Source organism: Streptomyces sp. NPDC091682 (genome assembly GCF_044756625.1).
In the GTDB taxonomy this organism is placed as follows: domain Bacteria; phylum Actinomycetota; class Actinomycetes; order Streptomycetales; family Streptomycetaceae; genus Streptomyces.
Genome location: NZ_JBIVTH010000003.1, coordinates 1 through 54,704, shown reverse-complemented (window position 1 = coordinate 54,704; position 54,704 = coordinate 1). Strand labels below are relative to the sequence as shown.

Sequence of the window (54,704 nt, the reverse complement as noted above, 5' to 3'; positions counted from 1 at the left end):
TGTTGACGGCAGGAAGCAGGTGTCACCCGTGTAGGTGACGGTGACCGTGCCGGTCTCCAGCGTGGTCGTGGTGACGCATGCCGTGCCGCCGGCGTCCAGTCCCGCGACCTGAGTGCTGCCGTCGGGCAGCAGGAAGGTGACGGTTCCGGTGGGTGTGCCGCTACCGGGTGCGACTGCGGTGACGGTGGCGCAGACCGTCACGGTCTCGCCGCACACCGACGGGTTGGGTTCCACGGTGACCGATACCGTGCTGGCCGCCTGGTTGACGGTCACGTCCAGTGAGCCTGTTGACGGCAGGAAGCAGGTGTCACCCGTGTAGGTGACGGTGACCGTGCCGGTCTCCAGCGTGGTCGTGGTGACGCATGCCGTGCCGCCGGCGTCGAGGGTCACGGTTTCGTTGAGTCCGCCGGGGCCGGTGAAGGTGACGGTTCCGGTGGGTGTGCCGCTGCCGGGTGGGACTGCGGTGACGGTGGCGCAGACCGTCACGGTTTCGCCGCACACCGACGGGTTGGGTTCCACGGTCACCGACACCGTGCTCGAGGCCGGGTCGACCGTTACGTCGAAGGCACCGGTCGATGCGGAGAAGCATTCGTCGCCGTTGTAGACGGCCGTGACCGTGCCGGTTTCCAGGACGGTCGTGGTCAGGCAGGCCGTTCCGCCGGCGTCCAGAGGTACGGTCGTGTTCAGCCCGGCCCCGGTGAAGGTGACGGTTCCGGTCGGGGTGCCGCTACCGGGTGCCACTGCGGTGACGGTGGCGCACACCGTCACGGTCTCGCCGCACACCGACGGGTTGGGTTCCACGGTGACCGATACCGTGCTGGCGGCCTGGTTGACGGTCACCGGCGTGGTGCCGGTCGATGCGGAGAAGCATTCGTCGCCGTTGTAGACGGCGGTGACCGTGCCGGTCTCCAGCGCGGTCGTGGTGACGCAGGCCGTTCCGCCGGCGTCGAGGGTCACGGTCTCGTTGAGTCCGCCGGGGCCGGTGAAGGTGACGGTTCCGGTGGGGGTGCCGCTGCCGGGTGCCACTGCGGTGACCGTGGCGCAGACCGTCACGGTTTCGCCGCACACCGACGGGTCGGGCTCCACGGTCACCGACACCGTGCTCGAGGCCGGGTCGACCGTTACGTCGAAGGCACCGGTCGATGCGGAGAAGCATCCGTCGCCGCTGTAGACGGCGGTGACCGTGCCGCTGGTGAGGCTGTTGGTGGTGACGCAGGCCGTGCCGCCGGCGTCGAGCGCCAGTGTCACGTTGAGTCCGCCGGGGCCGGTGAAGGTGACGGTTCCGGTGGGGGTGCCGCTGCCGGGTGCCACTGCGGTGACGGTGGCGCAGACCGTCACGGTCTCGCCGCACACCGACGGGTTGGGCTCCACCGTCACCGATACCGCGCTGGCGGCCTGGTTGACGGTCACCGGCGTGGTGCCGGTCGATGCAGAGAAGCATCCGTCACCACCGTAGACGGCGGTGACCGTGCCGGTTTCCAGGACGGTCGTGGTCAGGCAGGCCGTTCCGCCGGCGTCCAGGGTTACGGTCTCGTTGAGTCCGCCGGGGCCGGTGAAGGTGACGGTTCCGGTCGGGGTGCCGCTGCCGGGTGCGACTGCGGCAACCGTGGCGCACACCGTCACGGTTTCGCCGCACACCGACGGGTCGGGCTCCACCATCACCGACACTATGCTCGACGCCTGATTGACCGTCACCTCAAAGGTGCCGGTCCCGCTCGCGTAGCACTCGTCACCACCGTAGACGGCGGTGACCGTGCCGGTCTCCAGCACGGTCGTGGTGACGCAGGCCGTTCCGCCGGCGTCCAGGGTCACCGTTTCGTTGAGCCCGCCGGGGCCGGTGAAGGTCACCGAGCCCGACGGATTGCCTACGCCCGAGGAGACCGGTGCCACGGTGACACAGAGCGTCACCGTCTCACCGCACACCGACGGGTCGGGGTTTACCGAGACCGTGACCGAGACGGGCGCAGGGTTGACGACGTGGAGCGTCAGCGGGGAGTTCGACCCGTTGAAGTCCGCGTCGCCCGTGTAGAAGGCGGCTGCCTGGTGGAAGCCGACGTCCAGGCCGCTGAAGGTGACCTGCGCCTGCCCGCTCACGTCCACGGGGGTGGTCAGCACCGGACCGTCGTCGCTGACGATGAAGGACACCAGTCCGGTGGGAGTTCCCGCGCCCGGCGGAACGGGGGTCACCTGGGCGGTGGCGGTCACCGCCTCGCCGCAGACCGAGGGTTCGGGATCGAAGACCAGCGTGGTGGTGGTGTTCGCGAGGGTGACCTCCTGGGTGTCCGCGCCCGTGGACGGGTCGTACTCTGCGTCGCCGGAGTAGTTGGCCTCCACCCCGTGGAGACCGACCTCCAGATCGCTGGTCACGTACTGCGCCTGGCCGCTCATGTCGAGCGGCACCGTCATGACGGGCACGCTGTCCACGACGAACTCGACGCTACCGGTCGGGGTGGGGTCGCCGGCGTTTTCCGGCTGGACGGTGGCGGTGAAGGTGACCGCCTGACCGAAGACGGACGGATCCGGTGCCGAGGTCACTGTGGTGGTCGAACTGGCCATGCTGTGGCTCCCTTTCGGATGACCCGCGGAAGCAGATGATTCTCTTCGCCCGTACGGCGCTCGGCGGGGCACGGAACGCACGAGAAAACACTGGTTGGACGTTCCGTTAAGAGCCCTTGTCCATGCGGAGTCGGGGCGCATCACCTGCTGATATCAGCAGTAGGCCTTCCGGCTGAGGGCTTGGGCTAGATGGGCGAACAGAACACCACTCGTTCGGCTCAGCGCACTCAGGCGCGCGAGAGGCGATAAACACTGATCGTGCGGCGCCTTGATGCATTTCCGCAAGAGGAAAGGTTTCCCTTTCCGTCGCTTTTCCAGGTGTGCAACTGGGCGGTGCCGGGGGCGTACTCGCGCACCAGGACGGTCTGGCCGACTCGCGGGCGGAAGAGAAAGGATTCCGCGCTGAGCGAATCATGCTATTCCTCCGTGGTATTCGCAATACCAGGGGTGCCGCGGCACGCCGCAGCCCCTCGGTGCACCGGCTGTCCGGTACCCCGAGGGGCTGCTGGTGGTGCGGCGCGGCGTACGGCCCGATGTGGGGTCCTTGGCGTTCCAGAGGACGTGCGCCCGAGGGAGCCAACCGCTTCGTCGGTGCAGACGGCGGGCCTACCGGCGGACCGCCGTGATGGAACCCTGCCCGCCCGCCCTCCTGTTGGCGGCGTCGGCCTCCTGTCGCGTGGGGTACTGGCGCGTGACCCCGTTGGGGAGGGTCAGTCGGTAGACGAACGTGGACCGGCCGGCGCGTCCGCAGTTGCATGCCATGGTCTTCCTCCTTCTGTTCGGCCGCTCCGGCGGCCGGTCAAGGGAGGGCCGGGGGAGTTCCGGCGTAGGGCCGAGCCCCGGCTCGTTCCCTTCATCCTTTATCCCCGGGCGCCGCACGCCGACACTCGCCGCCGTATAGTCGTATTTTTAAGTGGCGGCGATGATGCGGATCATTCCAACGTGCCGTTCAGTCGAGCCAGTTGGCGGCAAGGCCGGTGAGGTAGGAAAGGGTGAGTGCCGTGGTGCCCGCCTGGAACCACGTTTCCTCACCGGCCCAGTGGGCGAGCAAGGTGATGGCGCCCGCGACCCAGATGCTGACGCACCATCCGCAGGTGACCAGATATGCCGGGTGGGAGTCTTCGCCGAAACGGTCGGCGATCCGGGAGCGGAACCCTGCGGCGAGGGCGTCCTTGGTGATGAATCGCGTGACGCGACAGACTGTGCCGAGCGACAGGAGGAAGATCAGCGCACTCATGGAATTCATCGTAGGGTTTCCGCACTCCTCCCCTCTCGCGTTTTCCCGAATCCGACGGGAGGGCCGGATCGGCGGGGAATGGCGGGAAGCACCTGAGCCGCGCGCAAGATTGCGAGTCGAATGAGGCGGTTGTTTCACCGTGTGGCTTGTGGTGTGTGTTCCCTCACAGGGGAGTGAAAGCCGATGCTCGAACGCCTGAGCTCGTGAAGGTGGCGCGAGCGGACGCGGGGCGACGGGGCTCGGACCGCTTCACCCGGTGGACATCCGGTGTCCAGACGCCGGTACGAGAATGGCTGTGGGGTTTGTCGGTCGGGCGTGCTTTGCTGGAGGCATGATCGATGAGTTCCTGGCCCATGGCCTGTCCGATGTGGAAGAGGCCGTCCGCAAGGCGGCGGCGATCGAGATCATGCCGAGATTCAGGCAGCTCGCCGAGCACGAGGTCGATGAGAAGAACGGCCCCCACGACCTGGTGACTGTGGCCGACCGCAAGGCCGAGGAGTACCTCACCGCCGCCCTGACGCGGCTGCTGCCCGGCTCCGCCGTGGTCGGTGAGGAGGCCGTGCACGTCGACCCCGGGGTGTACGCGGCCTTGCGCGCGGACGCCCCGGTGTGGATCGTCGACCCCGTCGACGGCACCCGGCAGTTCGTGATCGGCGACCCCGCCTTCTGCACCCTGGTCGCGCTGGCCCAGCGCGGGGAGATCCTCGCCTCCTGGACCTTCGCCCCGGCACTGGACGAGCTGGCGACCGCCGTGCGCGGGCAGGGCGCGTACGTCAACGGCGAGCGGATCCACAGCGGTTCGCCGGAACCGGGCGCCCCACTGCGGGTCGCCATCGCCCACCCCCTCTACACGAGCGACGAGAACAAGCGGACGCTGGCCCGGCTGGACGTGCCCGGGGTCGCGGCCCGCCCGTGCGGCTCGGCGGGCCTGGAATACCTGAAGGTGGCCCGCGGCGAGATGGACGGCCTGGCCTTCACCTGGCCCTCGGCCTGGGACCACGCGGCCGGGCTGCTGCTGGTCGCCGAGGCCGGCGGGGCGCAGAGCACGGTCGACGGGGTCCCCTTCCGGGTGGACCGGGACAATGCGCTGCCGTTCGCGGTCGGGCGGGACGAAGCCACCGCCGTACGCATCCGGGAGCTGCTCCGGGGCGCCTGACCGGGTCCGGTGCGGTCCCGGCGGGCCCGGTCGGGTCCGGGCGGTCCGGGCAGCGGAATATCCTGGAGGCGCAGGCGCCGCCGGAGACGAAGGAGTCGCAAGTGCCGTCGATTCTCGATGTGGTCGTGGTGGGGGCGGGGCCGAACGGGCTGACCGCCGCCGTCGAACTGGCCCGGCGCGGCTTCTCGGTGGCCGTCTTCGAAGCCGCCGGCACGGTCGGCGGCGGCGCCCGGACCGAGGAGCTCACCCTCCCCGGCTTCCGGCACGACCCCTGCGCGGCGGTGCACCCGCTCGGGGCCGGCTCGCCGGTCTTCGCCACCATGCCGCTGAAGCGGTACGGGCTGGAGTGGCTGCACGCCCCGCTGCCCATGGCGCACCCCTTCGACGACGGCACGGCCGCGGTCCTGTCCCATTCGGTCGCGGAGACGGCGGCGTCCTTCGGGCCGCGCGACGCGGGCGCCTACCGGCGTCTGGTCGGGCCCTTCCTCGGCAAATGGGACACCCTGGCCCGGGACTTCATGTCCCTGCCGAGCACCGCGCTGCCCCGGGACCCGCTCACGCTCGCCCGCTTCGGGCTCGCCGGACTGCCGCCCTCCACTTGGCTGCTGAGCCGCTTCCGCGACGAGCGGGCCCCCGCACTGTTCGCGGGCCTGGTGGCCCACGTCATCGCACCGCTCGGCGGGATCGCCACCAGTGCGGTGGGCCTGGTCTTCGCACTGGCCGCGCACGCGAACGGCTGGCCGATGCCGCGCGGCGGCTCGCAGTCCGTGTCCGACGCACTCGCCGGGTATCTGCGCGACCTCGGCGGGACCGTCCACACCGGCTTCGAGGTCAAGCGGCTCGATGACCTCCCGCCCGCCCGCACCTACGTCTTCGACACCTCGCCGACCGCGCTGGCCCGCATCGCCCGCCTGGGGCGCGCGTACGACGGCTACCGGTACGGCGCCTCCGTGTTCAAGATCGACTACGCGCTGGACGGCCCGGTCCCGTGGACGGCCGAGGCGCCGCGCCGCGCCGGCACCGTCCAGGTCGGCCCGCGCGCCCGCGACATCGACGCCGCCCTCCAGCTCGCCTCCGGCGGGCGGGCCCCGCGCTCCCCCTTCCTCATCACTGCGCAGCCCAGCCTGGTCGACCCCGGCCGGGCGCCCGAGGGCAAGCACGTGTTCTGGGCGTACGGACACGTCCCCGCGGGCTGGGACGGAGACCTCACCGAGGCCGTCGAATCCCAACTGGAGCGCTTCGCCCCGGGCTTCCGCGACCTGGTGCTCGCCCGCGCCACGGCCGGCCCGCCCCAACTCGCCGCCCGCAACCCCAACTACGTCGGCGGGGACATCGCCTGCGGGGCCGCCTCGGGCCTCCAGCTCCTCCTGCGTCCCAAGATCTCCCTCACCCCGTACACGACGGCGCACCCGGCCGTCTTCCTCTGTTCCTCGGCCACCCCGCCGGGCCCGGGCGTCCACGGCATGTCCGGCCACAACGCGGCCAAGGCGGTCTGGCGGCACCTACGAAAGGGATCCTGATGGTCCGCATCACCTTGGTCCGCGGCGACATCACCGCGGAGAAGGCCGACGCGATCGTCAACGCGGCGAACTCCTCGCTGCTCGGCGGCGGCGGGGTCGACGGCGCCATCCACCGGCGCGGTGGACCGGAGATCCTCGCGGCCTGCGAGGACCTGCGGCGTTCGCACTACTGCAAGGGGCTGGCGACCGGCCGGGCCGTCGCCACCACGGCCGGGCGGCTCGCCGCCGAGCACGTCATCCACACGGTGGGCCCGGTCTGGTCGCGGGAGGAGGACCGGTCGGCGCTGCTGGCCTCCTGCTACCGCGAGTCGCTGCGCATCGCCGACGAGCTGGGGGCCCGTACGGTCGCGTTCCCGGCCATCTCCACCGGCATCTACGGCTGGCCGATGGACGACGGGGCGCGGATCGCGGTGGAGACGGTGCGCCGCGCCCGTACCGAGGTGCAGGAAGCGCGGTTCGTGCTCTTCGACGCAGCCGCCTACGAGGCCTTCGAGGCGGCGGTGGCGGCCGCCTCCTGAGCCGCCCGCCGGGCCGCCCGCCGGGCCGTCGTCAGCGCGGTGAGCGCCCGGAGGCGCCCGGGGCGGGCCGCGGATAGGTACGGGACTGCTTGACGCTGCCGAACGCGAAGCTCGATTCGATCGAGGCGATCCCGGGGATGGCGTGGATCCGGTGGCGCACCAGGGATTCGTAGGCCTCCAGGTCCTCGATGACGATCCGGAGCAGGTAGTCGCTACTGCCCGCCATCAGGTAGCAGTCCTGGATGTGCTCGATGACCGCGACGTGCTCCTCGAACAGCCGCACCGCCTCCGCCGTATGGCGTTCCAGGCGGATCCGGACGAAGACGGTGACCGGGAGCCCGAAGGCGACCTGGTCGACCATGGCCGTGTAGCCGCGGATCAGGCCCGCCTCCTCCAGCCGCCTCACCCGGCGCAGGCAGGGCGAGGGGGACAGCCGGACGCGGTCGGCGAGGTCCTGGTTGGACAGGCGCCCGTCGGCCTGCAACTCCCTGATGATCTGTAGATCCACTGCGTCCACAGCACTCCTTGGCAGATTCTGCCCCAAACGTATGTCCGAGAGACAGAACTGGCAATCGGCTGCCCCGCCCCAAGCCCTAGCGTTGCCCCAGCACGGACCGGATCGGTCCGGGTCTCAGAGGCTGGAGCAATTCCTTGGTCGCGACGAACACCACCCGGGCGACCCTGCCTCCCGATGCGGCGGGCCCGCGGGCCGGACACCCCGGCCGGCGCGGGCTCTCCCCACAGACCGAGGGCGTGCTGGCCCTGCTGGTCACCGTGTCGATCTGGGCGGCCTTCGCGCTCAGCGCCCGGGCCCTCGGCGGTTCCTCCCTGCTGCCCGCCGACGCGGCGCTGCTCCGCTTCGGCGTCCCCCTCGTCGTCCTGTTCCCCGCCCTGTGGCGGCGCCGGCGCGCCATCGCCGCGGTGCGCCCGGGCCCCGCCGTGAAGATCGTCTGTGGTGCCGGGGTGCCGTTCTTCCTGGCCGCGATGCACGGCGGCGCACTGACGTCCGCCGCCTTCGTCGGATCCATCGTCCCCGGCATGGTCCCGTTGTTCGTCTCCGTGATCATGATCCGCCGTGGCCACGGCGCGCCCCGGGGCACGCAGGCCGCCGGGCTCGCCCTGATCGCGGCCGGTGTGGTCGCCCTCGTCTGGCGCTACGTCGTGCCCGTCGACACCGACGTACTGGCCGGCGCCGGCACGCTCCTGGTGGCCAGCGGCCTCTGGGCCCTCTACACCGTGGGGCTGCGCGAGGTCGACCTCGACCCGATCGGGTCGATCGGACTGCTGTGCCTGCCCTCCTTCGCGGTGATCGGGGTCCTGGCGCTGACCGGGGTGCTCCCCACCGGCATCGCGCACGCGGCGGGCAGCGACATCGCGCTGTTCCTCGTCGTGCAGGGGCTGGGGGTCGGCCTGTGCGCGGGCCTGCTCTACGCCTTCGCCATCCGCCGCCTCGGCGCCGAGCGCAGCGCCGTCTTCGGCAGCCTCAGCCCCGTCGCCGTCGTCCTGCTCGCCGTCCCGCTCCTCGGCGAGACGCCGACCCCCGCCGTCCTCGTCGGCGTCCCCCTCATCACCACCGGCGTCGTCCTCGCCAACCGCCGCCCTCGACCCAAGGTTCCCGCCGATGCTTGAGCTCCTCCCCACGCCGCCCACCGACCCGCTGTGGGACCTGACCTCCGAGTTCGGCAGCGACGAGCGGCCCGAACGCCTCAACCTCGTCCTCGGGGTCTACCGGGACCAGACGGGCACCACCCCCGTCATGGCCGCCGTCCGCGAGGCCGAGATCCGCCTGGCGGAGCGCTCCGACTCCAAGGAGTACCGCGGGCTCTCCGGCAACGCCGCCTTCAACCGCTCCCTGCTGGAGCTGGTCCTGGGCCCGGCCGGGCCGACCGACCGGGCCGCGGCCGTCCAGACCGTCGCGGGCTCGGGCGCGCTGCGGCTGCTGGCCGACCTGATCTGCCGGACCCGGCCCGGCACCACGGTGTGGATCAGCGATCCGGCCTACGTCAACCACCGGCCCATCCTGGAGGCCGCCGGGCTGCGCGTGCGCCCGTTCGGCTGGCGCGACGCCGAGGGCCGCTTCGACACGGCCGGTGTGCTGCGGGAACTGCAGGACGCACAGCGGGACGACGTGGTCCTGCTCCAGGGCTGCGCCCACAACCCCACGGGCGTCGACCCGCTGCTGGACGACTGGGAGGCGCTCGCCGACTCGGCCGCCCGCCGCGGCTGGGTGCCCTTCGTCGACCTCGCCTACCACGGGCTCGGCGACGGCCTGGAGGCCGACCTGCTGCCCACGCGGATGCTGGCGGCGCGGGTGCCGGAAATGCTGATCGCGGTCAGCTGCTCGAAGAACTTCGGCCTCTACAGCGACCGCGTCGGCTGCGCCATCGTGCTCGGCGCCTCGGGCCAGGCGGTCCGGCACGCCGAGACCGCCCTGCAGAACGCCGCCCGGACGCTCTACTCGATGCCGCCCGAGCACGGCGCTGCCGTCGTGACCACGATCCTCGAGGACGAGGGGCTGCGGGCCGCCTGGCGGGCGGAGCTGGAGGTCATGCGCGGCCGGATCATGGACAACCGGGCGGATCTGATCGCCCACCTGAGCGCGCTCGGCTGCGCGGACCAGGCGCGCTCGCTCGCCCGTCAGAAGGGCATGTTCTCGATGCTGCCGCTGTCCGCGCAGCAGATGCTGCGCCTGCGCAGGCAGTACGCCGTCTACGGCACGACCTCGGGGCGGATCAACATCGCGGGCATCCCGGCGCACCGGATCCCCTGCCTCGCCCGGGGCATCGCGGGCGTCCTCGGCGCCACCGACGCGCCCCGCACGCTCCCGACGCTCCCTCGCCAGCAGCAGTCCGGACCGGCCGCCGTCGTTCAGGCGTAGGGGGCCGGGGAGCCGTGGGGCAGCCCGGCCGCACGAGGACATGACAGTCCCCGGCAGTCCGTCGTTTCCATGAGCCATCCGCCGTCGCCGATGGCTCCCCTGGTCGACGAGTGCTGCCGGGGGCCTGGCCAGAGCCTGGACAAGGGTCACGCGGGCCTGAGGACGTCTCCAGAGGGAGGTGCGGCTCTTTCCGGTTATCCGGTGTATTGATGAGTTTCCTCCCAATTCGCACCCAGTCAAGGCTTTGCCAGGACGTAGTCTGTAAAGAAATCCGCGTCGCGCTCGGTACGAGCCCGACGGAAGGTGCTGCCATGACCACATGGCCGGTTTCAGGAGCGGCCCGAGGGCCCGGCGCCACGGTCTGGGCGCCCGAAACGGTTACCGCAGACCCGTACAACGCGCAGACCCCCTCGGCCGCGCTGGCCGAGCCGGTCACCCCCGTCGGAGCCTTCTTCGTACGCGACCACTTCGGCATCCCGCGGATCCCACCGGGCCGCTGGCGACTGCGGGTCGCCGGCGCCGCGGCCGCCCCCTTCGTCCTCGGCTACGAAGAGCTGCTCGCGATGGACCACCGGGAACTCGACGTGGTCGTGGAGTGCGCGGGCAACGGACGCAGCCTGATGACACCCAGCCCGCCCGGCCTGCAGTGGGGCCAACGGGCGGTGGGCTGCGCGCACTTCGCCGGAGTGCCCTTCCGGCTCCTCGCCGAACGGGCCCTGATCGGACCCTCGGCCGCGGAGGTCGTCTTCACCGGAGCCGACTCCGGCCCGGTGCGCGGCCGCCGGGCGGCCTTCGAGCGCAGTCTCCCGCTCGCCGTGGCCCTCCACCCGGACACCCTCCTCGTCACCTGCATGAACGGGGAGCCGCTCGCCCCCGAGCACGGGGCGCCGGTCCGCCTGCTGGTCCCCGGCCGCTACGCGGTCGCCGATGTGAAGTGGCTGGTCGGGGCCCGGGCCGTGACCCGCCCGTTCACCGGGGTCTTCCAGAGCGAGGAGTACCTCTACGAGGCCTCCCGCGGCACCCCCGAGGGCCCGGTGGCCGGCGTGCGGGTCAAGTCGCTCATCACCGAACCCGAACCGGACACGGCCGTGTGCCGGGATCACGAGACCCTCGTCCGCGGCCGCGCCTGGTCGGGCGGCGGGGTGCCGCTGCGGAGCGTCGAGGTCCGCGCCGAATACGAGGACGACGACCGCCACCGCGAGCGCGGCTGGCACGCGGCCCTCCTCGAAGCGCCCGCCGGCCCCTACGGCTGGAGCAGCTGGTCGTACCGGTGGACGCCGCAGCGGCCCGGACCGTACCGATTGGTCTCCCGCGCCACCGACGCCCGCGGCGACACACAGCCGCCGCGGCCCCTGTGGAACGCCCGCGGCTACGGCTGCAACCCCGTGGCCTGCGTCGAGGTGGTGGTCGTATGAGGAAGGAGGGCGCTGCGCGCAAGGGCGGTCCGGGGAGCCCGCGACCCGGTCGGGACCGGCCGACACAGAGCCCCGCGCCCACGCCTCGGATAGGGTGAATCGGTAGGAATCAGGCCCCCCGGGGTGAGGTCGGTGCGTTGGACACTTACCAGGCGACGAGCGAGGTGCCGAACCCGCCGCCCGCGGCTGTCGGGTACGCGGGCGTACTCAGCGAGCTGCTACCGATCGCCCTGTGGCGGGAGGACGCCGACGGGCGCATCGTGGAGTGGTCGCTGGCCGCCCAGGACCTCCTCGGACACCGCCCCGAGGACATCATCGGCCTCCCCGGCAGCGCCGTGCTCGTCCCCGAGGCCAACCACGAGCTCGCCGACCAGCTGACCCGCCGCGTCCAGTCCGGCGAGACCGTCGTCGGCACCCTGCCCGTGCGCCACCGCGACGGCCACCGCGTACCGATGGAGATGTGGATCGTCCCCGCCGCCGACCCGCAGGGCAGGACCGGGGCCATGCTCATTGCCGTGGAGACCTCCGAGGTGCTCCACATGCGGGACTCCCTCGCCGCCCTCCAGAGCCTGTTCACCCAGTCGCCCATCGGCCTCGCCACCCTCGGCACCGACCTGCGGTTCCTCCGCGTCAACGACGCCCTGGCCCGGATGAACGGCGTCTCCGCCGCCGAGCACCTCGGCAAGCGGCTCACCGAGGTCGTGCCCGGGGTCAACGCCGACGCGCTGGAAGCCACCATGCGACAGGTCCTGGACCGGGGCACCGCCGTGGTCGACGTCCGCCGCACCGGGCGGACCCCCGCCGACCCGGAGAACGACCGAACCTGGTCCTGCTCGTACGCCCCGCTGCTGGACGGCTCCGGCCGCGCCCTCGGCGTGATCGCCTCGCTCATCGACATCACCGAGGGCCAGCAGGCCCAGGCCGACGCCGAACGGGCCCGGCACCGGTTCGCCCTGCTCGCCGAAGCGGGCACCCGCATCGGCACCACCTTGGACCTCCACCAGACCGCCCGGGAGATCGTGGACGTGCTGGTGCCGCAGCTCGCGGACTCGGCCGACGTACAGCTGCTCGAAGCGGTCCTGCTCCCCGACGAGGGCCCCGTCCCCGCGGCCTCCACGCGCGGCGTCCTGCGCCGCCTGGCCGCCCACTTCCCCGACCCGACCGCCCCCACCGCGAAACTCGCCCCCGGCCAGACCTTCCAGATCCCCATGGGCACCACCTACGAGCAGGTCATCGCCGAGGGGCGGCCCATGAACCTCTACCTCGCCGACATCCCGGCGCTGATCACCTCCCCGCGCGCCGAGGCACTGCGCACCTACCTCGCCACCCTGGGCTCGGCCCGACTGGTCCCGCTCGTCGCCCGCGGCACCGTGCTCGGCGCCGTCGCCGTGACCCGCACGCGCGAGCGGGAACCCTTCGACGAGCAGGACTGCGTCCTCGTCGACGAGCTGGTCGCCCGCGCGGCCCTCAACATCGACAACGCCCGGATGTACACCCTCCAGCGCCAGGCGGCCCTGACCCTCCAGCGCAGCCTCACCAACAGCGCGCTGCCCGAGGTCCCGGGCCTCGAACTCACCGGGCGCTACCTGCCCGCCAGCGATCACGACGTCGGCGGGGACTGGTACGACGTCATCCCGCTGCCCGGCGACCGGACCGGGCTGGTCATCGGGGACGTCATGGGCCACGGCGTCCACGCCGCCGCCGTCATGGGGCAGCTGCGCACGGCGGTACGGACCCTCGCGCGCCACGACGTGCCCCCGGCGCGGCTGCTCCGCTCGCTCGACGCCGTCGTGGCCGACCTGGGCGAGGACGAGATGGCCACCTGCGTGTACGCCGTCCACGACGCGGCCTCCGGCACCTGCGTGATCGCCCGGGCCGGCCACCCGCCGCCCGCCGTGGTCACCCCGGGCGGAGCCATCACCTTCCTCGACGGCCCGCCCGGGACCCCGCTGGGCACGGGCGGGCAGGACTTCCGCACCGAGGAGGTACGGCTGCCGCCGGGGAGCCTGCTCGTGCTCTACACCGACGGCCTCATCGAGGCCCGGGACCGGGACCTCGACCAGGGCATGGCCCAGCTGGCGGGGGCCCTGCACCGGGTGGAGCAGCCCCTGGACGAGCTGTGCGACGGGATCCTGCGGCGGCTGCTGCCCAGCGCCCAGCAGGACGACGTCGCCGTGCTGCTGGCCCGCACCCGGGCGGTGTGACCCCCGGCCCCGGCCCCGGGTCCCGGCCCCTGGCCCCGGTCGAGCCGCGTCCGCACCCCGGACCGCAGGTCACCAGGCCAGGTCCTCCAGCGCGTCCAGGTCCAGCGGGTCCGGCACCAGGGGCTCCGGGCCCCCGGTCAGCGGCAGCTCGGCCCAGATGACCTTGCCGCGCTCGGTGTAACGGGTGCCCCACCGGGCGGCGTACTGGGCGACGAGGAACAGTCCGCGCCCACCCTCGTCCGTGGTCGTGGCGTACCGCAGGTGCGGTGAGGTGCTGCTGCCGTCGGAGACCTCGCAGACGAGGGCGCGGTCGCGCAGCAGCCGCACCCGTACGGGCGCGCTGCCGTGCCGGATGGCGTTGGTGATCAGCTCGCTGAGGATCAGCTCGGCGGGGAAGGAGAGCTCGTCCAGCCCCCAGGCGGCGAGCTGCGCCGCACCCGCGTTGCGCACGCGCGAGACGGCCGAGGCCTCGCCCGGCACCTCCCACTCGGCGATCCGGTCGGCCTCCAACCGCCGGGTGTCGGCGACCAGCAGGACGATGTCGTCGCTCGGTACCGGGAACAGCATCGTGGCGAGCACGTCCGAGCAGGCCTGGTCGGGGCTGCGGTCGGGCCGTGCCAGCGCCTCGCGCAGCAGCCGCAGTCCGGTGTCGAAGTCCCGGTCGCGGTCCTCCACCAGACCGTCGGTGAACAGCACCAGCCGGCTCCCCTCGGGGAGCGTGAACTCGGAGGCCTCGAACGGCATGCCGCCGACGCCCAGGGGCAGCCCGGCCGGCAGCTCGGGGAACTCGACCGCCCCACCGGGGCGGATCAGCGCCGGCCCGGGATGGCCGGCGCTGGCCATCAGACACCGCCCGGAGACCGGATCGTAGACCGTGTAGAGACAGGTGGCACCGGTGACCCCGGCCGGCTCGGCGGCCCGGTCCGGGGAGTCCTCGGGGCTCTCCTCCGCGCCCCCGCCCGCGAGCCCCCGCCCGGTTTCGTTCTGGTCGATCCGGTTGATCAGCTCGTCCAGGTGTCCGAGCAGCTCGTCGGGGGGCAGGTCCAGGGTGGAGAAGTTGTGCACCGCGGTCCGCAGCCGGCCCATGGTGGCCGCGGCGTGCACCCCGTGGCCGACGACATCGCCGACGACCAGCGCCACCCGGCCGCCCGGCAGCGGGATCACGTCGAACCAGTCCCCGCCGACCCCCGCCTTCGCGGGCAGGTAGCGGGAGGCGACGTGCACGGCGTTCTGGGCGGGCAGCACCCGGGGCAGGAGGCTGCGCTGGAGCGTCACGGCCATCGCGTGCTCGCGGGTGAAGCGGCGGGCGTTGTCGATGGAGACGGCGGCGCGCGCACCCAGCTCCGCCGCGAAGGACCGGTCCTCCTCGTCGAAGGCGTCCGGGGTGTCGGCGGCCCGCCAGAAGTTGGCCATGCCCAGGACCACGCCCCGGGCCTGGAGCGGTACGCAGATCAGCGAGTGCAGCCCGTAGTCGAGCGCCACCCGGGTGCCCTGGGAGTCCTGGGCCCGCCAGCCCATGGCCGCGTTCAGATCGGCCGCGAGCACCGCGTGCCCGGCGTCCAGGGCCGCCGCCATCGGGGCCGTCGGAAAGACGAACCGGATGATGTCGCCGACCGGCTGGAGCGGCGAGTCGGCCCGCACGCCGGTGATGGCGGCCCGGCGCATCTCCGTGTAGATGCCGGTGACCAAGGAGGGTTCGTCACCGTGCAGCACCGGCTCCAGCAGTTCCACCGTGACGAAGTCCGCGAACCGGGGGACGGCGACCTCCGACAGCTCCTCGGCGGTCCGCACCACGTCCAGGGTGGTGCCGATCCGCACGCCGGCGTCGTAGAGCAGCTGGAGCCGACCACGGGCGACCGCGGCCCGGCCGGAGAGCGCGGCGAGCTCGGTGGAGTCGCGCAGGGTCACGACGCTGCCGGTGGACATGCCCTTGTACTGCGCGGTGGGCCGTACGTTGACGGCGAGCAGCCGGTCGCCCGCCAGGTGCACGTGGTCCGTCACCACCTGGCCGGAGGCGAGCAGTTCGGCGGTGCGCGGGTCGAGGCCGAGCTCGGTGACGTGCCGGTTCTCGGGGGCGGGCGGCAGGTCGAGCAGCCGGCGGGCCTCGTCGTTGGCCAGGACGAGCCGCTGGTCGGCGTCGATGATGACCACGCCCTCGCGGACGGCGTGCAGGACGGCTTCGTGGTGCTCGTTGATCCGGCTCATCTCGGCGGCGCCCAGGCCGCGGGTCTGGCGCCGCAGCCGGCGGCTGACCAGGGCGGCGCCACCGGTGCCGAGCAGCAGGGCTCCCGCGGCCGCCCCGAGCAGGAGCGGGAGCTGGCCCTCGACGACCTGGGAGACGTTCTCGACGTCTATGCCGGTGCCGACCAGGCCGATGACGACGCCGTCGGCATTGCGGATCGGGACGACGGCCCGGACGGCATCGCTCGGCTCGCCCCGGAAGGTCTCCGTGAAGGCACGTCCGGCGAGGGCGCGGCTGAGGTCACCGGTGGCCCGCTTGCCGATCAGCTCGGGGCGCGAGTCGGTGTAGCGGATCCCGGCGGTGTTCATGACGGCGATGAAGTCGACGCCCGAGCCCCGGCGGGCGGCCTCGGCCAGCGGTTGGAGCAGGGCAGTCGGATCCGTCGAGAGCAGTGCCGCCGCGATACCGGGGGAGTGCGCGAAGGACTCGGCCGCCGTGAGCGCGCGGTGGCGGGCGTCGCGTTCGCTGTCGTACCGGGCCTGGAACACCAGGGCCGCGGCCGCAGCGGCGATCAGCAGGAGGACGATCATCGCCTGGAGGGCGAAGACCTGACCGGCGACGCTGTGTGCCCACCGGGACAGCCGCGCGAACAGGCGCGAGCCCCACCCGGTCGGCTGGCGACCAAAACGTCCGGTCATGAGCCCTTTCTAACACTGTCCGGAGGGTTTGGTGCGGCTGCTGGTGCACAGGAGGCCGCCCGGTACGCGCGCGGGCCGAGGCCGACGCACGCGGTGAAGTGCTGGCGGAAGGTGACCTCACTGGCGAAACCGGCCCGCCGGGCCACTTCCGGCACCGGATGGTCGGTGCGTTCCAGCAGCTTGCGGGCCGCGTCCAGCCGGTGGCCCAGCAGCCACCGGTGCGGGGTGGTGCCGGTGGCGGCGGTGAAGTGCCGGGCGAAGGACCGCGGGGACATCCCGGCCCAGCCGGCCATGGTCGCCACGGACAGGGGCTCGTGCAGCGAACGCAGGGCGCGCGCCCGTACGGCGGCCAGCGCCTCGGCCGTCCGGTCCGCGGCCGGGACGGGCCGGTCCAGGTACTGGGCGTGGTCCCCGGTGCGGAAGGGGCCGGTCACCATGGAGCGGGCGATGGCGGCGGCGGCCTCGGCGCCGTGCGCCTCCCGGACGAGGTGCAGGCACAGGTCGATCCCGGAGGCCACCCCGGCGGAGGTCCACAGCCCGCCGTCCTCGACGTAGAGCGGGGCGTCCTCGACCACGATCCCCGGATAGCGGGCGGCGAGCTGCGGGGCCAGCCACCAGTGGGTGACCGCCCGGCGGCCCTCCAGTAGACCGGCCTCCGCCAGGATGAACGCCCCGGCACACAAGGCGGCGACCGGCACGCCCCGGCCGTGCGCTTCGCGCAGGGCGGCGAGGACCGGCGCGGGCGTCGGATCGGCCGGCTCGGCCAGCGCCGGTACGACGACCAGGTCCGCGGTCGCCAGCCAGTCCAGTCCCCGGTCGGGGGCCAGGGTCAGGCCGCCGGGCAGCGGGATCGGACCGGGCTCCAGGGCGCACCGGCGCAGCTCGAAGCCCGGCACCCCGGCGCGGCTGCGGTTGGGGCCCCAGACCTCGGTGATGACGGCGAGGTCGAAGCTGCGGATACCGGGCTGGACGACGATCGCGACACGGCGCATCCGGCCAGTCTGCCAGGCGGCCAGAACTGCCAGGCTGGCAGGATCCCATCGGTACGGGGCCTCGAGGGCGCTGTCGGGCCGGCGGCCCGGCGGACAGCATGGAGCCATGACGACGACCGCGATCGAGATCGCCCCCAACAGTGCCCTGCTGGTCATCGACGTGCAGAAGGGCTTCGACGAGGAGTCCTTCTGGGGGCCCCGCAACAATCCTGCGGCCGAGGACAACATCGCGGCCCTGATGGACGCCTGGCAGGCGGCCGGCCGCCCGGTGGTCCTGGTCCGGCACGCCTCCGTGCAGCCGGGTTCGGTCCTCGCCGCCGACCACCCCGGCCACGCCTTCAAGGACCTGGTGGAGAAGCGGAGCCAGGGGGCCCTGGTGGTCACCAAGACGGTGAACTCGGCCTTCTACGGCACCCCGGACCTGGCCGACTGGCTGAAGGCCCGGGGCATCGGCCAGCTGGTGCTGGTCGGCATCCAGACCAACATGTGCGTCGAGACCACGGCCCGGATGGCGGGGAACCTGGGCTATGACGTGCTCGTCCCGCTCGACGCCACGCACACCTTCGACCTCGCCGGGCCGGCGGGCCTCGCCCTGACGGCGGACGAACTCGCCACCGCCACCGCGGTGAACCTCGAGGGCGGCGGTTTCGCCCGCGTGGTCACCACGGCCGACCTTCTGCGGTAGCCCCGCCCGAATTCAGCCTCGCCGGCAGCACCGACGGCCTCCGGGCTCCGCCCGGACCCGCGCCTCAAACTCCCCCAGCTACCGCTGGGAGGTACCCCCTGGCGAGGCTGAGATGCGGGGTCCGGGCAGACGGCCGGATCAGAGCACGTCGGCGGCGATGTTGGCCGCGACCTGCTCCAGCAGGGGACCCGCGTTCGGGATGGACTTGGCCGGGTCGGGCTCCAGGTCCGTGAGCGGGTACGCCTTGCGGATGCCGGCCCCTTCCAGCGCCTCCTGGGTCAGCAGTAGCCGGCCGCAGACGGCCACCACGGGCTTGCCCGCCGCGCGCGCCGCGGCCGCGACGCCCGCCGGGGCCTTGCCGTGCAGGGTCTGCTCGTCCAGGGAGCCCTCACCGGTGATGACCAGCGTGGCCCGCTCCAGCGCGGGGGCGAAGCCCAGCACGTCCAGCATCAGTTCGATGCCCGGACGGAACGCCGCGCCGAGCAGCAGGGCCCCGTAGCCGATGCCGCCCGCACCACCGGCACCCGGGAGTACCGCGCACTCGGCGGCCTTCGCGCCGATCGACTTCTCCAGCACCACCGCGAAGTGCGCCAGCGCCGCGTCGAGCGTCGCCACGTCCTCGGGCGACGCACCCTTCTGCGGGCCGTACACCGCGGCGCAGCCCTTCGGGCCGGTCAGCGGGTTGTCCACGTCGCTCGCGAGGACGAACTCCACCTCCGCGAAGCGCGGGTCGACGCCGGACAGGTCGGCGGAGGCCAGCTTGGCCAGCGCACCGCCACCCGGACCGACCGGTTCGCCGTTCGCATCCAGGAACACGGCGCCCAGCGCGGCCAGCATGCCGGCGCCGCCGTCGGTGGTGGCACTGCCGCCCACGCCGAAGACGATCGAGCGCGCGCCCGCGTCCAGCGCGGCCTTGAGCAGCTCGCCCGAGCCGTACGTGGTCGCCGTCAGCGCGGCGAAAGTGCCCGCCGGCAGCAGCTGCAGCCCGGAGGCCTCCGCCATCTCGACCACCGCGGTGCCCCCGCGCAGCGCGAAGGCGGCCGTGACCTGGTCGCCGAGGGGTCCGGTGACCCGTACCTCCCTGCGCTCGAAGCCCGCTGCCACGGCTGCCGCGACCGTTCCGTCGCCGCCGTCCGCGACGGGGAGGGTCTCGATCTCCAGGTCCGGTACGGCCCTGCGAAGACCGGCCGTCACCCGCTCCGCGACCTGAACGGCCGTGAGCGAGCCCTTGAATTTGTCCGCGGCGATGAGTACGCGCGCGGCCTCAGTTACTGCTCCGTCCGTCACCTTTGCTATCCCTTGCTATCGAACAGTGCAGTCGCGCCGCCATGAGCTTATCCGGAGGATCCTCCTATGCCCATGAGTGGCCTGGGCCACACCCGGCGCACCATGCGCCTAAATAGGGATATACGCCTGCATAGTGTGGCCGCATGAGCGCGGAATCACTGGAACAGCCACGTCCGGACACCCCGGGAGGCGGGTCCGGCGGCCCCTCGGACGGCGCGCCCGACCATGCCGTCGTCACCGTGGGTGTGATCGCCGTGCTGGCCGTCGTCGCCTGGGCGGCCCTGGCCGGGGACTCCTTCGACACGGCGTCGAGCACCGCGCTCTCCTGGGTGCTGGGCAACTTCGCCTGGCTGTTCGTGATCGCCGCCGACGTCTTCCTCGTCATGTGCGTCGTCCTCGCGATCAGCCGGTTCGGCCGGATCCGCCTCGGCGCCGACGACTCCGAGCCCGAGTTCACCAACCTCGCGTGGATCGCGATGATGTTCAGTGCCGGGATGGGCATCGGCCTGATGTTCTACGGGGTGGGGGAGCCGCTCACCCACTACCTGGCCCCACCCCCGGCCTCCGGGGCGGCCCCCCGCACCGGCGCCGCCGCCCTCGCGGCCATGGAGTACTCCTTCTTCCACTGGACCCTCACCCCCTGGGCGATCTACGGCATCGCCGGCCTCGCCCTGGCCTACGCGACCTTCCGCAAGGGCCGCGGCAACCGCCTCAGCTCCGCCTTCGTCCCCCTGATCGGCGAGCAGCGGGCCAACGGCCGGCCCGGCAAGGCCGTCGACCTTCTGGCCGTCTTCGCCACCGTCTTCGGCACCGCCACCAGCCTCGGCCTCGGCGCGCTCCAGGTCTCCAAGGGGCTCAGCCTCACCACCGGCATCGAGGACTCCGTCACCGTCGAACTGGTCATCATCGGCTCGCTCTCGGCGGCCTTCGTCCTCTCCGCCTTCTCCGGCCTGCACAAGGGGGTGAAGTGGCTCAGCACCATCAACATCGTGCTCGCCGCCACCCTGATGCTCTTCGTCTTCGTGCTCGGCCCCACCGTCTACATCCTCGACGTGATCCCCGCCGGTGTCGGCGGGTACCTGAGCGAGCTGGTGCCCATGGCCAGCCGCACCGGCGCCTTCACCGACTCCAAGTGGCTCGGCGCGTGGACGATCTTCTACTGGGCCTGGTGGCTCTCCTGGGCCCCCTTCGTCGGCACCTTCATCGCCCGCATCTCGCGCGGCCGCACCATCCGCGAGTTCCTCATCGGCGTGCTGCTCGTCCCCAGCGGGGCCACCGTCATCTGGTTCTGCGTCATGGGCGGCACCGCCATCCGCCTCGATTCCACCGGCGCCGTCGACTTCGCCGCCGAGATCAAGGACGGTACGGAGGCCTCGCTCTTCGCGATGCTGGACGCCCTGCCGCTCTCCGCGGTCACCTCGTGGGTCGCCATGGTCCTGGTCATGACCTACTTCGTCACCAGCGCCGACTCGGCCTCGCTGGTGATGGGTTCGCTCACCAGCCGCGGCTCCCTCAACCCGTGCACCTGGCTCGTCGTCACCTGGGGCGTGCTGATGGCCGCCGTCGCCGCGGTGCTCCTCGTCGCGGGCGGCCTGAAGTCCCTGCAGACCGCCACCATCCTGGTCGCGCTGCCCTTCGTCATCGTCATGATGCTGCTCTGCTGGGCCCTGGTGAAGGAACTCCGCACCGACCCCGGCGCCGGACCCGCCCGCCACCACCCCCTGCACGGGATGCGGGACGCGGTCCGGGCCATGGTCGGCGACGCCATCACCGAACAGGGGGCGGCCCGCTACCCCCGGCTGCGGCGCGTGGCCGGGTCCCGGTCCGGGGTACGGGAACACGAGGACGGCGAAGACCCGGGGTCCCCGCAGGCGTGACGCCTGTGCGGACCCCGGGCCTCCGGCGGTGTCTGCGAGCCCGTCAGGACAGCTCGTACACCGCCAGCCGACCGTTGTCGTAGACCTTCTTCGCGAGGTCGGCCAGGAGCGGCGACTCGGCGCCCGACGGGCGGTGCGCCACGATGTAGCGGACGTGGTACCGGTCGTGGAGCCGGCGCAGGATCTCGGGCGTCGGCCGGTAGACGGCGTCCTCGTTGAACCGGAACAGTTCCTGGTCCCAGAAGGGGCCGTAGTAGGCGGCCCCGCCGCCCGACAGGGCCATGGCCCGCGGCGCGTAGCCCCAGCCCTCGATCAGCACCGACCGCTCGGAGAACGCGCTGAGCCACTGGGAGCGGGTGTTTTCTTCGCACTTCGCCCCTGGGGGCAGGGGCCCCTCCACCTGCCAGCAGTGACTGTTGGTGGCCAGCACGTCCGACGGCTCGCTGTGGGCGCGGATCCAGCGCGCCGCCTGCACGTGCGAGCGGGGCATGACGTAGGAGAACGACCACAGGGATTCCCGGGACTGCAGGACGTCGTGGAAGAGACCCGGGGTGCCGGCCGTGAGGGCGGCGGCCAGCAGGACGATCGCGCCGCGGCCGCGCAGCGCGGGCCACGCCCGGCCGCCGAGCCGCCACAGGACCGCGCCGACCAGGGCGGCCAGGGCCAGTGCCGCGGCCAGCGCGAGCGCGGGCAACAGCACGGAGTAGGAGGTGCCCTTGCGCCCCGCGTCGCCGGCGAGCCGCAGCACGTAGGACGACCAGCGGCCGGAGTAGCGGTAGATCCCGAAGGTGAGCAGCGCGGAGAAGGCGAGCACGCCGAAGGCGAGTGCGGCCTTGCCCCGCGCGCCGAGCGAAGCGCGTTCGAAGGTCTCGCAGAAGCCCCAGGCCGAGAGCACGGCCCCGAAGGGCAGCGAGGCGAGCGTGAAGTAACTGGCGTTGTAGCCGTTGACGGCCAGGTAGGCACACGGCCCCGCCACGGAGGCGCCGAGCAGGAACCACTGGACGGGTTCCAGCCGGAAGCGCCGCTTCGAGATCAACGGGATCATGCCGAGCAGCTTCAGCTGGTGGTTGAGCAGGAAGGCGACCAGCGTGCCCACGACGACGAGGGCTTGGAACGCCGGTGAGCGCAGGTTCCCCTGATCCGCCCAGTAGCCGCGGATGTTGCCGAACGGGATGATCTCCAGCCCGTAGCTCTCGAAGTTGAATATGACCGCCGTCGCGAAGAGCTGGGCACCGCCGAGGATCGCGCCCAGCCCGACCACCTGCCACGGGATGCGCCGGGTGGTGATCAGCAGGACGAAGCCGGTCAGGGCCAGGCCGGCCAGGGTGACGGGCAGGGTGCTCGCCTTGGCCGCAGTGGAGGCCAGGGCGAACAGCGCGACGAGGACGTACACCTCGCGGCCGAAGGACGGGACCCGGTCGGCGCCCTCGCCGTCCGCGGCTGACGGGCCCTCCTTGCGACTCCTGCGCAGCGCGTCGCCGATGACCCCCATCAGCGCGATCAGCAGTGGCTGGCTGTACGTCAGGGAGAGGCTGGACCAGGACATCAGCCGGACGGCGGGGGCGCCGAAGGTCCAGGTGGGCACGGGGTTGGGGTAGACGGCGGTGAACTCGGCGACCGCGAAGACCAGCAGCGCGGCCAGCGGCCCCGCCCAGGCCCGCCCGATGAGCCGGTGGGCCACCACGGCGGCGATCACCATGCCGAGCGCCGCCAGCGCGGGGACCATGAGCCTGGACTCGACCACCGCGAGGTCGATGTGACCGACCATGTCGGTCATCGCCATGTGGGCGAAGGTGAACCAGTGGTAGTGCAGGGGCTCGCCGGAAGCCTGGGGGAAGGTCAGCGGGACGTTGTGCTTCGCGTTCGCGGCGAGCGACAGCAGGTACGGCATGTCATTGAACAGCCTGCTGTTCTCCTTGTCCGGGATCACCGGATACAGGGACAGGAAGACCTGGTGGAAGTAGACGCTGCTGAGCATCACCGCCCCGGAGAGCGACCAGGACCAGCCGAGCGACGGGCTGGTGTACCCGCGCGGACGCCAGTGCCGGCGGAGCTTCGGCACGGCCGCGAAGGGGATCACCACGGCGAGCGGCCACGCGAGGGCGAGCGCCTGGGCGCCCGCCCCGACGAGGACCGCCCAGGCGGCCAGTTCCAGGACGAGGCCGAGGACCGCACCGAAGGCGAGATCCTCGATCAGCGTGTGCGGCCGTCGGCGAAGCGCCCGGAAGACCAGCGTGCCGGGGAGCATGACGCCCCAGAGCACGTAGAAGGTGTACCGGGCGACGTCGCTGGGCGTGGTGTCCGAGGCCAACAGCAGGGAGACCAGGAGGAGGTACGCGGCGGCCGCCGGCAGGAAGCGCCAGAACGCGTGCGGTCCGGGCCGGTCGCTCCTGAGGGACGGGGACGAGCCGCTCAGCGGCCGCGCCCCGGGGCCGGTCCGCTCGGGCGCGACGCTGCCAGTTGTACCCATGTGTTCGGTGTCTTCCCTACCTGCTGTGCGTCGGCCGGCCCCGGACGGGGCCGGCCGGGAGCGCCCCGGTCCGGGGCGCCGGGGTCAGGCCGCGTATTCGGCGACGCGCTGGTCGTGCTCGGCGGCCGCGGTGTCCTCGGCGGAGTCGTAGCCGACGAAGTAGGCGGGCCGGGCCTGCACGGCGGAGTAGATCCGGCCTATGTACTCGCCGAGGAGGCCGACGCAGACGAGCTGGACGCCGCCGAGGAAGACCATGCCGATGAACAGCGAGGCCCAGCCGGGGACGGTCGCGCCGAGCGCGTACTGGACGGTGGTGTAGATCCCCAGGCCGAAGCAGATCACGAAGCTCAGCAGGCCGAGCCAGGTGGCGAGCCGCAGCGGGCTGGCGGAGAAGTTGGTGATGCTGTCCAGGGCCAGGCGGATCATCTTGGACAGCGGGTAGTGGGTGCTGCCCGCGACCCGCTCCTCACGGACGTAGACGACCTCGCCGCTGCTGAATCCGAGCCACGGCACGAGCAGCCGGTAGACCGGCTGGTGCTCGGGCAGGGACTTGAGCGCGTCGACGGCGGCCCGGCTGAGCAGGCGGAAGTCGCCGGCCTGGTTGGGCATGTTCTTGCCGACGAGCTTGCGCATCAGCCAGTAGTAGACGCCGGCCGTGCGCCGCTTGAAGAAGGTGTCGGTGCCGCGGTCGCCGCGGACGCCGTAGACGATGTCCAGGTTCTTCTCGCGGGCCAGCTCGTACATCTCGACGATCTTCTCCGGCGGGTCCTGGAGATCGGCGTCGATGCTCACGACGTACTCGCCGTGGGCCCGGTGGATGCCGGCGGTCAGCGCGGCCTGGTGTCCGGAGTTGCGGGCGAAGCGCACGATGCGCAGCTCGGGCCACTCCTGGCGGATCTTCTGCATGATCATCGGAGTGGCGTCGGTGCTACCGTCGTCGATGCCGACGACCTCGTAGCTGATCCCCATGCCGTCCAAGATCGGACGCAGGCGCGCCACGGTCAGGGGCAGGGCCTCCTGCTCGTTGTAGATCGGGATGACGACGGACAGCACGGGTACCGGCCGGTCGGCCGCGTCGCGTGCCGGGGCTGCTGCGTTCTGCATGGAGGGGTTTTTCTTCAATCTCCGAGTGCGGAAGACCGTCGGCGGGTGCCTGACGATCTGAACTGCCGAGAGCAGGACGTCGGCAGTGGACCACCAGTCCGACGGCCCGGAGACACACCAGTTGCCGGAGCCCTTGGTGCCGCAGGGCGGGGGTGAGTGACCCGGGCGAGGGGTAATAATATCATCAGTCAAACAATCGTCATGGGGTGCCCATTGGGTGTCGAGCGGACCGAACGCCCCGTGCCACCCGGCCCCACCGCGCTCGTGACGAAGGAATTAGGGTTGCGGCGTGACCACCGCAGATGACTACGCCACGTACATCGCGAGCCTGCCCCGGGTGTTGGCCGGCGCGGCCGCCCTCTACCGGGACGCCGAGGGCCGGGTCCTGCTCGTCGAGCCCAACTACCGCGAGGGCTGGGCCCTGCCGGGCGGAACCATCGAGTCGGACCAGGACGAGTCGCCGCGCACCGCGGCTCGGCGCGAGAGTGCCGAGGAGATCGGCCTCGACCTCCCGCTCGGCCGTCTTCTGGCCGTCGACTGGGTGCTGGGCCCCGGTCGCCCGCCCCTGGTCGCCTACGTCTACGACGGAGGCGTACTCGACGAGGCCCAGCTCGCTTCCGTCGCGCTGCAGGAGGAGGAGCTGGTCTCCTGGCGACTGGTCGAGCCCGCCGAACTCGCCGCCTACCTGCCCGAACTGCTCGGACTGCGCGTCCAAGAGGCCTACCGGATCGCGCAGTCGGGCGAGGGCGCCGCTGAACTGGAGAACGGCCGGCGTCCGGTCACCTCGTGACGGGCGCCCCGTAACACCGGACTTACCTCGACCAGGACAGAATCAGAAGATGATCACGATGTACGCCTGGCCCAGCACCGCCGACGGGCCCGACGCCCTTCCCATGGTGCACTTCACCACGGACCAGCAGGCCGGCGGTGAGGTGACTGCGGAGGGGACCCCGGTCTGGCTCTTCGACACCGCGATACGCGAGGGCGGCTGGGCGCTGTTCACCGATTTCGAGGGCTGGTCCGTTCCGGCCGCCGGCTGGCAGGCCTTCTACCGCCGCGAGGACGACCTCCTCGCCGTCACCGGGCCCGGCTCCTGCGAGGGCTGGTACCAGGGCAACCTCGGCGCCGACGGCGACTGGGTGGCGGCCGCCACCACCCAGCAGAGCGTCGTCCTGCTGGCCGCCCCGGTCCAGCACCCCTCGCTGTACAACTACGCCGTGGAGGCCGGGGCCGCCTTCGCGCTGCTCGTTCCGCTCCTCGTCGTCTGACGACCCGACCGGTCAGGCCAGGAGCTTGGCCTTGGCGCGGTCGAACTCCTCCTGCGTGATGTCGCCCTTGTCCTTGAGGGCGGAGAGCTTGTGCAGTTCGTCCGCGCTGCCGCCGGAGCCCGCCGTCTTCTGGACGTAGTCCCGGAAGGCGGCCTCGTTCTCCTGGACCTGCTTCAGGTCGCGCTCGCCCATGCTCTTGCCTCGGGCGATGAGGTAGATGAACACGCCCAGGAAGGGCAGGATGATGACGAAGATCAGCCATCCCGCCTTCCCCCAGCCGCCGAGGCTGTGGTCACGGAAGATGTCCGTGATGATCTTGAAGAGTAGGAAGAACCACATGATCCACAGGAACAGGTACAGCATCGTCCAGAAGATGTTGAGAAGCGGATAGTCGTCCATGCCCGACTCCGATCATGTAGCGGTATTCCATTCATACAACCGCTTCAAAAACTCCGCATTTCGGAGTGGGGCGGTGTCGAACAGGCCTCCGCGACCGGCTTTCAGGACGGGGCTCAGGCCTGTTCTCCGGACTCCAAGGCCAGCAGCCTGACCTTGCGGTCGAGCCCGCCGCCGTAGCCGGTCATCCCGCCCGACGCGCCGATCACCCGGTGGCAGGGCACGATGATGCCGACCGGGTTCTTCCCGTTCGCCAGGCCCACCGCGCGCGAGGCGCTGGGCTTGCCCAGCTTCGCCGCGAGCTGCCCGTACGACCACGTCTCGCCGTACGGGATCCGCACGAGCTGGTCCCAGACGCTGCGCTGGAAATCGGTGCCCTCCAGACGCAGCGGGAGGTCGAACTCGGTGAGCTCGCCGGCGAAGTACGCGGTCAGCTGGCGCGCCACTTCGGGGAAGGGCTCCTCGGCGGCGGCCACCCGCTCCCCGAAGGACTCCTCGGCCGGCCGGTGGCGCTGCTCGGTCATGTAGAGGCCGCTGAGCACCCCGTCCGTGGCGACCAGGGTCAGCGGGCCGTAGGGGCTGTCGACGACGGTGTGCGTCTTGGCGCTGTTCGTGGTGGATCGCATCGCTGGTGCTCCTCAGACGGGCAGGTGGTTGATGGGGTGGGCTTCGGTGGCCCACAAGTACTGGACGGCGTAGGCGCGCCAGGGCCGCCATCCGGCCGCCCGCGCGGTGAGCGCCGAGGGGGTGGACGGCAGCCCGAGCCCCTGCGCCGCCCGCCGGATCCCCAGATCGGACGGCAGGAAGGCGTCCGGGTCGCCGAGTGCCCGCATCGCGATCACTTCGGTGGTCCACGGGCCGAAGCCGGGCAGCGCCGTCAGTTGTGCCCGCGCCGCCTCCCAGTCACTGCCGAAGCCGAGCGTCAGCGAGCCTTCGGCGAGCGCCGAGACCAGGGTGGTCAGCGTGGCGCGCCGGCTGCGCGGCAGGGCCAGCGCCTCCGGGTCCAGCCCGGCGAGCGCCTGCGGGGAGGGGAAGAGGTGGGTCAGCCCGCCCAGCGGGTCCTCGATCGGCTCCCCGTGCGCGGTGACCAGCCGGGCCGCGTGCGTGCGCGCCGCTGCGGTGGAGACCTGCTGGCCCAGCACCGCCCGTACGGCGAACTCCGGCGCGTCGACCGTACGGGGTACCCGGCGCCCGGGGGCCTTGTCCACGAGCGGGGCCAGCAGCGGATCGGAGCGCAACTGCTCGCCGACCGCCTCGGGGTCGGCGTCCAGGTCGAGCATCCAGCGGCAGCGGCTGATGGCGATGGTGAGGTCGCGCAGGTCGGTCAGGGCGAGCCGGCAGCCGATGTGGTCGGGCTGCGGGGTCAGGGCGACCACCCCGGTTCCGTAGGGCAGGCGCAGGGTGCGCCGGTAGGCGCCGTCCCGCCATTCCTCGACGCCGGGGACGGCGGTCGCGGCGAGGTGCCCGAAGAGGTTGTCGGGGTTCAGCGGGGCCCGGAACGGCAGCCGCAGACTTATCGTCCCCGGGATCCGGGGCGGGGCGTTCCTGCTGCGGCCGGCCTTGACGGCCCGTTCCCGCAGCTCGCTCGGGGACAGGGCGAAGACCTCGCGGACCGTGTCGTTGAAGGTGCGGATGGAGGAGAACCCGGCGGCGAAGGCCACGTCGCCCATCGGGAGCTCCGAGGTCTCGATGAGCAGCCGGGCGGTCTGGGCGCGCTGGGCCCGGGCCAGGGCCAGCGGACCGGCCCCGAGCTCGGCGTTCAGCTGCCGCTCCACCTGGCGGGTGGAGTAGCCCAGCCGGGTGGCGAGGCCCGGCACCCCCTCCCGGTCCACCACACCGTCCTGGATCAGCCGCATCGCGCGCGCGACGGCGTCGGCCCGGGCGTTCCACTCGGGCGAACCGGGGCTCGTATCAGGCCGGCACCGTTTGCAGGCCCGGAACCCGGCCTGCTGGCAGGCGGCCGCGCTGGGCAGGAAGGTCATGTTCTCGACCTTGGGCGGCACTGCGGGGCAGCTGGGCCTGCAGTAGATCCGGGTGGTCAGGACGGCGGTGAAGAACCAGCCGTCGAAGCGGGCGTCCTTCGACTGCACGGCCCTTACGCAGCGCTCGGTGTCGGTGTGCATGCGTCCAGCTTCGGGGTTCCGGTTACGGCGGGCTGGCGGTTTTCCGACATCAAGGCTAGCCGTGTCCCTGGCCGGGGGCGCGGGGGCGGGTCGGGCGGGGCCGGGTCCGGCGGCGGGGCGGGGGTCGTCCGGGGTAGGCATGATTTATGGCCCCACGGCGGAACGAGAACGTGCCCGGCGGCCCGGGCCAACAAATCACGTTTTACACCCCGGACGACCCCCGCCCCACCACCGGCCCCGACCCCGCCCTCGGGCGATCCGCACGGCCGCCCGAAACCGCGGGTCCCCGGGGATCCGGACACGAGTGCCGCAGGCGGGGGCTACGGGAGGGGTCGGCGGCGGGGTGGGGAGTGTCCGGGGTGTAAAACGTGATTTGTGGCCCTCACCGCCGGGGTCCTGTGCGACCCGGCTCAGGGGCCATAAATCATGCCTACCCCGGACACTCCCCACCCCGCCGCCACCCCCGGCCCGCGGAAACGGCCCCGGAGGCACCCCCGGCCCCCGTGAACGCCCCCGGCCCCAGGGAAACGGCAGAAGGCCCCGGATGCCGATGGCATCCGGGGCCTTCTCCGGTACAGCTAGCGCAGCGTCGTCGCTCGGGCCTCGCGGCGGTTGTGCCGGAAGGTGTTGGCCTTCCGGGTCGTCGCGAAGAGCGGAATGGTCGCCGCCATGGCGATCTGCAGGGCGCAGCCGGTCTGGAGCAGCAGCTGACCGCCGGGGGCGTCGAACGCCCAGGCCGCCAGCAGCCCCATCGCGCTGACGATCCAGCAGAGCATCGCCACCGCGAGGACGCCCCGCGGCTTGGGGTACTCGACCCGGCTCACCATCAGCCAGGCCACCCCGATGATCGCCAGCAGCGTCGGGACGAACGGCAGCTCCAGCAGCACGATCGAGACGACCGTCAGCGCGCCGAAGGGGCTCGGCATGCCCTGGAACATGCCGTCCTTCATCGTCACGCAGCTGAATCTCGCGAGTCTGAGCACCACGGCGAGCAGGACCACGATCGCGGCCAGCGCCGACATCTTCTGGTGCGCGTCGACGGCGACCATGCCGTAGACGAGCACGAAGTAGGCCGGCGCGAGGCCGAAGCTGATCAGGTCGGACAGGTTGTCCAGCTCGGCACCCATCGGCGAGCTGCGCAGCTTGCGGGCCACGATGCCGTCGAAGAGGTCGAAGACCGCGGCGAGCAGCATCAGTATCACGGCCGTCGCGGCGCTGTTGCGGGCCATGCCCGATTCGCCACTGCCGGTGAGGTGCGGAATGAGGATTCCGGTGGTGGTGAAGTACACCGCCATGAATCCGCACGTCGCGTTACCGAGAGTGAGGGTGTCCGCTATCGACAGCCGCAGCGAGAGCGGCATGTCGTCTTCGGCGGACTCCTCCTCGGCGGGCTCGGGAACCCAGCCCGCGGCCGGAGTCTCAGGGTCAGTCACGGTCAATTCGTGTCACCCCCGCGGTGGTGGCCTGACCGACCTCGACCGCGACCTCGACGCCCTCGGGGAGGTAGATGTCGACGCGGGAGCCGAAGCGGATCAGACCGATGCGTTCGCCCTGCTCCACCTTGGTTCCGGCCGGCAGGTACGGGACGATGCGACGGGCGACGGCGCCGGCGATCTGCACCATCTCGATGTCACCGAGTTCGGTGTCGAAGTGCCAGACAACGCGCTCGTTGTTCTCGCTCTCCTTGTTGAACGCCGGGACGAATCCGCCGGGGATGTGCTCCACGGACGTCACCGTGCCCGCGAGGGGCGCACGGTTGACGTGGACGTTCAGCGGGCTCATGAAGATCGCGACCCGGGTGCGTCCGTCCTTCCACGGCATGATGCTCTGCACCACACCGTCGGCGGGCGAGATGACACGGCCCTGAGCGATCTCGCGCTCGGGGTCGCGGAAGAACCACAGCATGCCCGCGGCGAGCGCGGTGGCGGGCACGGCCGCCGCGGCCCAGCGTCCGGACTTGCGGGCCCGGGTGAGGCTGAGCGCCGCGGTGGCCACGGTCGGCAGAAGCCACGGCGATGCTCCGCGCGCGAGGCGTACGCCAAGGAGGCTGTCGCGAGGTGCAGAGGTTTGGCTGTGGGGCATGGATGACCTTCGTAGCGGGTGATTGCCGCGCCGCAAACGGGGGGACGGGACGGCGGCTTTACTGGAATGCTATCGGTTGCGCGCAACAACTGGGCAAGCCAGAAGCCGAGTCGATGACCGTCAGCCAGTCACTGCCAGTGATCCTTTCGCAACGAACCCATGGATGATTCGCTGCAAAAGGGACTTTCAGCCCTGAAGTCGGTACTCCTCGAGCAGGCGTCGCCCGATGATCATTTTCTGGATCTCGGCGGTACCTTCACCGATCAGCAGCATCGGGGCCTCCCGGTAGAGACGCTCGATCTCGTACTCCTTCGAGAATCCGTATCCACCGTGGATGCGGAAGGCGTCCTCGACGACCTCCTTGCAGTATTCGGAGGCGAGGTACTTCGCCATCCCTGCTTCGAGGTCGTTTCGTTCCCCAGAGTCCTTTTTGCGTGCTGCATTGACCATCATCGCATGGGCGGCTTCGACCTTGGTAGCCATTTCGGCCAGCTTGAACTGAATCGCCTGGTGTTCGGCGATCGGCTTGCCGAAAGTGTGACGTTGTTGGGCATAGGAGACACCCAGCTCGAAAGCACGCTGAGCGACGCCGCAGCCACGCGCCGCCACGTTGACGCGGCCGACCTCGACCCCGTCCATCATTTGGTAAAACCCTCGGCCCGTCTGACCGCCGAGTACCCGATTGGCCGGAATGCGCAGTCCGTCCATGATGAGCTCGGTCGTGTCGACGCCCTTATAGCCCATCTTGTCGATCTTGCCGGGGATGGTGAGGCCGGGACGGACCTCACCGAAGCCGGGCTCCTTCTCCACGAGGAAGGTCGTCATCGACTTGTGGGGCGCGGTGCCCTCGGGGTGTCCTTCGTCACTCCGGACGAGAACGGCCACCAGGGTGGAGCTGCCGCCGTTCGTCAGCCACATCTTCTGGCCGTTCAGGACGTACTCGTCGCCGTCCTTCACCGCCTTGGAGGAGATGGCCGACACGTCGGAGCCCAGCGCCGGCTCGGACATCGAGAACGCGCCGCGCACCTCGCCCAGGGCCATGCGCGGGAGGAAGTGGTCCTTCTGCTCCTGCGTGCCGTGCTGCTTGAGCATGTACGCCACGATGAAGTGGGTGTTGATGATGCCCGAAACGGACATCCAGCCACGGGCGATCTCCTCGACGCACAGGGCGTAGGTGAGGAGCGACTCACCCAGGCCGCCGTACTCCTCCGGGATCATCAGGCCGAAGAGGCCGAGTTCCTTGAGGCCGTCGACGATCTGCTGCGGGTACTCGTCACGGTGTTCGAGCTCGGTCGCGACCGGGATGATCTCCTTGTCGACGAACTCCCGGACGGTCTTGAGGATCTCCCGCTGGACGTCGGTCAGCCCGGCGGTCTGGGCGAGTCGGGCCATGACTACTTCCCCTGTTCCTTCAGCGTGGGGCGGCCGGGCTGCTCGCCGCCGCGCTCCTTGATGTACGTCTCGGTCGGGACCATCACCTTGCGCCGGAAGACGCAGACGAGAGTGCCGTCCTGCTTGTAGCCCTTGGTCTCCACGTAGACGATCCCGCGGTCGTTCTTCGACTTCGACGGCGTCTTGTCGAGGACCGTGGTCTCGCCGTAGATCGTGTCGCCGTGGAAGGTCGGCGCCACGTGCCGCAGGGACTCGATCTCCAGGTTGGCGATGGCCTTCCCGGAGACGTCCGGCACGGACATGCCGAGCAGCAGCGAGTAGATGTAGTTGCCCACGACCACGTTCTTGCCGAAGTCGGTCGTGTTCTCCGCGTAATTGCTGTCCATGTGGAGCGGGTGGTGATTCATGGTCAGCAGACAGAAGAGGTGGTCGTCGTACTCGGTGACCGTCTTCCCGGGCCAGTGCTTGTAGACCGCCCCGACCTCGAACTCTTCGTACGTGCGTCCGAACTGCATGGCGGTCAGGCCTCCGGGGTCTCGAACTTGGTGGTGCGCTCCATGCCGGCGGCCCGGCCCTTGCCCGCGATGACCAGGGCCATCTTGCGGCTGGCCTCGTCGATCATCTCGTCGCCGAGCATCGCGGAGCCCTTCTTGCCGCCGGCCTCCGAGGTGCACCAGTCGTACGCGTCGAGGATCAGCTCGGCGTGGTCGTAGTCCTCCTGCGAGGGGGAGAAGACCTCGTTGGCCGCGTCGACCTGACCGGGGTGCAGCACCCACTTGCCGTCGAAGCCCAGCGCGGCGGCCCGGCCGGCCACCTCGCGGTAGGCGTCCACGTCGCGGATCTGGAGGAAGGGGCCGTCGATCGCCTGGAGGTTGTGCATGCGGGCCGCCATCAGGATCCGCATCAGGATGTAGTGGTAGGCGTCCGCCGGGTAGCCGGGCGGCTGCATGCCCACGACCAGGGACTTCATGTTGATCGAAGCCATGAAGTCGGCCGGGCCGAAGATGATGGTCTCCAGCCGCGGCGAGGCGGCGGCGATCTCGTCGACGTTCACGAGACCCTTGGCGTTCTCGATCTGCGCCTCGATACCGATCTTGCCGACCTCGAAGCCCATGGTCTTCTCGATCTGGGTCAGGAGGAGGTCGAGGGCGACGACCTGCTGGGCGTCCTGGACCTTCGGCAGCATGATGCAGTCGAGGTTTTGGCCGGCGCCCTCGACGACCGTGACGACGTCGCGGTAGGTCCAGTGCGTGGTCCAGTCGTTGACGCGCACGACGCGGGTCTTGCCGGTCCAGTCGCCGTTGTTCAGCGCGTCCACGATGGTGTGGCGGGCGCCTTCCTTGGCGAGCGGCGCGCAGGCGTCCTCCAGGTCCAGGAAGACCTGGTCGGCCGGCAGGCCCTGGGCCTTCTCCAGGAACCGCGGGTTCGATCCGGGCACCGCGAGGCAGGAGCGACGCGGGCGAAGGCGGTTCACCGGGTGGACGGGCGTGGTCATGCGGGGACCTCCGTGCTTGCAACGAGTGCGTTGTCGATGTCGAGGGGGGCGAGCTTGTTGGCCTTGCGGATCTCGTCGACGATACGGCCGATGATCTCCGTGATGCCGAAGTCCTTCGGCGTGAAGACGGCGGCGACACCCGCTGCCTTGAGCGTCACGGCGTCGGCGTTGGGAATGATGCCTCCGACGATGACGGGGATGTCACCCGCCCCCGCCAGTCGCAGCCGTTCCAGGACGTCCGGGACCAGAGCGCTGTGCGAACCGGACAGGATGGACAGTCCCACGCAGTGCACGTCCTCGGCCAGCGCCGCGGAGGAGATCTCCTCCGGGGTCAGCCTGATGCCCTGGTAGACCACCTCGAAGCCGGCGTCGCGGGCCCGGACGGCGATCTGTTCGGCGCCGTTGGAGTGCCCGTCCAGGCCGGGCTTGCCGACCAGCAGGCGCAGCCGGCCCGAGCCGAGCTCGTCGGCCGTGCGGGACACCTTCTCGCGGACCTCGTGCATCGGCGTACCGGGCTCGGCGGTGACCGCGACCGGGGCCGAGGAGACCCCGGTCGGGGCGCGGAACTCGCCGAACACCTCGCGCAGCGCGCTGGCCCACTCGCCGGTGGTGACACCGGCGCGGGCGCACTCCAGCGTGGCCTCCATCAGGTTCTCGGTGCCCGCCGCGGCCTCCTTGAGGCGCTCCAGCGCCTGCTGGGTGGTGGGGAAGACGAACGGGTCGCCGTTCCCCTGGCGGTCCGAGGACTCCTGCCGCTCGGCGCGCCAGCGGCCGATGCGCTCCACGGTGAACGCCTCCGTCGCCGGGTCGACCGTCATGATCGCGCCGTCGAGGTCGGCCGTGAGCGGGTTCTCCTCGGTCTGCTGGAAGCAGTTGACACCGACGATCTTGTCCTCGCCGGCTTCGATCCGCGCCCGCCGTTCGGCGTGCGAGGAGACCAGCTCGCCCTTCAGGTACCCGGACTCGACGGCCGCCATGGCGCCGCCCATCTCCTGGATCCGGTCGATCTCGGCCAGGCAGTCGGCGACCAGGGAGTCGACTTTGGCCTCGATGACGTGGGATCCGGCGAAGATGTCCTCGTACTCCAGCAGGTCGCTCTCGAGCGCCAGGACCTGCTGGATGCGCAGCGACCACTGCTGGTCCCAGGGCCGGGGCAGACCCAGCGCCTCGTTCCAGGCGGGCAGCTGCACGGCGCGGGCGCGGGCGTCCTTGGAGAGGGTGACCGCGAGCATCTCCAGCACGATGCGCTGGACGTTGTTCTCCGGCTGCGCCTCGGTGAGTCCCAGGGAGTTGACCTGGACGCCGTAACGGAAGCGACGCTGCTTCGCGTTCTCGATGCCGTAGCGCTCCTTGGTGACCTTGTCCCAGATGCGGCCGAAGGCGCGCATCTTGCACATCTCCTCGATGAAGCGGACGCCCGCGTTCACGAAGAAGGAGATCCGGGCGACGACCTCACCGAAACGCTCCTGGGGCACCTGGCCCGAGTCGCGCACCGAGTCGAGGACCGCGATCGCCGTGGACATCGCGTACGAGATCTCCTGGACCGGGGTGGCCCCGGCCTCCTGGAGGTGGTACGAGCAGATGTTGATCGGGTTCCACTTGGGAATGTGGTTGACCGTGTACGCGATCATGTCCGTCGTCAGCCGCAGGGACGGCCCCGGCGGGAAGACGTGCGTCCCGCGCGAGAGGTACTCCTTGACGATGTCGTTCTGGGTGGTGCCCTGGAGCTGGGCGATGTCCGCGCCCTGCTCCTCGGCGGCCACCTGGTAGAGCGCCAGCAGCCACATGGCCGTGGCGTTGATCGTCATCGAGGTGTTCATCTGCTCCAGGGGTATGTCCTGGAACAGCCGCCGCATGTCGCCCAGATGGGAGACCGGGACCCCGACCCGGCCCACCTCGCCGCGGGCGAGGATGTGGTCGGGGTCGTAGCCGGTCTGCGTCGGCAGGTCGAACGCGACCGACAGGCCGGTCTGGCCCTTGGCGAGGTTGCGGCGGTACAGCTCGTTGGACGCCTCGGCCGTGGAGTGGCCGGCGTACGTCCGCATGAGCCACGGACGGTCCTTCTGGCGCTCTGTCATCTCAGGCTGTCCCTTAGGCCTTTGAACGGTCTCAGACGTTGCGGAAGCGGTTGATGGCGTCGAGGTGCTCGGCGCGCATCTCGTGGTCGCGGACGCCCAGGCCCTCCTCGGGGGCCAGCGCGAGGACGCCGACCTTGCCCTGGTGGAGGTTGCGGTGGACGTCGTAGGCGGCCTGGCCGGTCTCCTCGAGGGAGTAGACCTTCGACAGGGTGGGGTGGATCTTGCCCTTGGCGATCAGGCGGTTGGCTTCCCACGCCTCGCGGTAGTTGGCGAAGTGCGAGCCGACGATCCGCTTCAGCGACATCCACAGGTAGCGGTTGTCGTACTGGTGCATGTAGCCCGAGGTCGAGGCGCAGGTGGTGATGGTGCCGCCCTTGCGGGTGACGTAGACCGAGGCGCCGAAGGTCTCGCGGCCCGGGTGCTCGAAGACGATGTCGATGTCCTCGCCGCCGGTCAGCTCGCGGATCTTGGAGCCGAAGCGCTTCCACTCGCGCGGGTCCTGGGTGTGCTCGTCCTTCCAGAACTTGTAGCCCTCGGCGTTGCGGTCGATGACCGCCGTGGCGCCCATGGCCCGGCAGATGTCCGCCTTCTCGGGGCTGGAGACCACGCAGATCGGGTTGGCGCCGCCGGCCAGCGCGAACTGGGTGGCGTAGGAGCCGAGGCCGCCGCTGGCGCCCCAGATCAGGACGTTGTCGCCCTGCTTCATGCCGGCGCCGTTCTGGGAGACCAGCTGGCGGTAGGCCGTGGAGTTGACCAGGCCGGGGGAGGCGGCCTCCTCCCAGCTCAGGTGGTCGGGCTTCGGCATCAGCTGGTTCGACTTGACGAGCGCGATCTCCGCCAGGCCGCCGAAGTTGGTCTCGAAGCCCCAGATGCGCTGCTCGGGGTCGAGCATCGTGTCGTTGTGGCCGTCGGAGGACTCCAGCTCGACCGAGAGGCAGTGCGCGACGACCTCGTCGCCCGGGTTCCAGGCGTTGACGCCGGGGCCGGTGCGCAGGACGACGCCCGCGAGGTCGGAGCCGATGACGTGGTACGGCAGGTCGTGGCGCTTGGTGAGCTCCGACAGGCGGCCGTAGCGCTCCAGGAAGCTGAAGGTGGAGACCGGCTCGAAGATCGAGGTCCACACGGAGTTGTAGTTGACCGAGGAGGCCATGACGGCGACCAGGGCCTCGCCCGGGCCGAGCTCCGGCACCGGGACGTTGTCCAGGTGCAGGGACTTGCGCGGGTCCTTCTCGCGCGAGGTGAGCCCGGCGAACATCTCCGCCTCGTCCTTGTGCACGGTGATCGCGCGGTAGGACTCGGGGAGCGGCAGGGCCGCGAAGTCTGCTGCGGTGGCGGACTGCGACTGAATCGCGTCCAGGATGTCCTTCACGGTGAGCCTCCGGCTAGCGCTGATGAGGGTGCGCTGAGGTAAACGGGGTGCGTGGTGCGGGTGCGGTGTGCCGTCGGTCCGGCTGGTGCGGTGGTGCTGGGCGACGCCCGTGGTGAGGCGTGCGGTGCCTGGTGACGCAGGCGATCCGGGGCGCGTTCCACGCCGGGTGGGCGTGGGTCGCGGGGACATCCGGACGACTTCAACGTATGGCACCCCGTGTCACTCAGCAAGGCACCGCGTGCCAAAACTTTCTCTCATTTGCCGATTGACCTGCACCGATGAGCGATGATCGATCAGAGTTACCCGCGAGTAGGGGCAAGCCGGACATACGAAAGTGGCCGCCCCCGGAACGGGAGCGGCCACTGTGACCAGGGGCACCCCCAGCGGCGGCCGGGGGAGTGGTGACTACTTGGCGCGCAGCGCCTCTTCGATGGTCCGCATGACCTCGTCCAGCGGGGCGTCGGTGCGGGCCACCGCCACCAGCACCTCGCCCTGCGTGCGCACGGCCGCCGGCGCGGCCGGTTCCGTGCTCAGGGTGCGGCCCGCGCCGATGCCCGTGCCGAACGTCTTCCGCACGATCGAGAACGCGTGGTCCAGCTGCGCCTCGACGTCCCCCTGGCCGCCCGCGCGCAGCCAGCGCCGCAGCACGTGGTTGTGGGCGGTGACCACCGCCGAGGCGGCCACCTCGGCCAGCAGCGGGTCGTCGTTGCCGTCGTGGTGGTCCTGCTCGTCGAAATGGGCCAGCAGGTAGCGGGTGAACAACCGCTCGTACCGGGCCACCGAGGCGATCTCCCGCTCCCGCAGCGCCGGCACCTCACGGGTCAGCCGGTAGCGCTCCACCGACACCGCCGGCGAGGCGGCGTACATCTTCATGACTTCCTTGATCCCGCGGCACACCGTGTCGAGCGGGTGCTCGTGCGCCGGGGCCACGTCCAGGACGGCCTCGGCGCGGGTCAGGGTGTCGTCGTGGTCCGGGAAGATCGCCTCTTCCTTGGACCGGAAGTGCCGGAAGAAGGTCCGCCGCGCCACCCCGGCCGTCGCGGCGATCTCGTCGACCGTCGTCGCCTCGTACCCCTTGGTCGCGAAGAGCTCCATGGCCGCGGCGGCGAGCTCGCGGCGCATCTTGAGCCGCTGTGCGGCCGCCTTGGTGCCGGCCGGACTCTCCGGGGTGTCGGAGGCCGTGGCGGCGCGGGGCGAGGTCTTGGCGGGCTGGGACATAGAGCGAAAGTACTTCATTCGTGCAGGGGTGCGCGCCTGCGGGGGGTGAGAGAGGGGTGGATGCGGGGGAGGGCCCGCACTGGGCTCGTGAGGGTTGGCCCGCCGTGAGGGTCCGGCGGGCCCGAGCAGCCCTCCCCACGCATCCGGCTCGTGGCCCGACGGATTACCGGCGGGCGGCGTACTCACGGAATCCGCGGCCGGTCTTCCGGCCCAGGCAGCCCGCCGCCACCAGGTGCTCCAGCAGCGGGGACGGGGCCAGCCCCGGGTCGCGGAACTCCTTGTGCAGGACCTTCTCGATGGCCAGCGAGACGTCCAGGCCGACCACGTCGAGGAGCTCGAACGGGCCCATCGGGTAGCCGCCGCCCAGCTTCATCGCCGCGTCGATCTGGTCGATGTCGGCGTAGTGCTGCTCGACCATCTTGATCGCGTTGTTGAGGTACGGGAACAGCAGCGCGTTCACGATGAAGCCGGCCCGGTCGCCGCAGTCCACCGGGTGCTTGCGCACCTTGAGGCAGATCTCGCGGACCGTGGCGTGCACGTCGTCGGCGGTCAGGACGGTCCGGACCACCTCGACCAGCTTCATCGCCGGGGCCGGGTTGAAGAAGTGCATGCCGATCACGTCCTGCGGACGCGAGGTCACGCGGGCGACCGCGATCACCGGCAGCGAAGAGGTGGTGGTGGCCAGCACCGCACCCGGCTTGCAGACCTTGTCCAGGGTCGCGAACAGCTCTTGCTTGACCGCCAGGTCCTCGGCGACGGCCTCCACGGCCAGGTCCACCTCGGCGAAGGCGTCCAGCGATCCGGCCGGGGTGATCCGGTCCAGGGTCTGGGCCGCGCCCTCCTCGCTCAGGCGGCCCTTGGACACCGCACGGCCCAAGGACTTCCCGATCGCGGCCTTGGCGGCCTCGGCCTTCTCCTGGCTGCGGGCGGCGAGCACCACGCTGTAACCGGCCTGCGCGAAGACCTGGGCGATCCCGCTCGCCATCGTTCCCGAGCCGGCCACGCCGACCGAGCTGACGGGACGGCCGGTGCCGACCAGGGACCCGTCGAGCGGGGTCTGCAGGTCGCGGACGATCACCGAGCTGCCCGGTGCCTCGTACGTGTAGAAGCCGCGGCCGGACTTCTGACCGGTCAGGCCCGCCTCGGCCAGCTGGCCCAGGATCGGGGCCGGGGCGTGCAGCCGGTCGCCGGAGGAGGCGTACATGGCCTCCAGGACGGTACGGGCGGTGTCCACGCCGATCAGGTCGAGCAGCGCGAGCGGGCCCATGGGCAGCCCGCAGCCGAGCCGCATCGCCGCGTCGATGTCCTCGCGGGAGGCGTACCGCGCCTCGTACATGGCGGCGGCCTGGTTGAGGTAGCCGAACAGCAGGCCGTCGGCGACGAAGCCGGGCCGGTCGCCGACCGGAACCGGCTCCTTGCCGAGCTCGCGGGCCAGTTCGGTGACCGCCTCGACGGCCGGCGGGGCGGTCAGAACGCAAGAGACGATCTCGACCAGCTTCATCGCCGGGGCCGGGTTGAAGAAGTGCAGGCCCAGCACGCGCTCGGGGCGCAGGGACTCGGCGGCCATGCGCGTCACCGACAGGGCGTTGGTGCCGGTGGCCAAGATGGTGTCGGGCCGCACGATCGCGTCGAGTTCGCGGAACACCTGCTGCTTGATCTCGTACGACTCGGGGACGACCTCGATGACCAGATCGGCCTCGGCGGCGGCGCCCAGATCGGTGAAGGTGCGGAAGCGGGCGAGCACGTCTCCGCGCTCCTGCTCGGTGAGCCGCTCCCGGGCGACGGAGCGGGCGGTGGCCGCGGCGAGTGCGGCCTGGGCCCGCTGAGCGGCGGCCTCGCTGATGTCGATGCCGATGACCTCGCGGCCGGCCCGGGCGAGGACCTCGGCGATGCCGGTGCCCATCGTGCCGAGGCCGACGACGGCGATGGTCTGGAGGGTGGGCTGACTGGACTGACGGTCCATCGAGGGACTCCAGTGGATGAGGGTGACGACTGGGGGGCGCGCGGCGCACGGCGCGCGCGGATGCCGTACGGAAGAGCCGTGCGGTGAAGGGACCGGGGTGAGCGGGCCCGAAGAGAGGTGCCCGCGGAGAACGGGTCCCCGGGGCGGAAACGGCGGAACCCTGTCCCGGGGTCACACCGTGGAGAAACGAACCGACCGGCACGAGGCGGCTGCGTCACCAGGCCGCCCTCGTACGTGTTGCAACGACAGTAACCCGCCGGTAACTGGTCCGCCAGAGCGCGGAGATGTGACCTGTACCGCCCAAATGTACCGATCATCGATCATCGATCAACGGGCTGTCTCCGATGTCCCGAAACCCGGCGCGGCGACCGCTGTGTCCCCCTAAGGTGGCCGGGTGAACGACGTGCTGGAGCGCCTGCGGGCCGAGGCGGGACCGTCACCCGAGTACGAGGTGTTGCTCTCGGCCGCCCCCGACGGTCTCGCCGCCTCCCTGACGTCGGCCGGGCTGCCCCTGTGGGCCCGCGAACTGGCCGCGTACCGGCTGGGCCTCGCGGGAGACCGCCGCGCCTTCGAATCCCTCGTCCTGCTCCTCAACCACCGGGACCCCGCCCGCTGCGCGGCCGCCGCCGAGGCGCTGGCCGTCCTGGACGACCCGCGCACCGCCCGCGCGGCAGCCGCCCTCGCCACCAACGGCCTGCGCACGGCCTACGCCCTGCAGCCCGTGCGGCTGCTCACCGCCTTGCGCGCCCCCGAGTCCGTACCGGCCCTGATGGCCACCCTGTCGCGGCTGCTGCACCCGCACGACCCGTACTGGCGGGTGGCCCTGGCCTGCATCGAGGGCCTCGGCGCGCTCGCCGACCCCCGCGCGCGCGAACTCCTCACCCGCGCCCAGTCCCACCCCCGGCTGGCGGTGGCGGCGACGGCCGCGCTCCGCAACCTGGGGTGAGGCGCGCGGGCTGAGGCGCGCGGGCTGAGGCGCGCTGGCTGAGGCGCGCGGGCCGGGGATCGCGGCCCGCTATGCGGCGATGACCGCGAAGGCCTCTATCTCGACCAGGAGTTCGGGCCGGAACAGCGCGGAGACCTGCACCGCCGAGGAGGCCGGGAGCCGGTCGGCCGGGATCACCGCGTCACGGGCCTCCCGCACCGCCGGGAGGTGGGCGACGTCCGTCACGAAGTAGGTGAGCTTCACGACGTCTTCGAAGGTCGCCCCGGCCGCCGCCAGGCAATGGCGCAGGTTCTCGAACACCTGCCGGGCCTGGGCGGCCGGATCCCCCTCGCCCACGACCTCGCCCCGCTCGTCGAGCGCGCACTGTCCGGACACGGCGACGAGACGCCCCGTGCCCCACGCGACGTGGCTGTAGTGGGGGCTCGCGGCGACCCCTTCCGGTGCGGCGATACGGGTCAGGTGGCTGCTGTGCGACGGTGTCGTGGTCATGGACACGATCTTGCCCCCTTCTCCTTCCTCCTTCTCTTCCCCTTGCCCTTCCCCTTCCCCGTTTCGTGCTGACAGGTGGATCGGGTGGGCGTCAGCCCCGGAAGCCGAGCAGGCCGTGCAGGGCCGCGCCGCCCGCGGAGGCGGGCACGGCGCGGGTCGCCGTGGTCGGCTTCGGGGCCGCCTGGGCGGGGCAGCTGGCGTCCGCGGCCCTGCCGGTCGTCAGGTAGGCCGACACCTTCTCGTCCAAGCACTTGTTGCCGCTCAGGGCGATGCCGTGGTTGCCGCCGCCCTCCTCCACCACCAGGGCCGAACCCGACAGCTTCTTCCGCATGCTGAGCGCCCCCTCGAAGGGGGTCGCCGCGTCCTCCGTCGCCTGGAGCAGCAGGGCGGGCGGGAGATCGGCGTTGGTCACGTCCGGGGCGTCGAGGGGCTCCGCCGGCCAGAACGCGCACGGGGCGTTGTACCAGGCGTTGTTCCAGGTCATGAACGGCGCCTTGGCGTGGGTGCGCCACATGTCCGCGCGCCACTGGTTCCAGTCCTTCGGCCACGCCGAGTCCCGGCACTGGACCGCCGTGTAGACGCTGTAGCCGTTGCCCGCCGAGGGCTCCACCGCGCCGAACCGCTCGTAGGCGGCCACCAGCGGCTTCGGGTCCTTGGCCACCGCGTACGCGGCGAAGGCCTCGGCCAGGTTCGGCCAGTAGCCGTTGTAGTACCCGCCGGGCATGAAGGTGTCCTCCAGCTCCGCCGGCCCCACCTTGCCCCCCGCCGGGCTCTCGCGCAGCGCGTCCCGCATCGCGTACCAGGCCCGCTCGACCGCCGCCGGGTCGGTGCCGAGCTTGTAGGTGGCGTCGTACTGGGCCACCCAGGCCAGGAACGACTTGTGGCGGGCGTCGAAGGCGAGGTCCTGGGCGAGGTTGTCCTCGTACCAGACCCCGCCGGGGTCGACCACGGAGTCCAGGACGAGCCGGTGCACGCGGCCCGGGTGCAGCTTGGCGTACACCGCGCCCAGGTAGGTCCCGTACGAGTAGCCGAAGTAGCTGATCCGCTCCGCGCCGAGGGCGCCGCGCAGCGCCTCGATGTCCCGGGCGGCCGAGACGGTGTCGATGTACGGCAGCACGTCCGCGTGTTTGGCCCCGCAGGACTCGGCGAAGGAGCGCACCCGGTCCAGGTTGGCCCGTTCGGTGGCCTGGTCCATGGGTACGGAGTCCGGCCGCGCGGGCTTGAAGTGCCCGGCCGCGCAGTCCAGGGCGGGCTCGCTCTTGCCGACGCCGCGGGGGTCGAAGCCGATCACGTCGTACTGGGCGGCCACCTCCTTGGGCAGGGCGGAGGCGATGTACCCGGCCAGACTGCGGCCGCTGCCGCCCGGGCCGCCCGGGTTGACCAGCAGCGGGCCCTGGGAGGTGGCGCCGGTGTGGGGGACACGGGTCAGGGCGAGGGTGATCTGCCGCCCGTCCGGACGGGCGTGGTCGAGGGGCACCTTGAGGGACGCGCACTGCAGCGTGGGGTACCGCGGGGTGGTGCAGCCGGTCCAGCGCAGCGCCGCCTGCGCCGGCGCCGCGGCGGCCGGATCGGCCGGGGCGGCGGGCGCGGCCGTCACCGGGCTCGCGAGGGCGGTGGCGACGGTGGCGGCGACGGTGGAGATCGACAGCAGGACAGCGGTGCGCTTCTTCAAGGGGTGGAGCATGGGGCCTCCCAGCCGAGGGTTCTGGGCGGAATCGTCCCGGAAACCACGCCTGGAAATCGGGATTGGGTCGCCGATTGGCCCGATGTGATGACCGTTCAGGCGGCGCCGGCCGTCACAGGAGGCTCAGCTGCGTGGCTCCCGCGGGCGCGGAGCCGTCCGGCCGCCCGGGCGTGACGATCTTGCGGGCCTCGCCTCGGCGGGCCGGGCCGATGCCGAATTCGGCCGCCAGTTCGTGGACTTGGCGGGTGATCCGGCGCTGGTACCAGGTGGGTGCGTACGACCCGCCCGCGTACATCCGCTCGTACCGGGGGACCAGGTGGGGGTGGTGGGTGCCCAGCCAGGCCGTGAACCACTCGCGCGCCCCGGGCCGCAGATGGAGTACCAGGGGTGTCACGGAGGTCGCGCCGGCCCCGGCCACGGCCCGTACGGTCGCCCGCAGCTGCTCCGGGGAGTCCCCGAGGAAGGGGATCACCGGGGCCATCAGCACCCCGCACTCGATCCCGGCATCGGTGAGCGCCCGTACGGCGCCCAGTCGGGCGGCGGGGGAAGGGGTGCCCGGTTCGACGGTCCGCCAGAGCCCGGTGTCGGTGAATCCGACCGAGACCGAGATGCCGACCTCGGTGACCTCGGCGGCCTCCTGCAGCAGGGGGAGGTCGCGCAGGATCAGCGTGCCCTTGGTGAGGATCGAGAAGGGGTTGGCGCGGTCGCGCAGGGCCTCGATGATCCCGGGCATCAGCCGATAGCGGCCTTCTGCGCGCTGGTAGCAGTCGACGTTGGTGCCCATGGCGATGTGCGCGCCGGTCCAGCGGGGCGAGCCGAGCTCGCGGCGCAGCAGGTCGGGGGCGTTGGTCTTGACGACGATCTGGGAGTCGAAGCCGACGCCGGTGTCGAGGTCGAGATAGCTGTGCGTCTTGCGGGCGAAGCAGTACACGCAGGCGTGGCTGCATCCCCGGTAGGGGTTTACGGTCCATTCGAACGGCATGCGGGAGGCGCCGGGCACGCGGTTGACGATCGACCGGGCGCGCACCTCGTGGAAGGTGATCCCCCGGAACTCGGGGGTGTCGATGGTCCGGGTCACGACGGCGTCGGCCCCGAAGAGCGCGGCCGGCCCCGCGGACCCCTCGGTCAGGTTCTCCCAGCGCATGGTGCGCCTCCCTCGGTAGCTCTGGCGCCGAGAATAGAACAAATGTTCCCATGATCGTGCGGACCGAAATTCCTTTGATCGCAGCGGGGCGGGTGTGCGAAATTCCGGCCATGGCTGGAATGCGGATCGTGGTGTGCCTCCCCGGCGAGGCCCGGACCAGGCTCGACGAGGCGCTTGCCGAGGCGATGGCCCCCTTCGAGATCGACTTCACCCGGGACGAGGAACTGGACATCTGGGACGGGTGGACCATCTGCGGCAACGGCAGCTACCGCGACGGCTTCCAGCTGCTGCCGGGGTACGAGGACGACCCGCGGATCGTGCGCGAGGTCCGCGACGACGGCGTGCCCGGCTGGTGCGCCGGCGGGCCCCGCGAGGCGATGGCCTTCGCCGAGATCCGGGCCGAGGCGCGGGACATCGCCCGGGCCGCATGGGACCTGTGGCGGGAGCTAGCCCGGAGCCACCCGCCCGCCCAGCCGCGCCGTATGGTGTGGGACTCGCCCTGGCCGACCTCGGAGGAGTACCGGGCCGGGCGCGAGGCCGACCAGGAGGCGGGGGCGGCCTTCGACGCCCAGCCGCTGGTCGTCGCCTACCGGGAGGGCGTGGCCGCCCTCCTGGAGGCCCACCGCGGGTACTACCTCGGCGGGTTCCTCCAGCACGGGGCCGCCGCCGAGAGCGTCGGCTGGACCGGCCGGGAGGACTTCGCCGCCGCGGAGAGCGCCGGGACACCCTGGCACCAGCACGTGCTCACCCTCGACGGTTGGTGGTACGGGGAGGACGAGCCCGCCGTCCACGGCGAGTGCGACGGCCCGGACGCCTGCGTCCACCGCCCGCCCCTGCCCTGGCTCCGGGATACCGCCAGGACCGGCTACCTGGAGGAGCTGCCCGGGGACACGCTCCTGGTCAAGCTCCGCTGCCACGTCTGACCCGGATTTGGGCCACCGCCCCGGAGGTGGTTGGCTTCGCCGTGACGAGCGGACACAACTGCTGGAGGAACAGCTATGGCGCAGGTCGAGGCCACCACGGAGCGGATCATCGCGGCTGACGCGGAGACCGTGTTCGACGCGCTGGCGGACTACACCGGGACCCGCGGGAAGCTGCTGCCCGAGCACTTCAGCGAGTACGAGGTGCGCGAGGGCGGCGACGGCGAGGGCACCCTGGTGCACTGGAAGCTCCAGGCCACCAGCAAGCGCGTGCGCGACTGCTTGCTGGAGGTCAGCGAGCCGACCGACGGCGAGCTGGTGGAGAAGGACCGCAACTCCTCCATGGTCACCACCTGGCGGGTCACCCCGGCCGGTGAGGGCAAGTCCAAGGCCGTGGTCACCACCGTCTGGAACGGCGCCGGCGGCATCGGCGGCTTCTTCGAGCGCACCTTCGCGCCCAAGGGCCTCGGCCGGATCTACGACAGCGTGCTGGAGAACCTGGCCACCGAAGTGGAGCGCTGAGCAACGGCGTTGACGGTGGGGCCGGGCCGGCGGCCTCACCGGATCGGGTGAACCCGCAGCGCCCGCGGGCCGCGGCTCGCTCGGCCCACGGGCGGACGCGCGGACGGGCGGACCGAAACGGGGCGACGGGGCGACGGGTGGACGGACCTACGGGTCGCGGCCAACGGACCGCGCACCGACCGGCCGCGCGGCGGGAGCCACGGACCGCGCGCCGCGCCGGGGCGTGAGCCCCACGGCCACCGGGGGCTTCGGCGGCTAGGGTGGCACCCTGAGCGCAACCGACCGCCCGGGGGCCCGATGAAGATCCTCATCTCCGCCGACATGGAAGGCGCCACCGGCGTCACCTGGCCCGCGGACGTGCTGCCCGGAACCCCGCAGTGGGAACGCTGCCGCGCGATGTTCACCTCCGACGTCAACGCCGCCGTACTCGGCTTCTACGACGGCGGAGCCGACCAGGTCCTCATCAACGAGGCGCACTGGACCATGCGCAACCTGCTGCTGGAGAAGCTCGACGCCCGCGCCGAGATGATCACCGGCCGCCACAAGACCCTCTCCATGGTCGAGGGCGTCCAGCACGGCGACGTCGACGGCATCGCCTTCGTCGGCTACCACACCGGAGCCGGCTCCGAGGGGGTCCTCGCCCACACCTACCTCGCCAACTCCATCACCGGAGTCTGGGTCAACGGGACGCGCGCCAGCGAGGGGCTGCTCAACGCGCACGTCGTCGCCGAGTACGGGGTCCCCGTCATCCTGGTCACCGGCGACGACCTGACCTGCGTGGACGCCGCCGGATACGCGCCCGGAGCCGCCACCGTCGCCGTCAAGGACCACGTTTCGCGCTACGCCGCCGTGTGCCGCACCCCGGCCCGTACCGCCGCCGACATCCGGGCCGCGGCCAAGGAGGCCACCGCGCTGGCCGTACGGCACGATCCGGTCCGCGGCGGCCCCTTCACCGTGGAGCTGGAGTTCGACGCCGCGCACCTGGCCATGTCCGCGACGGTGGTCCCCGGCGTGGAGCGGTCCGGGGAGCGCAAGGTCGCGTACACCAGCGAAACCATGTACGAGGGGATCCGGGCCTTCAAAGCGGTCACGACGGTCGTCTCGGCGGCCGTGGAGGAGCAGTATGGCTGACATGCGCGCAACCAACGCCGAGATCCCCGCCGGAGCCGGAGCCGGAGCCGTCGACATCGCGGACCCGGTGGACACGGCGGGCGTGTTGGCCGCGGTGAACACGATGAATGCGGTGGACACGGTGGCTCTCGACGAGGCCGTCGAGTTCACCTCCGGCCTCATCCGGATCGACACCACCAACCGAGGCGGCGGCGACTGCCGCGAGCGCCCCGCCGCCGAGTACGTCGCCGAGCGGCTCGCCGCCGCCGGCCTCGAGCCGCTCCTACTGGAGCGCACCCCCGGCCGCACCAACGTGGTCGCCCGGATCGAGGGCACCGACCCCTCCGCCGAGGCCCTCCTCGTCCACGGCCACCTCGACGTGGTCCCGGCCGAGGCCGCCGACTGGAGCGTGGACCCCTTCTCCGGCGAGGTGCGCGACGGCGTGGTCTGGGGGCGCGGCGCCGTCGACATGAAGAACATGGACGCGATGGTGCTGGCCGTCGTACGGGCCTGGGCGCGCGCGGGAGTGAAACCGCGCCGGGACATCGTGATCGCCTACACCGCCGACGAGGAGGACAGCGCGGTCGACGGCTCCGGCTTCCTCGCCGATCACCACCCGCACCTCTTCGAAGGCTGCACCGAGGGCATCAGCGAGTCCGGGGCCTTCACCGTGCACGGCGGCCCCGGCGGCCGCGCCCTCTACCCGATCGCGGCGGGGGAGCGGGGCACCGCCTGGCTGAAGCTGACCGCGCACGGCACCGCAGGTCACGGCTCCAAGCCGAACGGGGCCAACGCCGTCAGCCGGCTCGCCGCCGCCGTCGCGCGGATCGGCGCCCACGACTGGCCGGTCCGGCTCACCGACACCGTCACCGCCTGCATCGTCGAACTCGCCGCCCTGCAGGGCCTGTCGGTGGACCCGCGGCAGCCGGGCCTCGACGTCGACGCGCTCCTCGACCGGCTCGGCCCGGCCGGCGCGCTGGTCCGCGCCACCGTGCGCAACAGCGCCAACCCGACCATGCTCAGCGCCGGTTACAAGCTCAACGTGATCCCCGAGCACGCCACCGGCTACGTCGACGGCCGGACCGTGCCCGGCGGCGAAGCCGAGTTCACCGCCACCCTCGACGCCCTCACCGGCCCCGACGTGCGCTGGGAGTTCCACCACCGGGAGGTCGCCCTCCAAGCCCCCGTGGACGGCCGGACGTTCGGGATCCTGCGCGAGTCCGTGGAACGGTTCGACCCGGCCGGCCACGTGATCCCCTTCTGCATGGCGGGCGGCACCGACGCCAAGCAGTTCTCCCGCCTCGGCATCACCGGCTACGGCTTCTCCCCGCTGAAGCTGCCGCCCGGCTTCGACTACTGGGCCCTCTTCCACGGCGTGGACGAGCGGGTGCCCGTCGAAGCCCTGCACTTCGGCGTTCGCGTCCTCGACCACGCGCTGCGGACCCTGTGAACGGGGCCCGGTGATGGCGACGACCCGGCCCTACGGCAGCTGGCCCTCACCCATCGACGCCGGCCTCGCCGCCTCCCTCGACGGGCGGCCCGAGTACCTCGGCACGGTCGGCCCCGAGGTGTGGTGGACCGAACCCCGGCCCGAGGAGGCCGGCCGCCGCACCCTGGTGCGCCGCCGCCTAGCCGACGGCGGGCCCGAGATCACCGAACTCCCCGCCCCGTGGAACGTGCGCAGCCGCGTCACCGAGTACGGCGGCCTGCCCTGGGCCGGGGCCGAACGGCCCACCGGCGGACCGCTGTTGGTCTTCGTCCACTTCGCCGACCAGCGGCTGTACGCGTACGAGCCCGATGCCCCCGGCGGCCCCGAGCCGCGGCCGCTGACCCCGGTCTCCCGGACCGGCGGCGGCCTGCGCTGGGCCGACCCGGTGCTGCGCGGCGACGAGGTCTGGTGCGTGCTGGAGGAGTTCACCGGGCCCGCACCGACCGATGTGCGCCGGGTGCTGGCCGCCGTGCCACTGGACGGCTCGGCGGCCGCGAACCGCGGCGCGGTGCGGGAGTTGACGCACGACCGGTACCGGTTCACCACCGGGCCCCGGCTCTCCCCGGACGGCCGGCGGGCCGCCTGGCTGGTGTGGGACCACCCCCTGATGCCGTGGGACGGTACCGAGCTCCGGGTCGCCGAGGTCACCGGGGACGGGCAGCTGGCCGACGCCCGGACCGTACTCGGCGGCCCCGACGAGGCCGTCGCCCAGGTCGAGTGGACGGCCGAGGGGACCCTCCTCGCGGTCAGCGACCGCGGCGGCTGGTGGAACCCGTACGGCGTGGACCCGCGGACCGGCTGGGCGATCAACCTCTGCCCGCGGGAGGAGGAGTTCGGCGGCCCGCTGTGGAAGCCGGGGCTGCGCTGGCTCGCCCCGCTGCCCGGGGACACCCCGCACCCGGCGGGCTCGGGGACCGGGCTCGTCGCCGTCCTGCACGGGCAGGGCTCCTCGGTGCTCGGCATCCTCGACCCGGAGAGCGGCGACCTGGTGGACGCCGCCGGGCCGTGGACCGCCTGGCAGCCCACCCTCGCCGTGCACGGCACCCGGGTCTACGGCGTCGCCGCCAGCCCGCGCAGCGCGTACGAGGTGGTCGAGCTGGACACCGCCACCGGGCACGCGCGGGCGGTCGGCGGGCAGCGCCCGGACCCGGTGGACCCGGCCTACTACCCGGAGCCGCAGAGCCGCACCTTCCTCGGCCCCGACGACCGCCAGATCCACGCGCACGTCTACCCGCCGCACCACCCGGCCGTCCGGGCCGCCGCCGACGAACTGCCCCCGTACGTGATCTGGGCGCACGGCGGACCCACCGACCACGTGCCGCCCGTACTCGACCTGCACATCGCCTACTTCACCTCGCGCGGCATCGGCGTGGTCGAGGTGAACTACGGCGGCTCCACCGGATACGGCCGCGCCTACCGGGAGCGGCTGCGCGAGCAGTGGGGTGTGGTGGACGTGGAGGACTGCGCGTCGGTCGCCCGCTCGCTGGCCGCCGAGGGCACCGCCGACCCCGCCCGGCTCGCCATTCGCGGCGGCAGCGCCGGAGGTTGGACCGCGGCGGCCTCGCTGGCCGCCACCGACCTGTACGCGTGCGCGGCGATCATCTACCCGGTGCTGGACCTGGTGGGCTTCGCCGAAGAGACGCACGACCTGGAATCGCGCTACATCGACGGCCTGGCCGGGCCGCCGCAGACCCTGGCCGTACTCAACCGCGAGCGTTCCCCGGTGGCGCGCGCCGACGGGATCACGGCGCCGTTCGTACTCCTCCAGGGACTGGAGGACCCGGTCTGCCCGCCGGCCCAGGCGGAGCGGCTGCTCGACGCCCTGCGGGACCGGCCAGTGCCGCACGCGTACGTGACCTTCGAGGGCGAGGGCCACGGCTTCCGGCGGGCCGACACCATGATCCGTGCGCTGGAAGCCGAACTCTCCCTGTACTCCCAGGTGTTCGGGATTGAACGTACCGACGTGCCGCGGCTGGAACTGGACGGCTAGCGGGCGCGCAGGCTCCAGGCGACGGAGCCGAGCAGCAGGGCGCCGGGGGCGATGCCCGCGACGGCCGCGATGACGGCGAGGGAGGCCCCACCGGCGACCAGGACCAGACCGGCGGCGCCACAGGCGGCCATCGCGGCCGCCAGCGGCCGGAGCGACGGCATGCGCCATACGGCGGCGAGACCGAAGAAGTGCAGGCCGACGACCAGGCTGAGCCAGGGCACCGCGGCCTGCGGGGCGTGGAAGACGAGGTTGATGACGAGGAAACCGGCCAGCGCGACGGCGACTTCGGCGGCCACCACGAGGAGGAAGCTCCGCCCGAACCGCCTCGGCGTCGTACTGCCAGCCGGAGGAGCCGGTACCCGCCGCAGCGCGACGAACAGCCCGACGAACGAGGCGATCGCGAGGACGCACACCGGCACGGCGGCGGCCGTGGGCAGGGCTCCGGCGTTGGCCAGGACGAAGACGAGTCCGAATAAGGCGCCGATGAGTCGGCCCGTCTGATGCGATGTCACGACGCCAGTCTCACCCGAAGTTGATCACTGGGCAAATAGCCAGACCCGCAGCGGACCGATGGGCGTGAACCCGGCCCGGACCGCCGCGTCCAGGTCCTCCCCGTGCTCGTAGCCGACCACGTCCAGCTCCGGCCAGCGGTCGGCGACCGCGCCGAGGACACCCGCCCAGGCGGCGCCGAACAGGTTGGACACGCCGACCACGCCCCCACCGGTGCTCACGACGGCCCCGGCGACGATCCGGCTGCCCGCGCGCCCGGCCAGGAAGACGATCCCCTCGCCGAGCAGGCCCGCCCGGAACGGCCCGCCGCCCCCGGCGCCCTCCCAGTCCGCCAGCTCCTCGGCGCCCGAGACCTCGGACCACTCCAGCCCGGCCGCTTCCCCCTCCGCCTCGGGGAGCGGCGCCCCGGCGGGCCGATGGATCCACTGCGCCTCGAACAGCACCTCGAAGCCGTCCCCGGCCAGGTCCAGGTCGGCGAAGCTGTCCTTCACCGAACAGCCGGCGGAGGCGGCGTCGACCCCCCGGACCACGTTCCGCGCCGGTACGCCCGGTTCCAGCGTCACGGCATCGGGATACATCGGCGGAGTCCGCCGCGCACTGGACCAGAGCTGCTCGCCGTCGTACCGCGGCGACAACCCGTGCGCACGACACACCGCGTCGCACCAGGCGGCGTTGTTCAGCGCGGCCCCACGGAGCAGGCTCATCCTCGTCTCGTCCATGATCACCCTGCCGATGCTGCCACACGACCCGGCCTGACATCAGGGCGATGCGCCGGCCCAGTTACTGTTGCCTCTTTGCGTGTGCATCACGGGGAGGACCCGACGTCGTGGGACTGACCGCAGAGATATCCGCATACCGTGCAGGCCTGGGGGATCCAAGGCGCCTAGTGGGCGAGTTCCGCCGCGCGGCCCTACTCGTCCCGCGTGCCGACGCCGGTGCCGATGCGAAGGTCGCTGGTGGTGTGATGAGCGCCGTCTCTGGCGGGATCCGCTGGCTGTACGTGTTCACGGACGAGGAAGCACTGTTCCGGTTCGCACAGGCGCGTGGTGAGGGCGACCGCGAGAGGCCCTACCTGACGATGCTCGGCGCGCGGCTGCTGGACGCGGTGGTGCCGATGTCCAACCGTCCCGCATATCCGAACGCAACGGTCACAGCATCGACATCGACCGCGACGAGGACGGCGTGCCGCTGGGTCTGGTCCACTCGGCAGGCCACCACATGACGCTGTCCGTCGCTGACGGCCTGGTCACCGCCCTGTCCTTGGCCGGCGCAGGCCCAGGCGGCGCCGACCTGCCCTTGATGAACTACGGCTACGAGGACGGCAACCTCACCACGGTCACCAAGCCGTCAGGTGCCACCACCGCCTTCGTCTACGATGACCGGCGCCGCGTCACCGCCTGGATCGATTCCAACGGAAGCCGCTACGACTACGTCTACGACGACCGCGACCGAGTCGTGGCGGAGGGCGGCGAGGCCGGTCACATCCAGATCGCCCTGTCCTACAGCGAACCGGACCCGGAAAGGGGTCACCACACCACCACGCTGACCACACCGGACGGGCACGCGACCCACCACCTGTTCGGCCCCGGCTGCAAGCTCCTGGCCGTCACCGACCCGCTCGGCCACACCACCCGCCATGCGTACGACCCGCGCGGCAACCTGTTGTCCCGCACCGACCCGCTGGGTCTCACCACCGTCTTCTCCTACGACGAGGAGGGCCGCCTCGTCCGCGCCGTCCGCCCCGACGGAAGTGAACTGCACACCGTGCGCGGCCCGTTCGGTCTGCCCGAGCAAGTCTTCGGGCCCGACGGTTCCCGCATGCTCCACGAGTACGACGAACGCGGAAACCGCACGGCGGTCACCGACCCGGCGGGCTTCACGACCCGCTACACCTACGACCAGGCCGGCCGGCTCACCTCGCTCACCGATGCGGTAGGAGCCACGACCCACGTGGTGTGCGACGCCGCGGGGCTGCCCGTGGAGGTGACCGACTAGGCCGGTGCCCTCACCCGCACGGAGCGGGACGGCCTCGGCCGGCCGGTCCGCATTACCGATCCGGTGGGCGGTGTCACCCACCTGGAGTGGCACGCCGACGGGCAGCTCGCCCGGCGCACCGGCCCCGACGGCGCCACCGAGCTGTGGACCTACGACGGCGAGGGCAACCTGCTCGCCCGCACCGACGCCTCCGGTGGGATCACCCGTTTCGAGTACACCCACTTCGACCTGCCGACATCCCGCACCGGACCCGATGGCGCGCGCTACGAGTTCGAGCACGACGCCGCGCTACGCCTCACCCGGGTCACCGATCCGCACGGGCGAGCTTGGACCTACGAGTACGACGCCGCTGACAACATAGTTTCCGAGACCGACTTCGACGGCCGCACCCTCACCTACCAGTTGGACGGAGCGGGTCGGCTGGCCGCGCGCGTCGATGCGCTGGGCGGCACCGCGCGGTCAACAGCCGCACCTACGGCTACCGCGCCGACGGCCACCTGATATCCGTCGCGGACCGGCTGTCGGGCACCCGCACGTTCGACCTCGACCGGGCGGGCCGGGTCACCGCCGTCCAAGCCCAGGGCTGGACGGAGCGGTACGCCTACGACAACACCGGCAACCAGACCTGGGCGTCCTGGCCGGCCGACCACCCCGGCGGCGAAGCCACCGGATCGCGCACCTACACCGGTACCAACGTCACCCGCGCCGGAGACGTCCGTTTCGAGTACGACGCCCTCGGCCGGGTCACCCTCCGGCAGAAGACCCGGCTCTCCCGGAAGCCGGACACCTGGCGGTACGCGTGGGACACGGAGAATCGCCTCACCTCCGTGACCACCCCCGACGGGACCGTGTGGAGGTACCGCTACGATCCGCTCGGCCGCCGCGTCGCGAAGCAGCGCCAGTCGGCGGACGGCGACAGCGTGGTCGAGGAGGTCCGGTTCACCTGGGACGGAATGACCCTGTGCGAACAGATCAGCCAGCAGCCCGACACCCCGCACACGATCGCCCTCACCTGGGACCACCGCGGCGCCGTACCCCTGGCCCAGACCGAGCGGATCCTCACGGCCGACGACCGCCAGGAGGAGATCGACCGCCGCTTCTTCGCCATCGCCACGGACCTCGTCGGCACTCCCACCGAACTGATCGACGAGTCCGGCGACATCGCCTGGCGCTCCCGGGCGACTTTGTGGGGCACCACCGCCTGGGCCCGCGAGAGCCGCACGTACATCCCCCTGCGCTTCCCCGGCCAGTACTACGACCCCGAGACCGGCCTCCACTACAACCTCTTCCGTCACTACGACCCCGAGACCGGCCGCTACACCTCCCCGGACCCCCTCGGGCTGGCTCCCGCCCCGAACCCCGTCGCGTACGTGGGCAACCCGCACAGCGGATGCGACCCGCTGGGTCTGGCGCCCAAGTACACGAAGGAGGAGAAGGCCCAAAGGCGGACCGACAAGGTCGTAGCCGAAATCATCGAGGACGCACAGAACGGCGGATTCAGGAGACATCCCAAGTACCACGGGGGCGACAGGCACGACTTCCCCGACGAACGGGTCGTGGAGATCCTGAAGCAACCGGACGCCGTATACCAGATGCCCAACCTGAAGCTCATCTTCCGGCAAGGCGAGGACGTCGTCGTGATTCATGGAGCTTCTTCAGCGTTGCAGCTCCAGTGTGAGGACGGCCTTGGCGATTGACGTCATGCGGTTGGGACTGCATCGGGACCTGCGGAAGATCCGCCA

General features: G+C 71.6%; 44 protein-coding genes and 2 pseudogenes. 19 read left to right on the top strand and 27 right to left on the bottom strand.

Going from position 1 to position 54,704, the window contains the following annotated elements; all coding sequences use genetic code 11:
* The 3 genes from ACIQK6_RS08290 to ACIQK6_RS08280 all read right to left on the bottom strand — a co-directional run.
* Positions 1–2,556: Ig-like domain repeat protein (locus ACIQK6_RS08290; protein WP_402694543.1), on the bottom strand; the 2,556-nt coding region annotated here is incomplete at its 3' end.
* Positions 2,557–3,162: 606 nt separating this feature from the next.
* Positions 3,163–3,318: a hypothetical protein gene (locus tag ACIQK6_RS08285; protein ID WP_329097703.1), complete on the bottom strand. Its 156-nt coding sequence runs from the start codon at positions 3,316–3,318 to the stop codon at positions 3,163–3,165.
* A gap of 187 nt (positions 3,319–3,505) precedes the next feature.
* Positions 3,506–3,793, bottom strand: a complete 288-nt coding sequence (locus ACIQK6_RS08280; protein ID WP_329097701.1) for a hypothetical protein — start codon at positions 3,791–3,793, stop codon at positions 3,506–3,508.
* Positions 3,794–4,124: 331 nt separating this feature from the next.
* Between ACIQK6_RS08280 and ACIQK6_RS08275 the strand changes: the two genes are divergently transcribed.
* The 3 genes from ACIQK6_RS08275 to ACIQK6_RS08265 all read left to right on the top strand — a co-directional run bounded on the left by ACIQK6_RS08275 (position 4,125) and on the right by ACIQK6_RS08265 (position 6,987).
* Positions 4,125–4,949 carry an inositol monophosphatase family protein gene (locus tag ACIQK6_RS08275; RefSeq protein WP_402694542.1) on the top strand — a complete coding sequence of 275 codons (825 nt, stop codon included), beginning with the start codon at positions 4,125–4,127 and terminating at the stop codon, positions 4,947–4,949.
* A 101-nt stretch (positions 4,950–5,050) separates the two neighbouring features.
* Positions 5,051–6,469 carry an NAD(P)/FAD-dependent oxidoreductase gene (locus ACIQK6_RS08270; RefSeq protein WP_329097699.1) on the top strand — a complete coding sequence of 473 codons (1,419 nt, stop codon included), beginning with the start codon at positions 5,051–5,053 and terminating at the stop codon, positions 6,467–6,469.
* Complete coding sequence (locus ACIQK6_RS08265; protein ID WP_402694541.1) at positions 6,469–6,987, top strand: O-acetyl-ADP-ribose deacetylase; 519 nt, start codon at positions 6,469–6,471, stop codon at positions 6,985–6,987. The genes ACIQK6_RS08270 and ACIQK6_RS08265 overlap by 1 nt, the downstream gene beginning before the upstream one ends.
* 31 nt (positions 6,988–7,018) lie before the next feature.
* Here the strand turns inward: ACIQK6_RS08265 and ACIQK6_RS08260 are convergent, their stop codons facing one another.
* A complete protein-coding gene (locus ACIQK6_RS08260; RefSeq protein ID WP_329097695.1) occupies positions 7,019–7,504 on the bottom strand; it encodes an Lrp/AsnC family transcriptional regulator in 486 nt (161 codons plus the stop codon).
* Between the two features lie 134 nt (positions 7,505–7,638).
* Between ACIQK6_RS08260 and ACIQK6_RS08255 the strand changes: the two genes are divergently transcribed.
* The 4 genes from ACIQK6_RS08255 (at position 7,639) to ACIQK6_RS08240 (ending at position 13,484) form a co-directional block, all read left to right on the top strand.
* Positions 7,639–8,616 carry a DMT family transporter gene (locus ACIQK6_RS08255; protein ID WP_329097693.1) on the top strand — a complete coding sequence of 326 codons (978 nt, stop codon included), beginning with the start codon at positions 7,639–7,641 and terminating at the stop codon, positions 8,614–8,616.
* Positions 8,609–9,865: an aromatic amino acid transaminase gene (locus ACIQK6_RS08250; RefSeq protein WP_402694540.1), complete on the top strand. Its 1,257-nt coding sequence runs from the start codon at positions 8,609–8,611 to the stop codon at positions 9,863–9,865. Before ACIQK6_RS08255 ends, ACIQK6_RS08250 begins: the two co-directional genes overlap by 8 nt.
* Positions 9,866–10,176: 311 nt before the next feature.
* On the top strand, positions 10,177–11,280 hold the full coding sequence (locus tag ACIQK6_RS08245; RefSeq protein ID WP_402694539.1) for a molybdopterin-dependent oxidoreductase: 1,104 nt from the start codon (positions 10,177–10,179) through the stop codon (positions 11,278–11,280).
* 137 nt (positions 11,281–11,417) lie between these two features.
* Entirely contained in the window at positions 11,418–13,484 is a 2,067-nt protein-coding gene (locus ACIQK6_RS08240; protein WP_329097688.1) for a SpoIIE family protein phosphatase, read from the top strand.
* 69 nt (positions 13,485–13,553) lie between these two features.
* Here ACIQK6_RS08240 and ACIQK6_RS08235 read toward each other — a convergent pair whose 3' ends face one another.
* Together ACIQK6_RS08235 and ACIQK6_RS08230 are read right to left on the bottom strand one after the other, a co-directional pair.
* Positions 13,554–16,364 (bottom strand): SpoIIE family protein phosphatase, encoded by a 2,811-nt coding sequence (locus ACIQK6_RS08235; protein WP_329097687.1) that lies wholly within the window; start codon positions 16,362–16,364, stop codon positions 13,554–13,556.
* Positions 16,361–17,356, bottom strand: a complete 996-nt coding sequence (locus ACIQK6_RS08230) for a helix-turn-helix domain-containing protein (protein ID WP_329097685.1) — start codon at positions 17,354–17,356, stop codon at positions 16,361–16,363. The genes ACIQK6_RS08235 and ACIQK6_RS08230 overlap by 4 nt, the downstream gene beginning before the upstream one ends.
* Positions 17,357–17,462: 106 nt before the next feature.
* On the opposite strand from ACIQK6_RS08230, the gene ACIQK6_RS08225 reads away from it, so the two are divergent.
* On the top strand, positions 17,463–18,041 hold the full coding sequence (locus ACIQK6_RS08225) for a cysteine hydrolase family protein (RefSeq protein ID WP_329097683.1): 579 nt from the start codon (positions 17,463–17,465) through the stop codon (positions 18,039–18,041).
* Positions 18,042–18,179: 138 nt separating this feature from the next.
* Here ACIQK6_RS08225 and ACIQK6_RS08220 read toward each other — a convergent pair whose 3' ends face one another.
* Positions 18,180–19,328 (bottom strand): glycerate kinase, encoded by a 1,149-nt coding sequence (locus ACIQK6_RS08220; RefSeq protein WP_329097681.1) that lies wholly within the window; start codon positions 19,326–19,328, stop codon positions 18,180–18,182.
* A gap of 143 nt (positions 19,329–19,471) precedes the next feature.
* On the opposite strand from ACIQK6_RS08220, the gene ACIQK6_RS08215 reads away from it, so the two are divergent.
* Complete coding sequence (locus ACIQK6_RS08215) at positions 19,472–21,205, top strand: BCCT family transporter (protein ID WP_402694538.1); 1,734 nt, start codon at positions 19,472–19,474, stop codon at positions 21,203–21,205.
* A 43-nt stretch (positions 21,206–21,248) separates the two neighbouring features.
* Here ACIQK6_RS08215 and ACIQK6_RS08210 read toward each other — a convergent pair whose 3' ends face one another.
* Complete coding sequence (locus ACIQK6_RS08210; protein ID WP_329097677.1) at positions 21,249–23,675, bottom strand: hypothetical protein; 2,427 nt, start codon at positions 23,673–23,675, stop codon at positions 21,249–21,251.
* An 84-nt stretch (positions 23,676–23,759) separates the two neighbouring features.
* Complete coding sequence (locus ACIQK6_RS08205; protein WP_329097675.1) at positions 23,760–24,779, bottom strand: glycosyltransferase family 2 protein; 1,020 nt, start codon at positions 24,777–24,779, stop codon at positions 23,760–23,762.
* Between the two features lie 289 nt (positions 24,780–25,068).
* Between ACIQK6_RS08205 and ACIQK6_RS08200 the strand changes: the two genes are divergently transcribed.
* On the top strand, positions 25,069–25,569 hold the full coding sequence (locus ACIQK6_RS08200; protein WP_329097673.1) for an NUDIX hydrolase: 501 nt from the start codon (positions 25,069–25,071) through the stop codon (positions 25,567–25,569).
* Between the two features lie 49 nt (positions 25,570–25,618).
* Positions 25,619–26,047 carry a hypothetical protein gene (locus ACIQK6_RS08195; RefSeq protein WP_329097671.1) on the top strand — a complete coding sequence of 143 codons (429 nt, stop codon included), beginning with the start codon at positions 25,619–25,621 and terminating at the stop codon, positions 26,045–26,047.
* A gap of 12 nt (positions 26,048–26,059) precedes the next feature.
* Here ACIQK6_RS08195 and ACIQK6_RS08190 read toward each other — a convergent pair whose 3' ends face one another.
* The 12 genes from ACIQK6_RS08190 to ACIQK6_RS08135 all read right to left on the bottom strand — a co-directional run bounded on the left by ACIQK6_RS08190 (position 26,060) and on the right by ACIQK6_RS08135 (position 40,163).
* A complete protein-coding gene (locus ACIQK6_RS08190; RefSeq protein ID WP_329097669.1) occupies positions 26,060–26,446 on the bottom strand; it encodes an SHOCT domain-containing protein in 387 nt (128 codons plus the stop codon).
* Positions 26,447–26,559: 113 nt separating this feature from the next.
* Positions 26,560–27,069 carry a methylated-DNA--[protein]-cysteine S-methyltransferase gene (locus ACIQK6_RS08185; protein ID WP_329097668.1) on the bottom strand — a complete coding sequence of 170 codons (510 nt, stop codon included), beginning with the start codon at positions 27,067–27,069 and terminating at the stop codon, positions 26,560–26,562.
* Between the two features lie 12 nt (positions 27,070–27,081).
* Positions 27,082–28,566 (bottom strand): AlkA N-terminal domain-containing protein, encoded by a 1,485-nt coding sequence (locus tag ACIQK6_RS08180; protein WP_329097666.1) that lies wholly within the window; start codon positions 28,564–28,566, stop codon positions 27,082–27,084.
* A 578-nt stretch (positions 28,567–29,144) separates the two neighbouring features.
* A complete protein-coding gene (gene pssA / locus ACIQK6_RS08175; RefSeq protein ID WP_301364983.1) occupies positions 29,145–30,005 on the bottom strand; it encodes a CDP-diacylglycerol--serine O-phosphatidyltransferase in 861 nt (286 codons plus the stop codon).
* Complete coding sequence (locus ACIQK6_RS08170) at positions 29,992–30,648, bottom strand: phosphatidylserine decarboxylase (protein ID WP_030010161.1); 657 nt, start codon at positions 30,646–30,648, stop codon at positions 29,992–29,994. The genes pssA and ACIQK6_RS08170 overlap by 14 nt, the downstream gene beginning before the upstream one ends.
* Positions 30,649–30,834: 186 nt before the next feature.
* Positions 30,835–32,040 (bottom strand): acyl-CoA dehydrogenase family protein, encoded by a 1,206-nt coding sequence (locus ACIQK6_RS08165; RefSeq protein ID WP_189967951.1) that lies wholly within the window; start codon positions 32,038–32,040, stop codon positions 30,835–30,837.
* Positions 32,041–32,042: 2 nt separating this feature from the next.
* A complete protein-coding gene (locus ACIQK6_RS08160) occupies positions 32,043–32,555 on the bottom strand; it encodes a MaoC family dehydratase (RefSeq protein ID WP_030010163.1) in 513 nt (170 codons plus the stop codon).
* 5 nt (positions 32,556–32,560) lie between these two features.
* Positions 32,561–33,535, bottom strand: a complete 975-nt coding sequence (locus ACIQK6_RS08155) for a CoA ester lyase (RefSeq protein WP_052872181.1) — start codon at positions 33,533–33,535, stop codon at positions 32,561–32,563.
* Positions 33,532–35,613, bottom strand: coding sequence for a protein meaA (locus ACIQK6_RS08150; protein ID WP_329097660.1), 2,082 nt, complete (start codon positions 35,611–35,613; stop codon positions 33,532–33,534). The genes ACIQK6_RS08155 and ACIQK6_RS08150 overlap by 4 nt, the downstream gene beginning before the upstream one ends.
* Positions 35,614–35,644: 31 nt before the next feature.
* On the bottom strand, positions 35,645–36,982 hold the full coding sequence (gene ccrA, locus ACIQK6_RS08145) for a crotonyl-CoA carboxylase/reductase (protein WP_329097658.1): 1,338 nt from the start codon (positions 36,980–36,982) through the stop codon (positions 35,645–35,647).
* 405 nt (positions 36,983–37,387) lie between these two features.
* Positions 37,388–38,200 (bottom strand): TetR family transcriptional regulator, encoded by an 813-nt coding sequence (locus ACIQK6_RS08140; protein ID WP_329097656.1) that lies wholly within the window; start codon positions 38,198–38,200, stop codon positions 37,388–37,390.
* Between the two features lie 163 nt (positions 38,201–38,363).
* Entirely contained in the window at positions 38,364–40,163 is a 1,800-nt protein-coding gene (locus tag ACIQK6_RS08135) for a 3-hydroxyacyl-CoA dehydrogenase family protein (protein ID WP_329097654.1), read from the bottom strand.
* A gap of 394 nt (positions 40,164–40,557) precedes the next feature.
* Between ACIQK6_RS08135 and ACIQK6_RS08130 the strand changes: the two genes are divergently transcribed.
* Positions 40,558–41,109: an adenylosuccinate lyase gene (locus tag ACIQK6_RS08130; RefSeq protein WP_329097652.1), complete on the top strand. Its 552-nt coding sequence runs from the start codon at positions 40,558–40,560 to the stop codon at positions 41,107–41,109.
* A gap of 69 nt (positions 41,110–41,178) precedes the next feature.
* Here ACIQK6_RS08130 and ACIQK6_RS08125 read toward each other — a convergent pair whose 3' ends face one another.
* From ACIQK6_RS08125 to ACIQK6_RS08115, 3 genes are all read right to left on the bottom strand, one after another.
* Complete coding sequence (locus ACIQK6_RS08125) at positions 41,179–41,598, bottom strand: RidA family protein (RefSeq protein WP_402694537.1); 420 nt, start codon at positions 41,596–41,598, stop codon at positions 41,179–41,181.
* Between the two features lie 91 nt (positions 41,599–41,689).
* The gene (locus tag ACIQK6_RS08120) at positions 41,690–43,282 is read right to left on the bottom strand and encodes an alpha/beta hydrolase (RefSeq protein WP_329097650.1); all 1,593 of its coding nucleotides are present in this window, start codon (positions 43,280–43,282) and stop codon (positions 41,690–41,692) included.
* A 112-nt stretch (positions 43,283–43,394) separates the two neighbouring features.
* Positions 43,395–44,426: an Rv2578c family radical SAM protein gene (locus ACIQK6_RS08115; RefSeq protein ID WP_402694536.1), complete on the bottom strand. Its 1,032-nt coding sequence runs from the start codon at positions 44,424–44,426 to the stop codon at positions 43,395–43,397.
* A gap of 110 nt (positions 44,427–44,536) precedes the next feature.
* Here ACIQK6_RS08115 and ACIQK6_RS08110 point away from each other — a divergent pair, with 110 nt between their 5' ends.
* The 5 genes from ACIQK6_RS08110 (at position 44,537) to ACIQK6_RS08090 (ending at position 50,457) form a co-directional block, all read left to right on the top strand.
* Positions 44,537–45,349, top strand: a complete 813-nt coding sequence (locus ACIQK6_RS08110; RefSeq protein ID WP_402694535.1) for a hypothetical protein — start codon at positions 44,537–44,539, stop codon at positions 45,347–45,349.
* Positions 45,350–45,424: 75 nt separating this feature from the next.
* A complete protein-coding gene (locus ACIQK6_RS08105; RefSeq protein ID WP_030729835.1) occupies positions 45,425–45,868 on the top strand; it encodes an SRPBCC family protein in 444 nt (147 codons plus the stop codon).
* A 297-nt stretch (positions 45,869–46,165) separates the two neighbouring features.
* Entirely contained in the window at positions 46,166–46,999 is an 834-nt protein-coding gene (locus ACIQK6_RS08100) for a M55 family metallopeptidase (RefSeq protein ID WP_189740868.1), read from the top strand.
* A gap of 103 nt (positions 47,000–47,102) precedes the next feature.
* Complete coding sequence (locus ACIQK6_RS08095; RefSeq protein WP_329107514.1) at positions 47,103–48,428, top strand: M20/M25/M40 family metallo-hydrolase; 1,326 nt, start codon at positions 47,103–47,105, stop codon at positions 48,426–48,428.
* Between the two features lie 13 nt (positions 48,429–48,441).
* The gene (locus ACIQK6_RS08090) at positions 48,442–50,457 is read left to right on the top strand and encodes a prolyl oligopeptidase family serine peptidase (RefSeq protein ID WP_329097647.1); all 2,016 of its coding nucleotides are present in this window, start codon (positions 48,442–48,444) and stop codon (positions 50,455–50,457) included.
* Here ACIQK6_RS08090 and ACIQK6_RS08085 read toward each other — a convergent pair.
* Complete coding sequence (locus ACIQK6_RS08085) at positions 50,454–50,969, bottom strand: hypothetical protein (protein WP_402694534.1); 516 nt, start codon at positions 50,967–50,969, stop codon at positions 50,454–50,456. The two genes, ACIQK6_RS08090 and ACIQK6_RS08085, sit on opposite strands and share 4 nt — an antisense overlap.
* 24 nt (positions 50,970–50,993) lie before the next feature.
* Complete coding sequence (locus ACIQK6_RS08080; protein WP_402694533.1) at positions 50,994–51,686, bottom strand: hypothetical protein; 693 nt, start codon at positions 51,684–51,686, stop codon at positions 50,994–50,996.
* A gap of 107 nt (positions 51,687–51,793) precedes the next feature.
* Here ACIQK6_RS08080 and ACIQK6_RS08075 point away from each other — a divergent pair, with 107 nt between their 5' ends.
* Together ACIQK6_RS08075 and ACIQK6_RS08070 are read left to right on the top strand one after the other, a co-directional pair.
* The gene (locus ACIQK6_RS08075) at positions 51,794–52,189 is read left to right on the top strand and encodes a hypothetical protein (protein ID WP_402694532.1); all 396 of its coding nucleotides are present in this window, start codon (positions 51,794–51,796) and stop codon (positions 52,187–52,189) included.
* A pseudogene (locus tag ACIQK6_RS08070) lies at positions 52,102–54,377 on the top strand (RHS repeat-associated core domain-containing protein); the annotation flags it as partial. The gene ACIQK6_RS08075 and the pseudogene ACIQK6_RS08070, both read left to right, overlap by 88 nt.
* Before the next feature lie 240 nt (positions 54,378–54,617).
* Here ACIQK6_RS08070 and ACIQK6_RS08065 read toward each other — a convergent pair.
* Positions 54,618–54,704, bottom strand: a pseudogene (locus ACIQK6_RS08065) (IS5/IS1182 family transposase); the annotation flags it as partial.

Coding starts and splice junctions, on each gene's coding strand:
- ACIQK6_RS08285 (WP_329097703.1), bottom strand. CDS start 3,318: ATGGCATGCAACTGCGGACGCGCCGGCCGGTCCACGTTCGTCTACCGA.
- ACIQK6_RS08280 (WP_329097701.1), bottom strand. CDS start 3,793: ATGAGTGCGCTGATCTTCCTCCTGTCGCTCGGCACAGTCTGTCGCGTC.
- ACIQK6_RS08275 (WP_402694542.1), top strand. CDS start 4,125: ATGATCGATGAGTTCCTGGCCCATGGCCTGTCCGATGTGGAAGAGGCC.
- ACIQK6_RS08265 (WP_402694541.1), top strand. CDS start 6,469: ATGGTCCGCATCACCTTGGTCCGCGGCGACATCACCGCGGAGAAGGCC.
- ACIQK6_RS08250 (WP_402694540.1), top strand. CDS start 8,609: ATGCTTGAGCTCCTCCCCACGCCGCCCACCGACCCGCTGTGGGACCTG.
- ACIQK6_RS08245 (WP_402694539.1), top strand. CDS start 10,177: ATGACCACATGGCCGGTTTCAGGAGCGGCCCGAGGGCCCGGCGCCACG.
- ACIQK6_RS08235 (WP_329097687.1), bottom strand. CDS start 16,364: ATGACCGGACGTTTTGGTCGCCAGCCGACCGGGTGGGGCTCGCGCCTG.
- ACIQK6_RS08230 (WP_329097685.1), bottom strand. CDS start 17,356: ATGCGCCGTGTCGCGATCGTCGTCCAGCCCGGTATCCGCAGCTTCGAC.
- ACIQK6_RS08225 (WP_329097683.1), top strand. CDS start 17,463: ATGACGACGACCGCGATCGAGATCGCCCCCAACAGTGCCCTGCTGGTC.
- ACIQK6_RS08215 (WP_402694538.1), top strand. CDS start 19,472: ATGAGCGCGGAATCACTGGAACAGCCACGTCCGGACACCCCGGGAGGC.
- ACIQK6_RS08210 (WP_329097677.1), bottom strand. CDS start 23,675: ATGGGTACAACTGGCAGCGTCGCGCCCGAGCGGACCGGCCCCGGGGCG.
- ACIQK6_RS08205 (WP_329097675.1), bottom strand. CDS start 24,779: ATGCAGAACGCAGCAGCCCCGGCACGCGACGCGGCCGACCGGCCGGTA.
- ACIQK6_RS08195 (WP_329097671.1), top strand. CDS start 25,619: ATGATCACGATGTACGCCTGGCCCAGCACCGCCGACGGGCCCGACGCC.
- ACIQK6_RS08190 (WP_329097669.1), bottom strand. CDS start 26,446: ATGGACGACTATCCGCTTCTCAACATCTTCTGGACGATGCTGTACCTG.
- ACIQK6_RS08185 (WP_329097668.1), bottom strand. CDS start 27,069: ATGCGATCCACCACGAACAGCGCCAAGACGCACACCGTCGTCGACAGC.
- ACIQK6_RS08180 (WP_329097666.1), bottom strand. CDS start 28,566: ATGCACACCGACACCGAGCGCTGCGTAAGGGCCGTGCAGTCGAAGGAC.
- ACIQK6_RS08170 (WP_030010161.1), bottom strand. CDS start 30,648: ATGCCCCACAGCCAAACCTCTGCACCTCGCGACAGCCTCCTTGGCGTA.
- ACIQK6_RS08165 (WP_189967951.1), bottom strand. CDS start 32,040: ATGGCCCGACTCGCCCAGACCGCCGGGCTGACCGACGTCCAGCGGGAG.
- ACIQK6_RS08160 (WP_030010163.1), bottom strand. CDS start 32,555: ATGCAGTTCGGACGCACGTACGAAGAGTTCGAGGTCGGGGCGGTCTAC.
- ACIQK6_RS08155 (WP_052872181.1), bottom strand. CDS start 33,535: ATGACCACGCCCGTCCACCCGGTGAACCGCCTTCGCCCGCGTCGCTCC.
- ACIQK6_RS08150 (WP_329097660.1), bottom strand. CDS start 35,613: ATGACAGAGCGCCAGAAGGACCGTCCGTGGCTCATGCGGACGTACGCC.
- ACIQK6_RS08140 (WP_329097656.1), bottom strand. CDS start 38,200: ATGTCCCAGCCCGCCAAGACCTCGCCCCGCGCCGCCACGGCCTCCGAC.
- ACIQK6_RS08135 (WP_329097654.1), bottom strand. CDS start 40,163: ATGGACCGTCAGTCCAGTCAGCCCACCCTCCAGACCATCGCCGTCGTC.
- ACIQK6_RS08125 (WP_402694537.1), bottom strand. CDS start 41,598: ATGACCACGACACCGTCGCACAGCAGCCACCTGACCCGTATCGCCGCA.
- ACIQK6_RS08120 (WP_329097650.1), bottom strand. CDS start 43,282: ATGCTCCACCCCTTGAAGAAGCGCACCGCTGTCCTGCTGTCGATCTCC.
- ACIQK6_RS08115 (WP_402694536.1), bottom strand. CDS start 44,426: ATGCGCTGGGAGAACCTGACCGAGGGGTCCGCGGGGCCGGCCGCGCTC.
- ACIQK6_RS08110 (WP_402694535.1), top strand. CDS start 44,537: ATGGCTGGAATGCGGATCGTGGTGTGCCTCCCCGGCGAGGCCCGGACC.
- ACIQK6_RS08105 (WP_030729835.1), top strand. CDS start 45,425: ATGGCGCAGGTCGAGGCCACCACGGAGCGGATCATCGCGGCTGACGCG.
- ACIQK6_RS08100 (WP_189740868.1), top strand. CDS start 46,166: ATGAAGATCCTCATCTCCGCCGACATGGAAGGCGCCACCGGCGTCACC.
- ACIQK6_RS08095 (WP_329107514.1), top strand. CDS start 47,103: ATGAATGCGGTGGACACGGTGGCTCTCGACGAGGCCGTCGAGTTCACC.
- ACIQK6_RS08090 (WP_329097647.1), top strand. CDS start 48,442: ATGGCGACGACCCGGCCCTACGGCAGCTGGCCCTCACCCATCGACGCC.
- ACIQK6_RS08080 (WP_402694533.1), bottom strand. CDS start 51,686: ATGGACGAGACGAGGATGAGCCTGCTCCGTGGGGCCGCGCTGAACAAC.